Below are 57,671 nucleotides of genomic sequence, written 5' to 3'. Positions count from 1 at the left end.
TGGTGGTTAGAGAGACGTTCGTATAAAAATGGCGGGACATATCTGATGGTTGACCATTTTATGAAGATCGTTTGTGTACTGATATAACGTAAAGTTCCTGATTTCTATTTTATTAGTGCAAAGCTTATTTTTTTCAGGCGTTGTTTTAAGTCTCGATGGATGGATTTTTGGCTATATTTTGCGTAGTTTTGCGGTATTTAGTTAGATGATTTTCTAGTGAGCAGGTTAAATATTGGAAAGAGGCGCTATTTTGTAGCGGTTGCTAAACCCATGCTTTAATAAAAAACATGATTGCGAATTACTGCATAGTTTTCACATAAAATGCAATATCTCTAATTAGTCATTTATAAACGTTGAAGCATAAAGAATATTTTTGACATGACAAATGGCGTGTGGTGGATAATCATTCACCATTTCTTTAAAACGGAACGTCTTAAGACGTTCCGTTTTGTATTTTTAGCGAAACAGCGGTTTTTGCGCCATCGGAATAAGCAACTGCGATTGTCACTCCGCGAGCGCAAGCCGCGCAAGTTGCCCCAGTGCGGTGAAAAACGGGTGATTTATCTGCCGGGACTGGAACTGCGCAGCAGCGCGGAAACTCTCAAGGTGATAACCGTCGGCATTGCCGGTCGCGCACAGGTACAGGTGCTGCACTGGGAAAGCGGCCTGTACACCGGTTTCGCCAATAATCAGATTCGTTACAGTTACGACAACCTCACCGGCAGCAGCAGTCTGGAAATAGACAGCAGTGGCGAGCTAATCAGTCAGGAAGAGTATTACCCGTTCGGCGGTACTGCGTTATTCGCCGCGCGCAGCCAGCTGGAGGTGGATTACAAAACGATTCGTTATTCCGGCAAGGAGCAGGACGAAACCGGGCTTTATTACTATGGATACCGCTATTACCTGCCGTGGACGGGTAGATGGCTTTCCGCAGATCCGACAGGCACGGTGGACGTGCTGAATCTGTTCAGGATTGTACAGAATAACCCAGTGACAATGCACGATCCCGACGGAATGGCACCAGCAAATGCCTGAGCGTTGGATACAGCAACGCGTCTTCATGAAGAGCTCGGGCACTACGAAGCTGCACGGTTATTCCTGATTACGACTGGATCATATTCGGGGTCAGGGTCATATAAAACATTACTAACATCGCGGTGTATTAATCAATGGGGAGCAGGTCACCCGTATTATCCGGTAGCGGATCCACAATCACCGGGTTTGGCAGCACTGGCTGCATCTGATTACCGGTGTTCGGCGGCGTATTTACCCCCGAATTATCCGCTGTCCAGATGATGGTGATGTGGGCTTCGTGCAGTAACAAACATGCAGAGAGAAGGGGAGAATGATGAAAGAACGAGCGGAATCTGTTTCCGCTCACCTGTTACTGAACGCATGAGGACAAGTTATGAAAGATGTGCGCTTATATCCTCTTACGACGCTTTGCGGAGTACATCACCTCGTCGCTCTCTTTAAGCATCTCCCCCAGCGACTGGTAACGACGCGCGTCACTATGCAACATTCCAAAGGAATAATTAATGTTGTACGGCTTACCCGATTTTTTGTTGTACTCATCCACACTCTTGCGGAGATTGTTCAAGAAAGCATCAGCATGAGCCTGCTGCGTAACGAGAACGGCGAATTCATCCCCACCAAGACGTCCTACGATATCTCCGGCACCAAGATGTTGGTGCAACAGCGCTGAGAATACTTTTAATACTTCATCACCTTCAGCGTGCCCCCATAGATCGTTGATAGGTTTGAATCTATCCAGATCAAAAAAGATAAGGCTAAATGCCGCATTATCTTTAGCAAGGCTGCGGAATCGTTTTTCCCCCGTCCTGTAAAAGCCACGACGATTAGCGATACCTGTCAGGCTATCTGTCATGGCCATTCCAATCACCCTGAATTCATCTTCCAGAATAAAGGCTAAATCCTTGAGTGAGGCAATATCATCGTCGTTAAAGCCACGGGGGGTGGTATTGATCAGACAAAGCGTACCTGCTACCTGTCCATCAGGCAGATGTACCGGGTAGCCTGCATAGAATCTGATGTAAGGCTCACCCGTCACCAGAGGGTTATCATGGAAGCGTTCATCATTAGCTGCGTCGTTAACAATAAAGGGGCCTTCCTGCAAAATGGCATGACCACAAAAAGAGATGTTACGGGGCGTTTCCTTAATACCCAGCCCCTCACATGCAAGCAACCATTGGCGCTCGCGATCAAGCAGGCTTATTAGTACGACAGGCACCTGGAAGACCTTTTTTGCAAGGCGAGTTAAACGATCAAAACGTTCATCGGCACCTGTATCAAGCAGGTCTGCCAGATGGAGAGACTTTAATCGTTCTTCTTCATTTTCGGGGATTCCTGGAAATTTCATACGGCCTCGCAGAGATATACTTGCTTTATGCCAGCTACGTTGACTGCATCCAGACTGGCTGAGCCTTCCACGTCATTAGAACAATATAGTTCAAACGATAATTGACCGCCTGCTTGCTACGCGGCGCACGACATGTGATCACGCCTGCTTTTCTCCTGTCGCAGCCTTTCAGCTCACAACCCCCTCTTTTAGTAGAAAGTTAAACATCACTGAATCGCTGACAAAACGTCGGGTTGGTGGGGGTGGGGTGCCAGCATAACCCGTAGCGATTCAATGAGCGGTTGTCAGGGCATTTTGACTGTTGACCCTGACCCCGAATATGATCCAGTCGTAATCAGGAATAACCGGCTTCATGTTGGCTGCATATTCTGGCAACCGGCAGACTTCTCAGCGAATTCGGACGGGGTCATCCAGCCCAGTGCAGAATGGGGACGCCTCTGATTATAGTGTATGCGCCAGGCCTCGATTTTGCACCGCGCATCCTCCAGGGACATGAACTAGTTCGCGTTCAGACATTCCTGTCGCAGCAAGCCATTGAACGGCTCCACCGTGGCATTGTCCGTCGGTGTTCCCGGTCGGGAGAAATCGATACGGATCCCTCGTTCATACACCCATTTACCTAGCATTTTCCCTGCAAATTCAGAGCCGTTATCGGTTTTCAGCAACTGTGGTAAGGGACGTCTGAGCGCAGTGGTGTTCAGCATTTCCGCAACCTCCGTTGCGCGCAGATTCTGGCTAACGCAGATCCCCAGACATTCGCGTGTGAACAAATCGATAACCGTCAGCAGACGCAGCCGGCGGCGCTGCGCCGACTTATTACGATGGGGACGTTTGAGACGCAGGGACAGGCCCTGCTCGCTGTAGAGTCGGTAAATGCGTTTATGATTCTCCCCCCAGCCCTCCCGCCTGAGCATGACGTGAACCCTGCGGTAACCATAGTGAACCCGGGTTTCGGTTATCTCGCGGATACGCAGGCGCAGGGCGCTGTCATCGGCCGCCACAGAGCGGTAGCGGAAAGAGCTGCGGCTGATCCGTAGCGCAAAACAGACCTGCCTCTCACTGGCACTGTAGTGTGCCTGCGGGCCCCGGACCCATTCGCGCAGACGCGCCAGCGTCAGCTCTTTTTTGCCAGCACATCCTGCAGCATGGTCTTGTCGAGGCTCAGATCGGCCACCCGTTTCGTCAGCCGCAGGTTTTCCTCTTCCAACTGACGCATGTGCTTCAGTTCTGAGGGCGAAATCCCGCCATATTTCTTGCGCCACGTATAGAACGTGGCATCGGAAATACCCAGCTTACGGCAGACCTCCGGCACGGACGCCCCCAGTTCCGCTTGCTTCAGGGCAAAACAATCTGCTCTTCGGTGAATCGTGATTTTTTCATCGGCCCCACTTCCGTATAGGGAGTGTAGATCATGCCGGCATTCTGTTTCTGAATGGCGCAGGATTTCGGGTCAGGGTCAAGGGAATTTCCACGCCGTCTACCAACGGCTAAAAAGATGGGGCTGAAATATGGTGAGCAGGCTGCAGTGGAATTATATACTACTAAGAGTTACGCTCTTATTAATCAGCGCCTTAGAACAGGTGATTTAAGTCAGAAATAGCATAAAGTTTTAAAGCGGGAATTTATAAATTGGGATTTATTAAAAACAAATTTCTTTTCTGGGGGGCTTTTAATAAAAGCATGACATTGTTCGAAAATTCCTTAAAGTCTGATTTGGCGAAACATCCAACAAACGAAAAAATATGGCCGACTCCTTTTTCGTGGTATTGGCTTTGATTATCCAGAAGGTGCTAAGGATGAAGCGCTGTATTCAACGGTTGGTAATGAAATTGAACAGGAAAATTACGCCAGCGCATCAATTGGGTTGCCTTTTTTAAACACGCATCTTCTTATCCTGGATGCTCCAGCAGCTGCCAGGGGGCATTGGATTGCACCATCATCAGCATTACCGCATGAGGGTGAGGTTTTATTCCCGTCGGGAATAAAATTTCGCATAGCAGACGTTGTAAAATCGAATGGGTTCAAGCGTGCCCATTTCATGGGCTCTTTCTTGATAGATATCATCCCCCTCCATTTCTGGAGAAGAAACCAGAATTTATCGCGGCTGAAGCGAACTATAAATATATTAAAAAATATATTTATACCGCAGTGATTCCTGCTGCGTAATTCTACTGATAGTTGGTTATCTTGTTGGGGTGATTAGCTATATTTAGTGGTGTTGTTAATATAAAATGACGCGGGAAATATGAGTCGTGATATTTAATTAATGTTGATCGACAGCTGCTTTTGTATAGGACTCACCCCTGGTGAGCCAGATAATACATATAAATCAAATCCGACAAACTTTGCAGAGGCCGTCAACTATACTTTCGGTGACCATTTTGGTTGCCTAACATCTAACGGAGTATTCCATGAGTCTTTCCCTTTACAGTAAAACCCCGTCGGTCACGGTGCTGGATAACCGTGGCCTGGCGGTGCGTGACATCGTTTATCACCGCCATCCGGAAACGCCGGACACCACCGATGAGCGTATCATCCGCCATCAGTTTGACGCGCGCGGTTTACCGTCACAAAGTGCTGACCCGCGTCTGTATGCCGCCGGGCGGGCGAATTTCAGTTATCTCCCCGACCTGAACGGCGCGCCGCTGCGTACGCAGAGTGCCGATGCCGGAACCACGGTTGCCCTGAATGACGCCTCCGGGCGGGCGTTTTTGCAGGTCAGCAATATTGGTCCAGAGAATGACCGCAGCGCCGCCGTTACCCGCACTTTTCAGTATGAAGCAGCAGACCTGCCGGGGCGGTTGCTCAGCATTACCGGGCAGGGAAAAGTCACTGAACGATTTATCTGGAGTGGGAATTCAGTGGATGAACAGAGCCACAATCTTGCCGGCCAGCCTGTCAGCCACTATGACCCGGCAGGTTTGCTTTCTACAACCAGTATTTCCCTGAGCGGCGTACCGCTTGCCGTCACCCGCCAGCTGTTGCCGGACGATACCGACGCAGACTGGCAGGGTGCGGATGCTTCCGCGTGGAACGACCTGCTGGCGGGCGAAACCCACACCACAACCAGCACGGTGGACGCGGCCGGGAATGTCCTCACCACCACCGATGCCAGAGGTAATATGCAGCGCGTGGCCTATGACGTGGCGGGGCTGCTGAAAGGCAGCTGGCTGACAGTCAGTGGCGGTTCCGAGCAGGTAATTGTGAAATCCCTGACCTGGTCCGCTGCCGGGCAGAAGCTGCGCGAGGAGCACGGCAACGGCGTGGTGACCACATATTCGTATGAAGCGGAAACGCAGCGCCTTGTTGGCATTAAAACGGAACGTATGACACCGGCAAAAGTGCTGCAGGACCTGCGCTACGAGTACGACCCGGTGGGCAATGTGCTGGTGATTACTAATGATGCTGAGGAGACGCGTTTCTGGCGAAATCAGAAAGTGGTTCCCGAAAATCACTACGCCTACGACAGCCTGTACCAGCTGGTCAGCGCCAGCGGACGCGAAATGGCAAATGTGGTACAGCAGAACAGTAACCTGCCTGATGTCACCTCCTTCGATAACGCCACGTACACGAACTACTCCCGCACTTACAACTACGATAACGCCGGTAATCTGACGAAAATTCAGCACAGCGCGCCCGCATCCGGCAACAACTACACCACCAGCATCACCGTATCCGACCGCAGCAACCGGGCGGTGCTCAGCACGTTTACGGAAAACCCGGCGGATGTGGAGGCGCTGTTCACTGCCGGTGGCCAGCAGCAACAGCTTTTACCGGGGCAGAGCCTGCTGTGGACGGCGCGTCAGGAACTTCAGCAGGTCACGCCCGTCACCCGCAGTGGTGCCGCGGACGACAGCGAACGTTACCGTTACGACGCCAGCAGCCAGCGCATCGTGAAAATCACCTCGCAGCTGACCGGCAACAGCACGCAGACCAGACGGGTGGTTTATCTGCCGGGTCTGGAACTGCGCAGCAGCGCCACAGAGGCGTTACAGGTGATAACCGTCGGCGTGGCCGGACGCGCCCAGGTACGAGTGCTGCACTGGGAGAGCGGGCAGCCTGAAGGCATCAGCAATGACCAGACTCGCTACAGCTACGACAACCTCACCGGCAGCAGCAGCCTCGAAGTGGACGCCAGCGGCGAGCTTATCAGCCAGGAGGAGTATTACCCGTTTGGCGGTACGGCGCTGTTTGCCGCGCGCAGCCAGCTGGAGGCGGATTACAAGACCATCCGCTATTCAGGTAAAGAGCAGGACGCCACCGGGCTGTATTACTACGGCTACCGCTATTATCAGCCGTGGGCGGGACGGTGGCTGAGCGCGGATCCTGCGGGGACGGTGGACGGGCTGAATCTGTTCAGAATGGTTCATAATAATCCGGGCAGTTATATAGACAATGGTGGTAATGCTAGTTCCAGTGTCAATTTAATTTATGGTACAGAATCCTCAAGAGAAGAATACCTTAAGATAAGAGGGGAAAGTGGGCATTTAAGAATAGATTCGCTTAATGTCGCATTTAATATTGACTTTAAAAATTTACATGAAACTGCCCCCAAAATTAAAAAAGGGCTTCCAGTAGGTTCCGCGAATATAAAAAGCCTACAGAAAGAAAATCCTGCATTATCGGACGATTATGCTAAGCAATTATTAAGTAGTTGGTCTGCGTTTTTAAAGAAAAATTATAAATATTTTTCTTTATCAGAGTATATGAAAGCGAAGAGTAAAAAAAATACGTTGCTGCAATCGTTAGCGAAAAACTACAGGGACGACCAGGGAAACTTATTTACTCGAATAGGCGTCGTACAAGTGCCGTTTAAAGAAGCAATGGAGGATTTTGCGAAAGAGTTTAAAAAAAGCGATAAAGCCGGCTATAAGAAAATGGAGAGAATCGATAACATGCAAGGCGCTAAGTTTAATCTGGAAATGGTTTCTTATGCTCTAAAAAATGTTTTTTTCAGAAAGCTTTCTAAATTAGGGCTGGACTGGGTATATAGCGGTAGTTCGCCGATTAAAGAGGTGGATTTTATGATGTTCTTTGATGGCAGTCGTGTTGAATCTGAGGATTATAACAAAAGACCATGGGCCAATCTTGAAAAAAGAAGGAAAAACGAAGCTTTTGATCCTATAACCTTTTCTGAAATAAGGCATGTGGTGAGAAAAAAATATCCTGTTAATAAAATTTATAGTGCCGATTAAATTTTGCACTGCCATGATAGCCTCCCGGAGTTAATCAATGATTCAGGGAGGCATACTTGTTTTTACGTTTCAGGCATTAGACACGAAACAGGCACTCTGTGGAAAATACACAGCAGCCTGGCTTTTACTGTTAGTACCCGATGTACAGGATCTTTTCTGCTTTTAGATTTTCCTCAGCGCATCTGAAATAGATGCGTTAGCGAAACAGCGTTTTTTGCGCCACCGGAATAAGCAACTGCTCTTGCCACTGCGCCAGCGTTAATTGCGCCAGTTGCCCGAGTGCCATGAAAAAAGGGTGCTGCGCGTTATCACAGAACTCGGCAAGAAACCGCCCGCTCCACGGCAGCAGATGCCAGGCCAGTAATTGATCGCAGGTGTTGTTTTTGCCTTGTTCCACCAGCCACGCCGCCATCAGCAGCAAGGTGCCGAAGTGATCTTCCGGCTCGTTTTGCCCGCTATTGAACGCAATATTGTTGTCGCGCATCCACTGGCGCAGCGCCAGCGTCGAGTCGCCAAATAACACGCTCTCTTTATCCAGCCAGACCGAACCCCACGGCGGCGCGGGTAGCGCCCACGGGCCGATCAACAATCGTTGCCAGGCCTCATTTAGCGGCTCGTCACATGGTTGCGCAAACGCCTCTGCCAGCGGAATAAGCGCCTCTTGTGGTAAAGGCCACTGTTCCAGCCACTCGCGACTGCGTAGCGCGGCGACGAGCGGCGCGGAGGGTTCGCTCTCCGGCGGATAGTAAAAAAGGGCGCCCAGCACGCGGGCGGTAAAAATAAAAGACTCGCGGGTTGCGTCCGTCATGCTTTCTCCTGAAAAGCGCGGGTTTCCCCGCGCATTGTGATTAACCCGCGACGGCAACGCCAACGGTCATATGCAGGCCGTAAAACAGACCACGGCCAATGATTTCACCGGCTACCACCAGCACAACGCCGACCAGCAAGCTGCTGGCTTTCGGCTGTCTGCGCATTACAAGCGGACAGATCCAGCAACCGAGACCGAGGGCGACCAGCAGTAAACGCACCACCTGCAACAGGGCGTAATCCGGCACCAGCGCGACCGCTTGCTGCACTGAGCTGTGGGTTTCGCCAAGCTGCATGCTCTGCAACATTACCACGGCAACGCTTGCGATAAGTGCCGCAACGCTGATGGCGGCAAAACGCGGGGCCGGAAAACGCATACCCGCCAGCCGCAGCAGCAACGCCGCCAGCAGCGGCCCGCCCGTCAACATAGTGAGGAAAAATGCGGCGGTGGTGTAGCCGTTATGCCAGGTCGGCACGGTATCAATCTGGTAAACCTGCGTCATCGCCCAGACAAACAGTCCCCCCAGCACCATGCTGATAATCAGCCAGCCGCGCCCCAGTGCGGCTGGCAGTTTGCCAAGCCAGGCCAGCAGCCACCAGAAACCGCCGACGGCGAAAAACAGCGATCCGGCGGCAATTTCATTACTCAGTGACGAGGCGCCAATGCGGTTTAGCGAGTTAAACGCGCGCAGCGGTGAACCGAGGTGCATCATTGAGGCGATAAAACCGATGCCCATCAACACCCAGAGCAAAAACTGGCTGCGGACAATCCGCACCTGGCCGCTATTGTCATCTCTGGCGTTCATCCAGACGAAGCCAGTCACAATCAATCCGCCCACCACGCACTGACCGAGCACCGTAAACAGAACCAGCGGCCATTCATGCCATCCGTTTCCCATCTCACACCTCCTGCGGGTTTGCCAGATAGCCGGTGGTATCCCCCGTCGGGCGGCTGTTGGCGTTTGGTTTGATGACAATATTGGGCTTCGTGAAGTGCGATGCCGGAAGCGGGGCGATAGCGGCCAGTTCGCCATGTTGCTTACGCAATTCGTCAATCGGGCCGAAATCGAGCGCGCGCAGCGGGCAGGATTCCACGCAGATGGGCTTTTTCCCTTCTGCAACGCGGTCATAACAGCCGTCGCATTTGGTCATATGACCTTTTGACGCATTGTATTGCGGCGCGCCGTACGGGCAGGCCATATGGCAGTAGCGACAACCGATGCAGACATCTTCGTCCACCACCACAAACCCGTCTTCCCGCTTATGCATTGCACCGCTCGGGCAGACTTTGGTGCACGCCGGATCTTCACAATGGTTGCAGGAAATCGACAGATAATACGCAAAGACGTTTTGCTGCCAGACGCCGTTATCTTCCTGCCAGTTACCGCCCGCGTATTCATACACGCGGCGGAAACTGACATCCGGGGTTAAGTCTTTGTAATCTTTACAGGCCAGTTCGCAGGTTTTACAACCGGTGCACCGGGCAGAATCGATAAAAAATCCATACTGGGTTGTCATCGGCTACTCCTTAAACCTTTTGAATATCGACCAGATTGGTGTGCTGCGGGTTGCCTTTCGCCAGCGGCGAAGGCCGGTGCGTGGTCAGCGTGTTCACGCAGCCGCCGTGGTCAATGCGATCGCCGTCCATACTGGCCTGATGCCAGGCCCCCTGGCCCATGGCGCTGACGCCCGGCATGATGCGCGGCGTCACTTTCGCGGCGATACGGACTTCCCCGCGGTCGTTAAAGACGCGCACCATGTCGCCCTGTTTGATCCCGCGCCGTTCGGCGTCGATCGGGTTGATCCACACCTCCTGGCGACACGCTTCCTGCAACACATCGATGTTGCCGTAGCTGGAGTGGGTGCGTGCTTTGTAGTGAAAACCGAATAATTGCAGCGGGAATTTTTCGCGCGCCGGATCGTCCCAGCCTTCAAAGGTTGAGGCGTAAACCGGCAGCGGACTAATCACTTCGTCTTTATCCAGTTCCCAACTGTTGGCAATTTCCGCCAGCTTGCTGGAGTAAATTTCAATTTTGCCGGAGGGGGTTTTCAGCGGGTTGGCGATCGGGTCGTCGCGGAATTTTTTATAGGCAACAAAGTGGCCGTTCGGATCTTTGCGCTTATAAATACCCATCGCTTTCAGGTCTTCATAAGCGGGCAGCTGTGGATCTTTGGCGACCATTTTGGCGTACAGGTATTTCAGCCACTCTTCCTGCGTACGGCCTTCGGTAAATTTCTGGTAAATATCCGGTCCCAGGCGGCGAGCGATTTCGCTGGTTATCCAGTAAATCGGTTTACGTTCGAACTTCGGCGCGGTGACGGGCTGGAGGATAATCAGGTAGCCCATGTTCCCGGCATAATCATTGGGGATAATGTCTTCCTGTTCGACGGTCATCAAATCTGGCAGCAGAATGTCGGCATACATCGCCGATGAGGTCATAAAGTTCTCAATGACCACGATCATTTCGCACTTGCTGTCGTCCTGCAGAATGTCGTGAGTGCGGTTGATATCGCCGTGCTGGTTGGTAATGGTGTTTCCGGCATAGTTCCAGATAAATTTAATCGGCACATCAAGCTTATCTTTGCCGCGCACACCGTCGCGTTTGGCGGTCATCTCCGGGCCGCGCGCAATGGCATCGGTCCAGGTAAAGCACGAAATCGAGGTTTTCACCGGGTTTTCCGGCATCGGCATACGTTCAATGGTGATGGTGTAGGTGGATTCACGCGCGCCGCTGTTGCCGCCGTTGATGCCGACGTTACCCGTGAGGATCGGCAACATGGCAATGGCGCGTGAGGTCAGTTCGCCATTGGCCTGGCGCTGCGGCCCCCAGCCCTGGCAGATATAAGCCGGTTTGGCGCTGCCAATTTCCCGCGCCAGTTTGATGATTTTATCGGCGGGAATACCGGTGATACGCGATGCCCACTGCGGTGTTTTAGCGATGCGGTCTTCGCCCTGGCCGAGAATATAGGCTTTGTAATGGCTGTTGGCGGGCGCATCGGCAGGCAGCGTTTTTTCGTCGTAGCCGACGCAATATTTATCCAGAAACGCCTGGTCGACGAGGTTTTCGTTAATCAGCACCCACGCCATACCGGCAACCAGCGCGGCATCGGTACCTGGACGAATGGGCACCCACTCATCTTCGCGTCCGGCGGCCGTGTCGGTATAACGCGGATCGATAACGATCATCCGCGCATTTGAGCGTTCACGCGCCTGCTCGAGGAAATAGGTAATGCCGCCGCCGCTCATGCGGGTTTCCGCCGGGTTGTTACCGAACATCACCACCAGTTTGGTGTTTTCGATATCCGAGGTGCTGTTACCGTCGTTGGAACCGTAGGTGTAAGGCATCGCACAGGAGATTTGCGCGGTGCTGTAAGTGCCGTACTGGTTGAGAAAACCGCCATACATCGCCATCAGGCGGGCAATAATCGACGCCGAAGGGGAAGAGCGGGTAATGTTGCCGCCGACAATGCCGGAGGAGTAATTAATGTAGACCGCTTCGTTGCCGTATTTTTGCACCACGTCTTTCAAACTGTTGGCGATAGTATCCAGTGCTTCGTCCCAGCTGATACGTTCAAACTTGCCTTCTCCACGTTTACCGACGCGTTTCATGGGGTAGTTCAGGCGATCCGGGTGGTTAATGCGGCGGCGAATAGAACGGCCGCGCAGGCAGGCGCGTACCTGATGATTGCCGTAGATATCCTCGCCGGTATTATCGGTTTCGACCCAGTAAACTTCATTGTCACGGACGTGCAAACGCAGCGCGCAGCGGCTACCGCAGTTGACCGAACAGGCTCCCCACACCACTTTGTCTGGCGCGGGTTGCATCGCCTGTTGCACGGCAGCGGCGGCAGAACGCAGGCCAAAGGGCAGGGAAAAACTCCCGGCGGCCAGCGCAAGCGATCCTAAAGCGGTGGATTTCACCAACGTTCGTCGGCTGATCCCTCCCTGGTATTCACTATCGGACATAGCTCACTCCATTATTTTTTATAATAAAAAGAAATTGCCTGGTGTATTAAAAGCAGGCTAATGAAGTGATCATGTTAATCATTAGGGAGTAGAAGAATCTTAAGCGTGATCAAGTTGAGGGAAATCCCCCTGAAATGAAGGGGGATTTTATTTACTGCGCGCCGGCGCTTTCTTCGCTCTGCTGAGCGGCGCCGCTGTTGCGGGTGTAGAGAATTTTGTAGGTGTCATTGGCGCAATGACCGACGACCTGCGAACCTGCCTGGTCAGCCTGATCATTAGGCACGATGGTTAGCGTAAATCCCGTTTCCGGCACGCCATTATTGATAATACGTTGCTGAATATCGGTTTTAACCCGTTCGCATGAGTCCGGCGCGGCGAACGCCGGCACAGCACCCACCAGCAGTAATGCGCAAAGCCAACGTGAATAATGCATCCTCGTCTCCTTCTGTTTTACCCGCACTAAGCTTAGCACCTGCGATGGCTGCAAAAGGTAAATATCTGAATCATCTGAATAAGCCGCTATCGCTGTTTTAATAGCTCCACCTCCGGCGGGAAATCGACCGGGACGGCGGTGAGCAGGAATTCGCCCAGACGGTCAATATTCTTTTTGCGCGGCGAATCTTTGGGCCACACCAGCCAGTAACTGTCGCCAGTGCTTATTGCTTGCGGGAAGGGCAGCGTTAGCTGATTTTGCGCCAGGGCGGGCAGGCTGAGCAGCAGATCGCCGACCGCCACGCCATGACCACCGATCGCCGCCTGGTAGGCTTGTTCCAGCGTGTCAAAAACCGCGCCGCCGCCAGGGACGAGCGTGGGAAATAAACCGCTCCCGGCTTGCCAGCGCCGCCAGTCGCGGCGATCGCGCGACGGATGGATCAAGGCGCAACTGCTCAGCTCGCGTTGCGCCAGCGCTTTAAGCGCCGGGGCGCAGAGCGGGATCAACCACTCATCAAATAAGCGCAGGCTTTGCGTGTACTCACCAAAATGGCCGTTACCCAGCAGAATGGCGCAATCGAAGGGTTCGGTGCGGAAATCGACGGTATCGATATCCATCCAGACACTACTGATCTCAATCTGCGGTGTGCTGTGCTGCTGGCGAAAGGCATTTAATACATCTAATAACCAGCGCATTGTCAGCGTCGATGGGGCTTTGAGCCGCAGCTGATGCTGGTGGCTGCGCAGTGTCTGGCAGGCATTTTCCAGTTGCAAAAAACCGTCCTGTAAACGAACAGCCAGCTGGCTTCCTGCGTCGGTCAGGGTAATTTTCGGGCCATGGCGCAGAAACAAACGACACCCAAACCACTCTTCAAGGGTACGAATATGACGGCTTACCGCACCGGGGGTGACATTGAGAAAAAGGGCTGCCTGGCTAAATGATGCCATTTGCGCGGCAACGGTAAACGCCCGTAGTGCATAGAGTGGCGGCAGGTTTTGGTTCATTTGTTCGTTATCCATTATGAGTTTTTTGCATAGCGAACGGCAGTTTAACTCGTTTTTCAGACCCGCGCTTTCCGGTGATACTTCGTCAATAAATAAAAGGAGGGAGAGGATGGGATCACTGAATGTGGTGTTGCTGGGAACATACATCGGTGTGGTAGTGACGTTGCTGGCAACGCCCGGGCCGGTGGTGGCGCTGGTGTGCGCGGCGGCAGCGCGAGGCAATCACGCGCGCGCGTTTTTAACGCTGGCAGGCACTAATCTGGCCTCGCTGGTATTAATCGCACTGGCGGGGTTAACGTTGGCGGGCGTTGTCACGCTCTCGGGCTGGCTACTAAATCTGGTAGCAATGGCGGGTTCGCTCTTTATTGCGATTAGCGCTGTGCAGGCATTGCGCGCCTTGCGGCGTGAAAAAGGCACGGGGATGACCCACAATAGCGGGCAGGGCGGGTTTGTTGCGGGATTTATGACGGCCATCGCTAACCCAAAGGATATTCTGTTTTTTATCGCTTTTTTCCCGCAGTTTACCGGCATTACCGGTGATTTCGCCGCCAGCATCACGTTGCTTACCGCCATCTGGGTAGTGCTGGATTTTAGTGTCTTAACGCTCTATATCCTGGCCGTTAAACGCTGGTTACCCGCGAGGCAAAGTGGGCGTTTTGCTACCTTCTCATCGTTGATTTTATTGCTAACAGGTGTGGGCGGCGCAGGCTATTCGCTGTTGTTACTCGCCAGCCACCAGGCATAGCCACAAAGAAGTCATTGCCCTAAGTTATAAAGCTTTTGCTAATATAAGCGCATTACAAAAGAAGAATGTGGTGAACCCATTGAAAAAACAGCTGTTACTTATCTCTCTGGCGGTGGCGCTTGCCGGATGCGATAAGCCGAAGGGACCCGTTTCATTCACGCCGGAAATGGCGAGCTTCTCGAATGAATTCGATTTTGATCCGTTGCGTGGCCCGGTTAAAGATTTCAGCCAGACGTTGCTTAACGATAAAGGTGAAGTCACGAAACGCGTTACCGGAACGATGTCGAAAGAGGGATGTTTCGATACGCTTGAACTGCACGATCTGGAAAATAACAGCGGCGTGTCGCTGGTGCTGGATGCCAACTACTATCTCGAGGCGGAATCGAAGGAAAAACGACTGCGTTTGCAGGGCAAGTGCCAACTGGCGGAGTTCCCGGCAGCGGGCGTGACCTGGGATACCGACGATAACGGATTTGTGGTTCGCGCAACGGGCAAGGAGATAGAGGTTAAATACCGCTATGACGATGAAGGGTATCCGCTGGGAAAAACCACGACATCGAAAGACGCGACGTTGTCTGTTGTGTCTACGCCTTCGAAAGATAAGCGCAAAAAGCTGGATTACACCTCTGTCAGCACGCTGAACGATAAGCCGCTGGGCAATGTGAAACAGGCCTGTGAATACGACAGCCATGATAACCCGGTGAGTTGCAGCCTGGAGATTGTGGACGAAAGTGTTACACCACAGGTGTCGCACAAATACAGCATCAAAAACACCATCGAGTATTATTGATGCCGCTGACCACCGCGCTTTACTGCGCGGTGGGTTTCAGTAGCGTCGGGCCGCTTGTTTTGTGGTTTTCAAGATACTGCTGCTGGAAAATACACATGCGAATGGTGTTGCGGTACTCACCGTTAATAAAGAACTCATGGATTAATTCACCTTCGACCATAAACCCCAGCTTGCGGTAAATGTGAATCGCTTTTTCGTTCTCTTTATCCACAATCAGATAGAGCTTATACAGGTTCAGTACCGTAAAACCGTAATCCATCGCCAGCTTCGCGGCTTTTGATGCCAGCCCTTTGCCCTGATATTCCGGGGAGATGATTATCTGAAACTCCGCACGGCGGTGAACGTGGTTAATTTCAACCAGCTCCACTAATCCGGCTTTTTCGCCATTGCACTCGACCACAAAACGGCGTTCGCTTTGATCGTGAATGTGCTTGTCATACAGGTCAGAAAGTTCAACGAAGGCTTCGTAGGGTTCTTCAAACCAGTAACGCATGACGCTGGCGTTGTTATCCAGTTGATGAACGAAGCGCAAATCCTCGCGCTCGAGCGGGCGCAGGCGGACGGTGTAAGCGTCACTCATGAAAAGTCCTTTTACGTAAGCGGAAATCGGGCGCGCGAGCGCCCGGGGCGGTTAACGAATTTGCTGTCCGGTGCGGCGATCCAGACAACGCAGGGTATTGGGTTCCCAGTAGGCGTTGAGGTTGCTACTTTTCTGGCATTTGTCCTGCGCATCAAACGCGACATCGGTTTTATCCCACTCTTTTTCCACGCGCTTGTTCACTTTGTTGCGCAGGCTGCGGGTGTCATTCCATTGCTCTTTTTCCATCGCTGCGGATTGGCGGCTTTGCGCGTTATCGCCGGATTCAATCACCAGACGATTGGTTTCGGCCAGTGCGGAGGTGGTGTACACGATGGCACCCAGCGTCAGCATTGCGGTGAGGCACAGGCGTTTGCTAAGTGTTTTAGTCATTGCGATTTCCTTAATTTGAGGGAGAAACAAGATGCCCATATCACTCTATTCTATGCGATCTCAGCCACACGGGATAGCCAGCCGGGACTCACTCTCAGAGCATTATCAGGTATGATAGTTCAACCAAGTTTGAATCAACGTGCCTCTGATGCTGAAAACTACACTCCTGTTCTTTGCCACCGCGCTGTGTGAAATTGTCGGTTGTTTTTTGCCCTGGTTATGGCTAAAACGCGGCGCTACGCCACTGTTACTCATTCCCGCGGCATTCGCGCTGGCCATGTTCGTGTGGTTGTTAACGCTGCATCCGGCGGCCAGTGGGCGCGTTTACGCGGCTTACGGCGGCGTGTATGTATGCACCGCGTTGATTTGGCTACGTGTGGTCGACGGCGTCAAACTCAGTGTTCACGACTGGCTTGGGGCGCTCATCGCCATGTGTGGGATGTTGATCATCGTGGCTGGCTGGGGACGCGCATAATGTACGCCGTTTTTGATACTCAGCGTGACAGCACCGTTGTTCGCATGCGGTCTTTTTTTCTCTCCTGATTTCATTCTGTTAGCACGGTTTAAATAACAGCTAAGGCAATATCCGGCGCGTGAAATCGCGACAGGCGCGTAGAACTTCTGAAGAAAATGGGGCACGGCGACAGCATTTGACCTGGCAGGAATGTCTTCAACATGCCCGGTTCAGTAAGGCTGTTTAAGATGATATCCGTCACCTGCAAAGGGATTCATTTACTCTTCGAACGCTTCAGATATTGTTCGCGGGCGCGGCTATTTTTAAAACGCTTTTTGCCGTAATGCCGTAATGCCGTAATGCCGTAATGCCGTAATGCCGTAATGCCGTAATGCCGTAATGCCGTAATGCCGTAACGTCTGCGCTATCGCGTAATTTCATCTCCTCAACGCATCGCCTGAATCACAAAGGTAAATGTATCACGTTTTGACACATTTGGTTACCATTCTAGTTGGTGTAGTCCGCAAATCCTGTCGCAAATCATAGTCTGGTTTACCGCAGTCCGTAATCTATTGAACCACTGTTTCACTTAATAAGATGAGTCTCACCATGGAAAACAGGCTATTAACGGCGAAAGCCACGCTACCCACTTATGACCGTAACAAACTGGTTGCGCGCATTGTGCATCTCGGCTTTGGTGCGTTTCACCGCGCGCATCAGTCAGTTTATGCCGATATTCTTGCTGCAGAGCATGGCAGTGACTGGGGCTATTGCGAGGTCAATTTGATTGGCGGTGAGCAGCAAATTGCCGATCTCAAGCAGCAGGATAACCTCTATACCGTGGCGGAAATGTCTGCCGACGCGTGGACTGCGCGTGTGGTTGGCGTAGCAAAACGCGCGCTGCATGCTCAGGTGGATGGCCTGGAAACCGTGCTCGCCGCTATGTGCGAACCGCAGGTTGCCATTGTTTCGCTGACCATCACCGAGAAAGGCTATTGCCACTCTCCGGCGACCGGCAAATTGATGCTCGATCACCCGTTAATTGTCGGCGATCTGCAAAATCCGCAGCAGCCAAAATCGGCCGCGGGCGTGATAGTGGAAGCTCTGGCGCGCCGTAAAGCCGCCGGTTTACCGGCGTTCAGCGTGATGTCCTGCGACAACATGCCGGAAAACGGCCATGTCACCCGCAATGTGGTCTGCGCTTATGCACATGCGGTGAACGCAGAATTGGGCGACTGGATTGAAGCCAATGTGACCTTCCCGTCAACCATGGTAGACAGAATTGTTCCGGCGGTGACTGCCGAAACGCTGGATAAAATCGAGCAACTGACCGGTGTGCGCGACCCCGCGGGTGTAGCTTGTGAGCCGTTCCGCCAGTGGGTGATTGAAGACAATTTCGTGGCGGGTCGTCCGGCGTGGGAAAAAGCAGGTGCCGAGCTGGTGGCAGATGTTGTGCCGTTTGAAGAGATGAAACTGCGCATGCTGAACGGCAGCCACTCCTTCCTGGCGTATCTGGGCTATCTGGCGGGTTATCAACATATTAATGAGTGCATGGAAGACGAGAATTACCGTCGCGCCGCGCACGCGTTGATGTTGAAAGAGCAGGCGCCAACGCTGAAAGTGCAGGGCGTGGATCTGGCGCATTACGCCGATCTGCTGATCGCCCGTTACAGCAATACCGCGCTGCGTCACCGTACCTGGCAGATCGCCATGGACGGTAGCCAGAAACTGCCGCAGCGTATGCTGGATTCTGTGCGCTGGCATTTAGTGCATCAGCGAGATTTCTCCCTGCTGGCGCTGGGGATTGCCGGCTGGATGCGCTATGTCGGCGGCGTCGACGAGCAGGGGCAAGCGATTGAAGTGTGTGATCCGTTGCTGACAGTGATCCAGAGCGCGGTTAACAGCAGCGCGCAAGGTGAAGCCCGCGTGCAGGCGTTGCTTGGCATTGAGGCGATTTTTGGCAATGAATTGCCGAAAGACGCGACCTTTGTGGCGCAGGTGAAAAAAGCCTATCTGACACTGCTGGAGAAAGGCGCGAAAGCTACGGTGGCGCAGTACGTCCAACAATAAAAAGCAGCAACAATATTAAGCCGTTCAGATCAAAGGAATGAAGCAGGAGGCTCACGGAAGAGCCGGGCGGAGCGGGAATTATCGACCAGATAATGTGAAGGGGGCGCAAGCGGTACTGGTGAAAAAAAGTAAAATTTACGCGAGCGAAACTTAACGTTTATATGTGCTAATTGCCGCAACAGAAATTTATTTTTGAACAATATCTTATACCTAACATGAACTGGATTATTCCTCGTTCTGTCATCCCAACCGTGAAACCATTTTATAAACTACTTTTATAGGGAGCAGCTTTTAATTGCGTATAGCACGATGAGGCGAAAATGAGCCGATCTACCTTCAGCAAGACTCCTTCAGTCAAAATATATGATAACCGTAGCCGAATGATTCGCGATGTTTCATATTATCGGCATCCCGACACCACTGATATTACCGACGAGTATATTACTCATCATCAATATGACTCTCGAGGATTTCTTACCCAGAGTTCCGATCCACGGTTGTCCGACAAAAACCTTGTAAATATTGATTATATCAATGACCTTGCAGGTAATGTTTTGCGGATGCAGGGCGCTGATAATGGCTCATCAGTCACGCTAAACGATTCTGCTACAAGACCGTTTCTGAAGGTTAACGCTGAAGGCATCACCACAAAATATCAGTATGAAGCACATGATTTGCCTGGTCGGTTGAAATACATAGCGGAAACAGGGACGGAAAATATTACGCGCATTACGGCGCGTTTTATCTATGCGGGAAACACGCCTGCGGAGCAGGAACTAAACCTGGCCGGGCACTGCATTTGCCAATATGACACCAGCGGTATGACCCAACTAGAGAGCATTTCTCTCACTGGTGTGTCGCTATCAATTACCCGGTATTTGCTGAAAAACCTTGATAATCCAGATAACGTCGTAAACTGGCAAAGTGAAGATACCTTAACCCTGAACGAGCAGTTAGGCTCTGAGCGTTGGACATCATTAATGACTGCAGATGCGACGGGCGCATTACTGACTACACGCGATGCGGCAGGCAATACGCAACGTATGGCCTTTGATATTGCGAGTCTGCTGAAGGCCAGTTGGCTAACGATAACCAATGGCCCCGAGCAATCTATTATAAAATCAATAGTATATTCAGCTGCTGGTCGGAAGCTACGAGAAGAACATGGCAACGGCATCGTCATCTCATACACCTATGAGTCTGAAACCCAACGTCTGATGGGTATTAAGACAGAGCGCCCTCAAGGGCACGTTGCTGGCGCTAAGGTATTGCAACATTTACGTTATAGTTACGATCCCGTTGGCAATATGCTCAGTGTTTATAACGTGGCGGAAGAAACGCGATTCTGGAAGAACCAAAAAGTCGTGCCCGAGAATACGTATGTTTATGACAGCCTGTATCAACTGATCAAAACTTCAGGGCGTGAAATGGCCTATATTGCTCAACAGAGCAGTAATCTTCCCTCCGCCTCATTATTCGACGCTGTTACCTACACTAATTATACCCGCACTTACGCTTACGATAATGCCGGAAATCTTACGCAGATACGCCACAGTTCCCCGGCGTCGAGTAACACTTACACGACGGCGATTACGCTCTCTGACAAAAGCAACCGCGGGGTCATAAGTTCGCAGACTGAAAACCCTACTGAAGTAGACGCTTTTTTTACTCCCGGAGGGCTCCAGCGAGTGCTACAACCAGGGCAGGCATTATTATGGTCGCCCCGCGAAGAATTGCAGAAAGTGATCCTCGTACAACGAGACGATGCTGAAGATGACAGTGAAAGTTATCGTTACGACATAAACGGACAACGGGTATTTAAGGCGACGGTACGGCAGACAGACAGTGCTGTTCAGCTATCCCGGTCAATCTATTTGCAGGGGCTTGAGCTAAAAACGGTAACAGCAAACAGTCTGGAAACGGAACGCCTATATATCATTAAGACAACTGATGCAGGCCAGGCGCAGGTGCGATGCTTACACTGGGAAAACGGAAAACCAGAGGGCTTAAAGAATGATATGTTGCGCTACAGCTACGGTAATTTGACCGAAAGTAGCGTCCTGGAAATTGACGGTGATGGCAATCTCATTAGTCAGGAAGAGTATTATCCTTTTGGTGGTACGGCAGTCTTGACAACGCGCAATTACGTTGAGGTAGATTACAAAACGATAAGGTATTCGGGAAAAGAGCGAGATACCACGGGACTATACTGGTACGGATATCGGTATTATCAACCCTGGATTGGTAGATGGCTTAGCGCTGACCCAGCTGGCGTCATTGACGGGTTGAATTTATATAAAATGGTGGGAAATAATCCACTAGTGAACATCGACGAGTCAGGTTTATTTACGCTTAATATCACATCGATTTTGAAGAGCCTGATAACGAAATGGAGAGTAAATAGAAGTTATCAGGCAATGGCGAAAGGGAGTTTATGGGACGGGAAAATAAAGAATGAGGGAGCAATGCTAAACGAAGGTAGGGCTAATTTAACGTTGCTCAGGCAACAAAATTATCCTTTAACAAAAGAAGCCTATGAATTTGCTGAGAGATTTAAAAAATTAGATTTCAATCTTGTTCATTATACAAGTTCAGATATTCAGGCCTCCTCTGGCGTTATTTACTCGAAAAAAGAACTTTATAAAAGAGGAATTAAATTTAGCGAGCGCAACACAACTACGACTGATATACAAAAACTCGGTACTGACGATTTTGTCTTTTTCTCTCTGGGGGTCGGCGATGCTTCCGGGAAAGAGCGAAGCAGATTTGGCGCCAATAAGTACCAGATCCCATTAGCAAAAGCCGTACAGCAAAAGTATGTTAAACATGGTCATTTAACAATCAATGACACATTAAAATACAACGAAAGACAAACCAGCGAAAGCCGTTTAACCGGCATCTTTAAAATGCGGGATGTCAATGAACTAAAAAGTGAAGTTATCGCATCAAAAGCCGTTGAGACGGTATTTGACTACAATAATTTTAATGAAGGTTTAGCCTTGAGAATCATCGCTTCGACAAGCAATCTTTCAGTTAGCGGACAGAGGTTTGTTTATGGAAGCCGTACAGATGCAGACTTTGATCAGATTATTTCGCTTTTTTACCGGCCACAGTTTTTAGTGCCAAAAAAATTCAATGCCAGAAACATGGTGAAGCAATAAAATGTTATAAAAAGAATGCCAGCAGGGTGCTGAGGTTTTTTTGCAAACTCAGCGCACCGGCGGCATTCTTTTTTCACCACGCTTTTTTCAACCGCTTAGTGCAAACCAAGACGAATCAGTTCAACCGGTTCGAATTTGCCTTCACAGCCTTCCACTTCCACCGTTTTGCTACGGCGCACCTGCGCGGGGTTTAACCCCTCGGCGTGAATCGCGACGATTTTGCCGGTGCGGCCAGTGCCATTAATCATCACGCGCGTGCCGGTGGTGATAGCGTTACGGTTACGATCATACGTCATCATGGTGGTTTCTCCTTATTGAAATCCGCAAAACGAAACGGGGCAGAAGATGTCCCCGAAATGGACGCCTTATAAATACGCCCCTGAGCCAGTGAGTTTTTGTTTTTGATCAAAGTCACACTTTTTTGCCGGAAAAAAATGTGACCTGGCGGAGATAAGAAGGGGGAAGGATTACTCTTCGCTGAACCAGTCGCGGTTTTCCTGGCGAATGGTTTTTACTGACTCGCTGATTTCCTGCAAATGCAGCGTCATGGCGCGATCAACGGCGTCAGCATCGCGCTTTTCCAGCGCGGAGAAAATATCCATATGCTGGCGCAACAGCATCTCCGGCGGCGAAACATGATCAAGGCTCATATAGCGCACGCGGTCGATGGTCGCTTTAATATTTTCGATAGTGTCCCACGCTAACTGGCAGTCGGCGATGAGCGCCAGCTTCTGGTGGAAATTATCATCCAGCTCGAAAAAGTCATTCAGTTGTTTACGCTCAATCGCAGTGCGCTGCTGATTAAGGTTTTGCTCCAGCTGATAACAGGCGCTGTCATCAATCATCGTTGCGGCGCGGCGGGCGACGGCGCATTCAATGGCCTGGCGAACGAAGCAGCCGTTACGCACCTGCGTCATGGAGATCTTATTGACGTAGCTACCGCGTTGCGGGCGGATTTGGATCAGGCCGTTTTCAGCAAGCTTAATAAAAGCTTCGCGTACTGGCTGGCGTGACACGTCAAAGCGCACCGACACCTCTTTTTCAGACAGCGGCGTGCCCGGTGGGATCAGACAATGGACGATGTCCCGCCGTAAGATGCGGTAAATCTGTTGATTGACGGGCTGTGTAGGGTTGAGTTGCGTTTCAGCGGCCATTCGCTCTTACTTTTTAAGGGGTTAACCTGTCTACCATACCATTAATTTACCGTACATCCCATACCCGGCCCGCAGGCCGGGCGCGGAAATTACCCTTCGCGGTGGACGCTAAGACCAGCATATGTCTGGCTGACTGGCATCATTTCAAGGGTATTAATATTGACATGCTTCGGCAACGTGGCGACCCACCACACCGCTTCGGTAACGTCTTCCGGCGTCAGCGCTGTGGTGTTCTCGTAAGTTTTTCCGGCTTTCGCATCATCGCCTTTAAAGCGCACATTCGAAAACTCGGTGCCGCCCACCAGGCCCGGTTCGATATTGGTCACACGCACGGCGGTGCCGCTAAGATCGGTACGTAAGTTCAGGCTGAATTGCCGCACAAAGGCTTTGCTCGCGCCATAGACGTTACCGCCTGCATAGGGCCAGCTACCGGCGGTGGAACCGATATTGATGATGTGGCCGCGATTACGCTCAACCATGCCCGGCAGCACTGCGCGTGTCATATACACCAGACCTTTATTATTGGTGTCGATCATGGTTTCCCAGTCGTCGACATTCGCTTTATGTGCCGGTTCCAGACCCAACGCCAGGCCTGCGTTGTTAACCAGTACATCAATATCGCGCCACGCGGCAGGCAGAGCAGAAATAAACTCTTCAATCGCCGCGCGGTTACGCACGTCCAGTTGTGCGGTATAGAGGTTATCGCCCAGTTCGTCCTTCAGTTCCTGCAAACGTTCCTGACGACGACCTGTGGCAATCACTTTATGGCCGTTCTGAATAAAACGGCGTGTAATACCTTCGCCAAAACCCGCGGTTGCCCCGGTAACCAGAATAATCATCTCACTGTTCCTCAACGCATTTTGTGGTGTAGTGACATAGCATGCACCGCTTTATAGCGGTAACACAACTTATCCTGCATACAGTGTGGCAAAAAACGCTGGCTCATGTGCGAAAGAAGAGAAATGATTGCGATGCGCGCGGCGGATGCCTACTCTGAGAAGAATCACCGCATTCAGGAGCGAAATATGTCGGTCACTAATCCTTTCTTTTCTGCCAGCACACTGCCTTACCAGGCGCCGCCTTTTGACGTTATTAATCAGGAGCATTATCGCCCGGCGTTTGATGAAGGAGTCCGGCAAAAACGCGCTGAAATCGCCACTATCACGCAAAATCCAGCGCCAGCGGATTTCGACAACACCCTGCTGGCGCTGGAGCGCAGCGGTGCGCTGCTCACCTATGTCACCAGCGTCTTTTTTGCCATGACATCGGCCCATACCAATGATTTTTTACAACAGCTCGATGAGGCGTTTTCTACCGAGCTTGCTGAACTGGCGAACGATATTTACCTCGACGACGCTCTGTTTGCCCGCGTGGAAGCGGTATGGAAGCAGCGCGACGCGCTCTCTCTGGACGCCGAATCTTTACGTCTGGTGGAAACCATCTATCAGCGCTTTATGCTGGCGGGCGCAACACTGAGTGCGCAGGACAAAGCGACGCTGAAAGCGCTGAACACCGAATCAGCCACCCTGACGAGCCAGTTTAACCAGCGGCTGCTGGCGGCGGATAAAGCCGGTGGGCTGGTGGTGGATTATGCTCATCAGCTTGATGGCCTGAGTGCAGAAGAGATTGCCATCGCTGCCGAGGCAGCAAAAGCCAAAGGGCTGGAAAATCGCTGGTTGTTGTCGTTGTTGAATACCACGCAGCAACCGGCGCTGGCGGCGTTGCGCGATCGCCAGACGCGTGAAAATCTGTTTAACGCGAGCTGGTTGCGTACGCAAAAAGGGGATGCCAACGACACCCGCGCTATTGTATTGCGCCTTGTGCAGTTACGCGCGCAGCAGGCGAAACTCCTCGGATTTGCCGATTTTGCCAGCTGGAAGATTGCCGATCAGATGGCGGCAACGCCGCAGGCGGCGCTGGAGTTCATGCGAAATATCGCGCCCGCCGCGCGTGCCCGTGCTGAACGTGAGCTGGCTGATATCCAGCAGGTTATCGATACGCAACAGGGCGGTTTTACCGCGCAAGCCTGGGACTGGGCGTTTTATGCCGAGCAGGTGCGTCTGGCGAAATATTCACTGGATGAATCACAAATCAAACCGTACTTTGCGCTCAATACCGTACTCACCGAAGGCGTTTTTTGGGCCGCGAGCCAGCTGTTTGGTCTTCGCTTTACTGAACGTTTTGATATTCCTGTCTATCATCCGGATGTTCGCGTATGGGAAATTTTTGATGCGGATGGTGCCGGATTAGCGCTGTTCTACGGTGATTATTTCGCCCGCGACTCAAAAAGTGGTGGCGCATGGATGGGCAATTTTGTCGAGCAGTCAACGCTCAACGGCACGCGACCGGTGATTTACAACGTCTGTAATTACCAGAAACCCGCAGCCGGGCAGACGGCATTGCTTTCGTGGGATGACGTTATCACGCTGTTCCATGAATTTGGCCACACCCTGCACGGGCTGTTCGCCAGCCAGCGCTACGCCAGCCTCTCCGGCACCAATACGCCGCGTGATTTTGTCGAGTTCCCGTCGCAAATCAATGAGCACTGGGCCAGCCAGCCGCAGGTGTTTACCCGCTATGCCCGCCACTACCAAAGCGGCGAGCCGATGCCGGAGCTACTTCGCGAGACGATGTTACGCGCCACGCAGTTTAATAAAGGTTACGACATGACCGAACTGTTGAGCGCAGCGCTGCTGGATATGAACTGGCATGCGCTGGCAGATGGTGAGAACGTAAACGATGTGGAGAGTTTTGAGGCACAAGCGCTGCGCAAAGAGCATCTCGATGTGGCAGCGGTTCCGCCGCGGTATCGCAGCAGTTATTTTGCCCATATTTTCGGCGGCGGTTATGCGGCGGGTTATTACGCTTATCTGTGGACACAAATGCTGGCAGACGATGGTTACCAGTGGTTTGTGGAGCAGGGCGGGTTAACGCGTGAAAACGGGCAGAAGTTCCGTGAAGCGATTTTATCCCGTGGTAACAGCGAAGATCTTGCCGCACTTTACCGCCAGTGGCGCGGTCACGATCCTGAGATCGAACCGATGCTGAAAAACCGGGGATTGAGTGAATAGCGCAAGAAAATTGCTTTAAAAACTTACATAACCCGCCAGAGCATTGACCTGAATTTGCCCGGCAAATAACGTGAACGTGGTGATGAATCCCCCTGCGCGGAGGGGCTACCAGTCATACCTTTTTGGGGTGAAAGCGAGTTCTGCGGGCTGGAGCAGACTCACCGGGAGGCACCCGGCATCACCGAAATCTGTATCGCCAGAGGCTTTTTTTCTTAAAGGCCTCTGGCGTTTTTCTTAAATCACCACGGTTCAAATCCCTGTTTTTACCCACTTCATTTATTAAATTGCGGGCTGGTTCACACTTCCTGGCATAGCGTTATCCCTCTCATTAAGCCAAATTAAAGAACCTGATTTTACGGCTTAACATTCTGTGGCATTACGCAGGCATTGAGAAAGTGGCTGTGCTAATGTCGAGTGCTATTTAAGCAACTGAGGTAACCGACATGACCAAAAATGTAGTGGTAATACGCGCCGGTGGTAAGGTTGAAAACGTGACCGTGGAAGATAATGCAAAATCGGTCACGTTTAAAAATGAGCAAAGCTCTTTTCTTGAAATCCCAATTGAACCCTGGGAGCTTGACGGAGAAACCTTCCTCGTTGCCCGATTTTCTGACCTGGTCAGCCAGCAGGAAACTGAACAAGCCATCCGGAAATTCTATTGATCAACAACCGCCCGCGGGCGGTTTTTTCATGCGGTACGCGGAGGTGTAAATGGCAAATGAACGTGAAGTTTCAGAAACTGCTGCTCCCACAGTGAGCACTCAGGATAGCGCCTTATCCCATCTGGTTTCCTGTGCCAATCTCGGCGCGGGTATGGTGGTGACGCTGGTTGTTGGCGGCCAGGTGGTGGCGGGTGAGCTCGTATCCGGCCAGGAATATGCGTTATATACCGCGAAATCGATTCGATCTATTCAGGGGGATGACGCGTCGCTGAAAAATTCCATCGCGCTTTTCTTTGATGATCTGGCTAATGATTATCGCGTTGAAGAGGGACACGATATTCCGCTTAACTATTTACATATTAAAGATCCGTCGTGGATGACGGGAAATGGCGGTTGGACGAGCGTAAAAGGAACAATATTGCGCGTACATATTGCGAAAGTGAGCGGCTTTTCTTTAGGGAAAGCGAAAAACGCCTGAATAAAGGAAATTAAAAGGGCCTCAAATGAGGCCCTTCCTATAACACTTGTTTTGGCCACCGCCTTCTTCGTAGAACAGGTATACAGGATCTGGCTGTAAGTCTTGCGCCACAAACCGAGCAAATGGCCCCATGAGGCAAACGTTGACCCGGGCAGAATGTGGTAAATAAAAACTTCTGGCTGCTGCAAACCGGGCATTTAAATTTGATATTGGGGATAACCCCTCCGGTCTGTGAAATGGTGATCCGACGTTATCACAAACTTTATACGCCGGAAGATATATCTTCTGTAATTTCAATAGCAAAAGAGCACTCCCCGCAGAAAAACGTTTCGATGAAACCCGTTTCAGCCATGACGCGAGCGCCGCGCGTTCAGCACTTGTTTAGGTTTTATTGAGGAAGGCAATGCTAGATTGGTTGGCAGTCCGCTAACCCGTCGTTTAAGTTAGCGCGTAGAAAAACAGCAATCTATCCATGCAAGCATTGGCCGCCTTATAAGGGCGGTTTTTTTTGTCTGTTTGCGCAAAGCGTACAAAAAGAAATGGCCCCTTACGTGTTTTCGCAAGGGGCCATATCGGCGGGGGATTATCAGCGATCATTAGTCATCCCATTTGTGGCTGAAATAAGCAGCAAGGAACCCGGAAAAAACAATAATGCCCAGTACTGCGATAAAAACATGCATATTTGCCATGGTGTCAACTCTCCATTTAATTAACCAACTTGCCTCTCTTACCTTAATTGGTGGCCGCGATGGAGAAAGAATAGCCTGCTTAACCTCAATAAAAGATGAATAGCGTGAATTATTTCGCCGCGGCGCTAAATTTTTTGCGGTATGCCGCCGGGGATATTCCACGCTGCTGCTGAAAATGGTGGCGCAGTGATGCCGCAGTCGCGAATCCGCTGTGCCCGGCAATCAGCTCAATACTCATCCGTGAGTGAATGAGTAAATCTTCAGCCCGGCGTAATCGCTCCTGCAAAATCCAGCGGGCGGGGGTGGTTCCTGTTGATTCTTCGAAACGGCGTAAAAACGTACGCGGGCTCATGCCCGTTTGTTTCGCCAGTGACGCTACCGTGTGGCTGCCTGCCAGATGTTGATGAAGGAAATCGAACAGCTGTCCTAACTGGCGGCTCTCGCGCGTGCGGGCGACCGGGCGTTGAAGCTGCTGGGTTTGCGAGCCATCCCGGTGCGGCTGCACCACCAGCCGCCGGGCGACATTATTCGCGACCTCAATACCAAAGTCCTCGCGCACGACGTGCAGGCATAAATCGATCCCCGCCGCGCTGCCCGCCGAAGTCATCACATTTCCTTCATCGTAATAGAGAGCGTCATCCAGCACGATAATCGCCGGGTAGGCTTCCCGCAGCATGTCGGTATAGCGCCAGTGGGTGGTGGCCTTGCGACCATTAAGCAACCCGGCCGCCGCCAGCACAAACACCCCGGAACAGATAGAGATCACCCGGCAGCCGCGCTGCCAGGCTTGATACAGCGCGCTGCATAATGCAGGCGGAACAGGCACCTGGGCACCGCGCCAGCCCGGAACCACAATGGTGTCCGCTTGCGCAAGCAGTTCCAGCCCGCCTGCCGCCATCACGCGGATACCGCCTGTGGCGCGCAGTTCGCCCTCATCCACGGCGGCAACGGTAAACGTATACCAGTTATCGCCAAGCTCCGGGCGCGGCAGACCGAAAATCTCCACTGCGACGCCAAATTCAAAGGTGCAAAGCCCATCATAGGCCAGCGCGACTACGCGGTGGCGGGCAGGGGTGTGTCGTGAAGTTGTCATTATCCTGGTGTTATCTGGCATAGAAGGGGGCAGTGAGTTAGTCCTGTGTTGGTTAAATTAGTGTTAACACAAACAAGGAGAAAAAACGATGAGCTACGTAACTGAAGTTCCCGCAGCATCACCGGAAGAAACCGCCCTCCATTTTCTGCGCCGTTTGAGCGTGGAAACGGATTGCGCCGATGTCCACCATGCGATTACCCACGGCGAGCAGGATTTTGTGTTACTGCATGTAGTGGGCAACCCGCAGACTTTTGCCCGTCGCCACCTGCCGGGGGCATTGCATTTGACACATAGCGAGATGACGGCGGAGCGCATGGCGCAATGGCCCGCCGATACGCTGTTCGTGGTCTATTGCGCCGGACCGCACTGCAATGGTGCCGATCGCGCGGCGCTGAAACTGGCGCGCATGGGGCTGGCGGTGAAAATCATGATTGGTGGTATCACCGGCTGGGAAGATGAAGGCTATACCTTTGCCAGCGGTACGGGCGCGTTGTAAGCCATCTCTTCACCTTTCACGGCACTAAGTTGAAATTTTTTCATGTGCCGTGAAATTTTCTCGGTTGCTGCTTTTCCTGCGCTATGACATTTTCTTTGGACATTTAGACATCCAGAAGTCTAAATATTCAAATAGTGAATTATCACGCCGGTCAATCATTCCGGCGCAGAGGAGAGCAATATGCAGCGACATCAGGCCCCATTCCGTGCAGACGTAGTCGGCAGTTTCTTGCGCCCGGACGAGATCAAGCAGGCACGCCAGCAGTTTGCGCAGGGTGAAATCAGCGCTCAGCAGTTGCGCCGTGTTGAAGATGATGCGATTCGTCAGGTGGTTGAGCAGCAATGTGCCTGCGGTCTGCATGTCGTCACCGATGGCGAGTTTCGCCGTGCCTGGTGGCATTTTGACTTCTTCGATGGCCTCGAAGGTGTGGAACGTTACGACGCCGATAAAGGCATTCAGTTTAATGGTGTGCAAACCAAAGCCCACGGCGTGCGCGTCACCGGTAAATTAGGCTTTGGCAATCACCCGATGCTGGAAGATTTTCGCTTCCTGAAAAGCATCAGCGGCACCGCGCAACCGAAGATGACCATTCCCAGCCCAAGCGTGCTGCACTTTCGCGGCGGGCGTAAAGATATCGACGCCACGGTTTATCCGCAGCTTGACGCTTACTTTGACGATCTGGCGACCACCTGGCGCGATGCGATCCAGGCGTTCTATGCCGCAGGCTGCCGCTATCTGCAACTGGATGATACGGTTTGGGCATATCTCTGCTCTGATGACCAGCGTCGCCAGATCCGCGAACGTGGCGACGATCCCGATGAACTGGCGCGCATTTATGCCCGCGTGATTAATAAAGCGCTGGAAGGTAAACCGGACGATTTAACCATTGGTCTGCATGTGTGCCGCGGTAATTTCCGCTCCACCTGGATCTCCGAAGGCGGTTACGAGCCGGTGGCAGAAGTGCTGTTCGGCAGCGTGAATGTTGATGCGTTCTTCCTCGAATATGACAACGATCGTTCCGGCGACTTCGCGCCGCTGCGTTTTGTCCGTCCGGGCAAACAGCAGGTGGTGCTGGGGCTTATCACCACCAAAAATGGTGAGCTGGAAAACCCGGAAGGGGTAAAAGCGCGAATTCATGAAGCAGCGAAGTTTGTCGATATCAACCAGATTTGCCTCAGCCCGCAGTGCGGTTTTGCCTCCACCGAAGAGGGCAACACGCTCACGCCTGCCCAGCAGTGGGACAAAGTACGGCTGGTAACGAAAATCGCCGAACAGGTATGGTAAATAAAAAACGGCGCACTGTGCGCCGCTTTTATTATTGCGCCTGCAATCCGCAGAGCGGCCGTGCCTGCATGCCTTTGAGCATCATCAGCCAGGCCACAATGATGGTCACCATCAGAGTGACAAACAGTGAGGCCGCAGGCAGCGTGGTCAGGATAACCCCGGTAAGTAATGGGTTCATTGCCGCGCCGAGCCAGCCCAGCGCCTGCGCCGAGAAGTAGGTCGCTTTCATTCCCGGCGGCGCGATGTTATCGATCAACATATATTCACCGGGGGCGTAGATCACTTCTCCCAGCGTAAACACCGCGGCGGAAAGCCCCCAGAGCCACAGGTTATCGCCGGATAACATAAAACCGATAAGGCCGATAACAAAACTGAAAGTGCCAATGGCCATCGCCGGACGCAGGTTGGAGGCGGTGAGTTTACGGCCAACCGCATACTGCAAGGTGACCACAATCGCGGCGTTGACCGGCAGCACTACGGCCACCACGCGCTCGGCGAACTCGCTGCTGGCGACCGTCATCACATATTGTGACAGGCAGGAAGCAAAAGAACCGGCGACAAACGAGGCGAGAAAGTTTGATAAGGTAAACCAGCCGAGCGCTTTATCTTTCAGCAACACGGAAGGATCCCACGCCACAGAGTTATCGGGGCTTTCGCCAACCGCGACGCGGCGTACAAACAGCTGAATAAACACCAGCGGAAAGGCCGCACAGATAGCCGCCAGCCAGAAGGGCAAATTAATGCTCTGCATGACCAGCAACGTGCCAAGCGGCGGGCCAACGGTCCAGCCGACATTCAGCACCGTGTAGTTGAGCGAGAAAATTTTCGCTTTCGCCGCAGGTGCGAGTGTGTCGGCGAAATAGGCCTTCAACACGGTGGAAAACACCGAGTAAGCGCAGTTAATCAGGGCAAAAAACAGCACCACTAACCCGGCATGGTGTGACAGCGGGATCGCCGCAAAACCGGCTATAAAGGCGATAATCGCCAGCAGCATATAACGCTTTTTATCGAACTTGTCTGCCAGCATGCCGAAGCCGAGGCTGAACACCACGCCGATCGTCAGCGCAATAGACATCGCGTAACCGACCTGATCGACCGCCATGCCGTACTGGCGATTCAGGTAGATGGTCATAAACGGCAGCGTGGCGCCGCGTCCGATGGTTAATAAAAGTGAAGATGCCAGTAACGCGGCGGTGGAGCGTGTTTGCTTGATGGTCATGTTCCTGCCCGACATGGTGTTGTTATATTTTTTTGTGATGGGTACAGCTTTAACATGCATAAAGTGTGATGTACAACCGCAGTTTTGTCGGGAAATGCCCAAACTGCCCTACCTGAATTAATGATCTGTCGCTGTACAACTTTTTGCGTTAACGTAAATTTTTTACAAAAGTTTAAAAAACACAAGGGCGAAGAATGACGCGTAAAGATGTCCTGCTGGCGATGCTGGTAGTTGTAGCGTGGGGGCTGAATTTTGTGGTGATCAAAGTTGGCCTGCACAATATGCCGCCGTTGATGCTGGCCGGGTTACGCTTTGTGCTGGTGGCCTTTCCGGCCATTCTGTTCGTCGCGCGGCCAAAGGTGCCGCTGCGGTTGTTGCTCGGCTACGGCCTGACAATCAGCTTCGGGCAGTTCGCATTTCTGTTTTGCGCCATCAAGTTTGGCATGCCCGCAGGGCTGGCGTCGCTGGTGTTACAGGCGCAGGCGTTTTTCACTATTATTCTCGGCGCCGGCGTGTTTGGCGAACGTTTACAGATAAAACAACTGGTTGGCATCACGCTTGCGGTACTGGGCGTGCTGGTGCTGATCGAGTCCAGCCTGAACGGTCAGCATGTTCCGCTGCTGGGGTTCCTGTTGACGCTGGCGGGGGCGTTTTGCTGGGCCTGCGGCAATATCTTCAACAAAAAAATCATGCAGCACAGCTCGCGCCCGGCGATCATGTCGCTGGTGGTCTGGAGCGCGCTGATCCCCATCGTGCCGTTTATGGTCGCTTCGCTGATTTTCGACGGTCCGGCGCTGATGCTGCAAAGCGTGGTCAGCATTGATTTCACCACGCTGTTGTCGCTGGTCTATCTGGCGTTTGTCGCCACGATCCTCGGGTATGGCATCTGGGGTACGCTGCTGGGGCGCTACGAAACCTGGCGTGTGGCGCCGCTGTCGCTGCTGGTGCCGGTGGTCGGTATGGCGAGTGCCGCGTTATTGCTGGGCGAGACGCTATCTGCGTTACAACTGGTAGGGGCCGTGCTGGTGATGGCGGGGCTGTATATCAATGTGTTTGGTTTTCGTCTGCGCAGTCTGGTGCGGGCGTAAGCATAAAAAAAGCCCCGCGTGATGCGGGGCAAGACGTTTAGCTGCGCTGATGGTAATACGGCACACCTAATGCGTCGGATTTGTCGCTACCCACGCCCATATGGTTAAAATCAAAAGGCGATGTTTGCTGGGCGGTGGGTAAAATCATCGCGTCACGGTTGTTCTGCTGTGCGGGATGATTAACTTGCTCCGCATAACTCTGGCCGGATAACAGCACCATCAGGGTGACAGCGGCACAGGCGATACGTTTCATACTTTCCTCGATACGTCTTTTTACTGCAGGCGATTAAATTAACAAGCGTGATTCAGCGGGAATAGATACCGGGACTCTGCCGGGATATCCGTCACGCGGAATTTATGCGGCGGCACGTCGAAATAGTTCTTAAACGTGCGCGTTAAGGTTTGTTGCGATTCAAACCCGTAACGCTCTGCCAGATACAGGATCGGCTCATTACTTCCCTTGAGCTTTTGCGCAATTTCCGTCAGCTTGCGGCTGCGAATGTACTGGCCCAGCGAATGACCAGTCTCTTTTTTAAACATCCGTTGCAGGTGCCACTTGGAGTAACCTGAACGCTCTGACACTTTTTCCAGCGACAGCGGCGATTCCAGGTTGTCCTCGATCCAGTCCAAAATGCTATGAATAGTGATAGCGTCAGTATTGCGTCTGGACATCGTCATACCTCTTTGTTTTTTTACGGCAAAATTTTCTTGAGCAAATACTCAAGGGTTGCCACTTCTTCTGTCGTTAAGTTTTTAGTTAATTCCTGGTGCAGGTTATGCCCTACTAATTGATGACATTGCTCACACAGCGCCGCGCCTTCGGCGGTTAACCGCACCAGCACGCCGCGCTTGTCATTCGGATTCGGGTTACGTTCGATCCAGCCTTTGCACACCAGTCTGTCCAGCATGCGGGTCAGGGCACCGAGATCGACGGAAAGCACCTTTTTCAGTTCTACCGGGGTGATACACACTTCGCAGCGGATAGAGCAGAGCACCTTAAACTGGGTGGCGGTGATATCCAGCGGCGACAGGTAGTCGTTGAGTAAACGATCTTTTTTCTGGTTAACCATGTGGATCAAGCGGCCAAGAGGAATGATGTCGTTAAATAGATCATTCGTGCTTTTCACAATGGTTGCCCCGGCAAGTAGATTAGTCACGGCAGATATTATTGCTCAGGCAAATATAAGTCAACCGAATGAATCCACGATGCCACTATTTGCTAAAACGTTTCATGTCTGGAAAAAAATCCATTCGTAACGCACTGAAAGTAATCATTTAATCAAGACGCGAGCCGCGCGCGGGCATGCCATTGCCGCCGCGTTATGGCTATACTGGCGGGGTCTTGACCTTGCAAGGAGTGACCGTCAGATGCTGGAACTTTTTAAAGCCATTGGCCTTGGGCTGGTGGTATTGCTACCGCTGGCAAACCCGTTGACCACCGTGGCGCTGTTTTTAGGGCTGGCGGGCAATATGAACAGCGCGCAGCGCAACTATCAGGCGCGGATGGCCTCGGTTTATGTCTTCATTATTATGATGGTGGCGTACTACGCCGGTCAGGTGGTGATGAACACCTTCGGTATCTCCATTCCGGGGTTGCGCATCGCCGGGGGATTGATCGTGGCGTTTATCGGTTTTCGCATGCTGTTTCCGGCGCAAAAGCCGCATCAGGCGCCAGAAGTGAAAACCAAGTCAGAAGAGCTGGAAGAGGAGCCCGGCGCCAATATCGCCTTTGTGCCGCTGGCCATGCCGAGCACCGCCGGGCCAGGCACCATCGCTATGATCATCAGTTCCGCCTCGACCATTCGCCACGGCGCTGAGTTTCCCGAATGGGTCATCACCGTTGCGCCAACGCTGATTTTTGCCATTGTGGCGCTGATATTATGGGTAAGCCTGCGCAGTTCCGGGGCGATCATGCGGCTGGTGGGCAAGGGCGGTATAGAAGCTATTTCACGGCTGATGGGCTTTCTGCTGGTCTGTATGGGCGTGCAATTTATCATTAATGGCGTGCTGGAAATCATCACCACTTTTCATGCCGGAGCCTGATGCGCACATTTCTCTCCTGGCTGGTTGTGGCGCTGGTTGCGCTAACCGGCTGTCAGCAGCGTCCCGGCGTGCAACCGCCGCTGGCGCAAAAAAGTTTCACTGAGTATCAACAGCAAACGCGCGATTTTGTTGCCGCGCACCGGGCGTTTCAGACGCTGGATAAAGCGAGCGAACTGCGGCTCAACACACCACAGGAGTGGCGTCCGGCGAAGCCTGCGCATAAAGGCATTTTGCTGATCCACGGCCTGGGTGACGGGCCAGGATCGTTTGTAGATATTGCCCCCGAACTGGCAAAACAGGGCTTTCTGGTGCGCACCGTGCTGTTGCCAGGCCACGGTACGCGACCTGCTGATCTGCTGGATGTCGATGTTGCTCAATGGCGGCAAGTGGTGCGCGAGCAGGCCGATATTCTGGGCAAAGAGGTCGATGCCCTCTGGCTCGGCGGTTTTTCCACTGGCGGGAATCTGGCACTGGAATATGCGATGGCGCATGACAACGTGCAGGGGCTGCTGCTGTTTTCCCCGGCGTTCAAATCCAGCACTGGTTACGATTTTCTCGCTCCGACAGTAGCGTTGTTTCGCGACTGGTTGCGTCCGCCGAGCGCTATTTTCCCGCAGCAAATCGCCACCCGCTACTTACGTGTGCCGACCAACGGTTTCGCCCAGTTCTGGCGCACCAGCGCCAGCGCGCAGCGGCTGCTTGCGCGTAAGCCATGGACAAAACCGGCGCTGCTGGTGTTAACCGGGCATGATTCGGTGCTCAACACCCGCTGGATCCTCGATCAGTTCGATCGCCGCTTTACCCATCCGGCCAGCCGTGTGATTTGGTACGGTACACCCCCGGCGGAAGCGGCAAAAATGTCTCGCTTACGGGTAAAAACGGATTATTTGCCGCAGGATCGCATCAGCCAGTTTTCCCATATGTCGGTGCTCTTTTCGCCCCGTAATCCGCTGTACGGACGCAAAGGCAGCGTGCTGCTCTGTGCGAATGGCCAGTCAGAAGAGGCGGCAAAGCGCTGTCTGGCGGGTGAAACGGTGTGGTATTCAGACTGGGGGCTGGTCGAGGCGAACAAAATTCATGCCCGCCTGACCTGGAATCCGTGGTTTGACTGGCAAACCACGGTGATGGATGAGGTTGTCGCTGCCGCGCAGTAACCGGCGCGGTTTACACGTGGCTGGCGTGGATTTGCTCTTCCAGCTTCACCGGCCAGCGGCGGAAAATCACTACCGCCCACACCAGCGCGGCAATCGCTGGGATCGCCCCGGCGTAACCGATCACGTTCATCGACCAGTGCAGGCTTATCTGGTTGCCGACCAGCGCACCCGCGCCGATACCAATGTTAAAAATGCCGGAAAACAGTGACATCGCCACATCGGTTGCATCCGGGGCCAGCGCCAGCACTTTGACCTGCATACCCAGGCCGATAATCATAATCGCGATGCCCCAGACCACGCTCAGCACCGCCAGATGCATTTCGCTACCGGAAGCGGGCAGCATCATCACCAGCGATATTACCAGCAGACCAATCGCGCTGCAGACCAGGCCAGAGGCGTGCTGATTCCCCAGCTTGCCGAACAGTACGCTACCGATAATTCCGGCACCACCAAGCACTAACAGTAGCAGGGTGGCGAAATTGGCGCTGAAGCCCGCCACATTTTGCACGAACGGCTCAATGTAGCTGTAAGCCGTGTAATGCGCGGTAACCACCACGGCGGTGAGCAAATAGATGCACATCAGCGCCGGGCGACGGAACAGCACCGGCAGGCTTTTCAGCGAACCCGAATGTTCGCTCGGCAGCGCGGGCAGCAGTTTCACCAGGCACACCAGCGTGACCAGTGCGCCCATACCGATAGCAAAAAAGGTGGTACGCCAGCCGAAATACTGCCCGACGATACGGCCAATCGGCAGCCCGAGCACCATCGCCAGTGCGGTGCCGGTGGCGATCAAACTCAACGCCTGCGCACGTTTCCCGGCAGGCGCCAGGCGAATGGCCAGCGAGGCAGTGATCGACCAGAAAATGGCGTGGGCGAAAGCAATGCCGATGCGGCTGATGACCAGCACCTCAAAACTCCAGGCGAGGAACGACAACACATGGCTGACGATAAACAGCACAAAGAGCGCAATCAACAGTTTACGGCGCTCAATCTGGCTGGTGAGCAGCATAAAGGGCAGCGACATTAACGCCACAACCCAGGCATAGATGGTTAACATGATCCCCACCTGCGCGGTTTCCATGTCGAAGCTCTGCGCGATATCCGACAGCAAACCCACAGGCACGAATTCGGTGGTGTTAAAAATAAATGCGGCGACAGCAAGCGTCACTACCCGCAGCCACGCGACTTTTCGTGAAACGGTATTCGTAGTCATAAGGGTATTGGGGGGTTGGTTGGCGAAAAGAAGAGGTCACGATCTTACTGCCTTTGCTGGCGAAAATACAAACATTTTGTGATGTAGATCTCACTTTTTATTCATGGGGAAAATACCAGTTGCAACGTTTCTGAATAGCGCTCAAAAACAGAAGACGAAAAAGAGGAAATGCTATGCAAACCATCGATTTTTATATGGTCGACGCCTTTAGCGACCGCACTTTTGGCGGTAATGCCGCCGCCGTCTGTCCCCTGACCGAATGGTTAGCCGATGATGTGCTGCTGCGCATGGCGCAACAGCATAATCAGTCTGAAACCGCCTTCTTCGTGCGTAACGACAGCGGTTTTGAGCTGCGCTGGTTTACCACGCAGGATGAGATCAATCTTTGCGGCCACGCGACCCTCGCCGCCGCGCACGTGATCTTTGAATATCTCGATTACCCGGATACCGAAATCCTCTTCACCACCCGCTTTGTGGGGGAACTTAAAGTGAGCCGTAACGGCGACTGGCTGACGCTGGATTTCCCGGCCTGGTCGACGGAAACGGTAAGCCAGCCACCGGCGCTGCTGCTGACAACGCTGGGTATTGAACGCGCGAAAGAAGTGCGCGTGGCGCGGGATTATCTGGTGGTGCTGGAAAACCAGGCGCAGGTAGAAGCCTTAACGCCGGATATCGCGGCAATGAAACCGCTTGGCAAGATGGTCTGCGTGACCGCGCCCGGTGAGAACGTCGATTTTGTCAGCCGCTTTTTCTGCCCGGGTGAATCGGTGGCAGAAGATCCGGTGACCGGTTCGGCGCACAGCATGTTGATCCCGTACTGGGGCGAAAAACTGGGTAAAAACAGCCTGCAGGCGCGGCAGGTCTCCGCGCGCGGCGGCGATTTGCGCTGTGAATGGCGCGGCGATCGCGTCCTGATTGGCGGCCAGGCAACGCTCTATCTGTTGGGCAAAGTGTTCTTACGCTAAAAACCGTCCGGCAGTAACGCCGGGCGAGTTTCTTTCGGCTCATTGCGCTGTTTCTGTCGGAATTCAAACGGACAGAAGTGACGATCATCGGCGGGCGCAGCCAGTCCTGCATTGGCGAGCACCGGCGTAAACTGCCGCAAAATATCTGGCCGGATCTGGCGCTTTTCAGCCGTAACGGCTGGGATTTGCCGCGCGGTATCTCCGCGCCGACGGAGGAGAAAGCGGCGCTGAAAAACGATTTGATTGTTAACGCCAAACGCCGGGGGGCGCTGGCGGACAGCAGTAAAGATGGTGCGAGGTCGCGGTTTAACGTGGCGAATCCCGATTCGCTGACCGATATCGTTACCGATACGCAGCGTAGCCCCGGGATCCGCCAGCAGCTTACAACGTTACCTGGCCGGTTAACGGCGCCAGTCAGGGCAAGCGGGCAATATTCGCTTTGATAACTTCGGCGGAGTGGTTGAATTTCGCCACTTCGTCACCTTCCAGTTGCAGTTCAATAATCTGCTGAACGCCGTTTTGCGCCAGCACGGCCGGTACGCCAATCGCCACGTCGCTGACGCCATATTCCCCGTCAAGAATGCAGGAGATTGCCAGCGCGCGGTGGCTGCCGGTGAAGATATTGCGGCAGATCTCGGCGATGGTGCCGGCGATGCCGTACTCCGTACAGCCTTTACGGGAGTAAATCTCAAAGCCGTGGCGGCGTACTTTGTCGGCCAGCGCGTCAACATCCAGCCGCTGGCCGGTTTTGCGCCGGTAAACATCGGCAATCGGCGAACCGTATACCGACGAGTGCGACCACACCGGAAACTGCGTGTCGCCATGCTCGCCGAGGATAAACGCATCGATACTTTGCGCGCCAATATCCAGCGCCTGGGCCAGCGCGCGGCGTAGGCGGGTGGTATCCAGCCAGACGCCGGTGCCAATCACCTGGTTGCGCGGAAGCCCGGAAAGTTTCCACACCTGCCAGGTAATGATGTCGCACGGGTTGGTCGCCACCAGAAAAATGCCGTTAAAACCGTTTGCCATCATGGATGGCACAATATTTTTAACGATCCGCGCGGTGTTGGCCAGCTCATCAAGGCGGGTTTGCCCTGGCTTTAACGCGCCGCCGGAAACGGTGATCACCGCAATATCCACATCCGCGCAATCTTCAACCGGGCGGGTGGAAATGGTCATCATTCCGGGCATATATGCGGCGGCATCCGCCAGATCCTGGGCGTGGCCTTCCACCCGTTGCTGGTCTAAATCCACCAGAATTAACTCTTCACAAATGTTCTGGTTCAGCAGGGCATAAGCAGCAGATGCGCCGACATTGCCTGTGCCAATAATCATCACTTTCCGGGCTTTGGTGTTCATGAGTATTCCATTTTCTGCATCGTATGTTGCGTAAGGTACAACCTATATTCTCAGGAGCGCAATCTCAGGAGGCGTAGCTATAGGTTATTCATATGACGGCGGTAGCAAATTCTTGTTTATTTTTAACAGGCTAATAACAAGGAGCCTGCTATGTACCGCATTGTTGATGCCGCGGCCACGCAACCGGATCTGATTGCGCTGATCGCTGCTCTGGACGCCTACCAGAGCGCACTTTACCCGGCAGAGAGTAACCATCTGCTTGATCTCGCGGCATTACCTGCCGGAACGCTGATTTTGCGCAAAATTGTGCATCACGACGAGGCCGTCGGCTGCGGCGCAGTGGTGCTCAACCACGACGGCAGCGGCGAGATGAAACGGGTGTTTATCGATCCCCGCCATCGCGGCCAGCGGTTGGGGGAAAAATTGCTCGCGGCGCTGGAGCAGGCAGCCGCCGGGAAATCGTGTCATACCTTGCGGCTGGAAACCGGCATTGAACAGCACGCGGCAGTGAAACTGTATCAGCGCTGCGGTTACCAAATATGTGAGCCTTTCGCGCCGTACAGCGCCGATCCGCTGAGTATTTTTATGCAGAAGTCGCTGGTTGCGGAGCCGCATTCAGCAGGGCAATAAACGCCTCCAGATGGCGGGTTTTCGCGCCGCGCCGCCACACCAGCCAGGTGGTGAGCCAGCGCCAGTTCTCCGCCAGCGGCCAGGCTTCCACCTGGTGATGACCGGGCATGCTTTCCAGCATACTGCGCGGGATCAGCGCCAGGCCCGCTCCGGCAATCACGCATGCCAGCATGCCGTGGTAAGACTCCATCTCGTGAATTTTACCGGGTGTGGCGCGATCGGCGTGAAACCAGCTTTCAAAATGGCGGCGGTAGGAGCAGTTGGCGCGAAACGCGTAAATGCTGGCGCCGTTTACCTGAGCCGCATGGGTAATCACCTCATGGCCGACAGGCGCGACGATCATCATCTCTTCGCGGTAAACCGGAATGCCTTCCAGGCCGGGATGCATAATCGGGCCGTCAACAAACGCCGCGCTTAGCCGCCCCTCCAGCACACCATCGATCATGGTGCCGGAAGGGCCGGTGGCGAGGTCGAACTGAATGCGCGGATAGCGCTGGTTGTACTGCGCCAGCGTCGCCGGAATGCGCACCGCAGCGGTGCTTTCCAGCGCGCCGAGCGAGAACAGCCCTTGCGGTTCATCACCGGCGACCACCATCCGCGCTTCATCGACCAGCGCGAGGATCTGCTGGCTGTAGCGCAAAAAACTGTGCCCGGCGGGAGAAAGGCGCAGGCGCTGGTTTTCGCGGATAAACAGATCCACGCCGAGATCGGACTCCAGCTGGCGAATGCGCGTCGTCAGGTTCGACGGCACGCGGTGCACCTTCTGCGCCGCCTGGGTAATGCTGCCGGTCTGCGCCACGGCGTTAAACATCTCAAGCTGGGTTAAGTCCATGCCATTCTCTCTTTGTGAACAGAGTGGTTAATATTATTCAGTTTTCAGAAATAACAAATTGCGTCATCCTTGCGCAAGTCCTGAACACATTTAGCGGAGTATTTATGCCTGTTTCCTCAATCACGCACGCGCTTTCCATCAACCCGGCCACCGGTGAAACCCTGCGCGCAACCCCCTGGGCCAGCCGTGAAGAGGTCGATACGGCAATTGAACTGGCTACCAGCGGTTATCGCCAGTGGCGGCTGTTGCCGCTCAGCGAACGTGCGCAAACCTTACGTCGCCTCGGCGATGCGCTGCGCAAACGCGGGGAAGAGATGGCGCAGATGATCCGCCAGGAGATGGGCAAACCGATTTTGCAGGCGCGCGCGGAAGTGAATAAATCAGCCGCGCTGTGTGACTGGTACGCGGATCATGGTCCGGCGATGCTTGGCAGTGAGCCGACGCAGGTCGAACAGCAGCGGGCAACCATTGAGTACCGCCCGCTGGGACCGATTCTGGCGGTGATGCCATGGAACTTCCCACTGTGGCAGGTGCTGCGCGGTGCGGTACCGATCCTGTTGGCGGGCAACAGCTACCTGCTTAAACATGCGCCAAACGTGCTGGGTTGCGCGGCGTTAATAGGTGAGATCTTCGCTGAGGCCGGCGTTCCGCAGGGTGTTTTTGGCTGGGTGAATGCCACCAATGACGGTGTGAGCCAGGCGATTAACGATCCGCGCATCGCCGCCATTACCGTGACCGGCAGCGTGCGTGCGGGAGCGGCTATTGGTGCGCAGGCCGGGGCGGCGCTGAAAAAATGCGTCCTTGAACTCGGTGGTTCTGATCCCTTTATTGTGCTCAACGATGCGGATCTTGAACTGGCGGTGAAGGCCGCGGTAGCAGGGCGTTACCAGAACACCGGACAGGTCTGCGCCGCCGCCAAACGTTTTATCGTCGAAGAGGGCATTGCGCAGGCCTTTACGGAGAAATTTGTTGCCGCCGCCGCCGCGTTAAAGCAGGGCGCACCGGACGAAGAAGAGCATTATCTCGGGCCGATGGCGCGCTTTGATCTGCGTGACGAGCTGCATGCGCAGGTCGAAGCCAGTATCAACGAGGGCGCAACGTTGCTGCTGGGCGGTGAGAAACTGGCGGGTGAGGGGAATTACTACCCGGCCACCGTACTGAGCGGTGTGACACCAGAGATGACCGCGTTTCGCCAGGAGCTGTTTGGCCCGGTCGCCGCTATCTCGACCGCACGTGATGCACAGCATGCGCTGGCGTTGGCAAACAACAGTGATTTCGGCTTGTCGGCTACCGTCTTTACCGCCGATCCTGCGCAGGCGCAACGTTTTGCCGAACAGCTTGAGTGCGGCGGTGTGTTTATCAACGGCTACAGCGCCAGCGATGCCCGCGTGGCCTTTGGCGGCGTGAAAAAAAGTGGTTTTGGCCGCGAGCTTTCCCACTTCGGTCTGCATGAGTTTTGCAATATCCAGACGGTGTGGAAAGATCGTCTGTAAGCTAAACGCGCCCCGGCGGGGCGCGTCATTGCTGGCTGTCATGGACCTGTCATGATCCTTTTGTAGACTCACGGCAACTTTGTGGTTATAGAAGAATATCATGAACTTAAAGCAAATTTTCCGCCGTATTTTGCGGCGTGTTTCTCCACGACAGTTTGGTTTGCTCGCCGGGATTTTCTGCATTATTGGCTTGTTTTCGGCCCTGCAAATCGCCTCCTCGTTTGTCCTTTCCGCGTCACTCCATAACGCCCAGCATAATGAGCAACTCAACCAGCAAGCGCACCTGCAACAGGTTCGGGTCGATGAAGCGCGCATTGCGCTCCTGACGGCAAGCGATCTGCTCAACCGGGCGGGCGTCTATTTTATGCAGGATAAAGAAACCGGCTCGGAAGGGAGCTGGCACAGCCTGATGGATGAAACCCATAAGGCCCTGGAGACCTCGCAAAAGGCCTGGCAAGCGTGGCTGGCGCTCAACCCGCCTAGAGATGAGGCGCTGATTAACAGCTATCAGCTTTTCTACGGCGCGTTAAAAGAGCAGGCCGACGGGCTGGTGAAAACCCAGTCGATTGACGCCTTCTTCGCCGTGCCGGCGCAGGCGTTCCAGGCTGATTTCAATGACAACTATGCCCGTTTCCAGCAGGCCAGCGAAGCGCGCGCCGAGCAGGGACGCCAGGCGCTGATGGCGAACCTTGCGCAATTACAGCATGTGTTTGTGCTGGTGCCAGCGCTGCTGGTGGTGATTGCGGTGCTGGTCTGGTTTGCCATGTCGCGCTGGGTAATTACCCCGCTGCGCAGCCTGATAGCACATATCAATATCCTGGCGGCAGGCGATCTGGGTACACCGCTTCCGCCGGTGAAACGCTTTAACCGAGAAGTTGACCAGCTCGGCCTCAGCATCGGCACCATGCAGCAAGGGTTGCAGCAACTGGTGATGCAAGTCAGCGACGCCACCTCGTCGATGGTCGATACCATTCGCCGCCTCGCTGAGGACAACCAGTCGCTGTATCAGCAGTCGGCGAAACAGGCGCAGGAATTGGCGGATGTGACCGAGCATATCGCCACGCTGGAATCCCATGTGGAAGGTAATACCGGTTTTGCTGAGCAGGCGCGCAAACAAGCCGATGAGGCGCGGGAAGTGGCCGCTGGTGGCGATCGAATGATGGATACGGTGAATCAATCAATGCGCGAGATTGTCGAGCGTTCGGCGGAGATGCGCAACATTGTAGCGATGATTGATGGTGTCGCTTTCCAGACCAATATTCTGGCGCTGAACGCGGCGATTGAAGCGGCGCATGCCGGCAACCACGGTCGCGGCTTCGCGGTGGTGGCGAAAGAAGTGGGGCTGCTGGCGCGCAAGAGCAGCCACTCCACGCAAACCATTCAGCAATTGATCAATCACTCCTTACAGGGCATCAACGACGGCACCCAGGCGGTGAGCCGCCTTGAGGATAACCTGCAGCAGGTCACCGGGCTGGTCGGGCATTTAAGCGGCGTACTGAGCGAAATTTCTGCCGCCACCCTCAGCCAGGGCGACAGCATTCACAAAATGACGCGCCGCCTGCACTCGCTTAACAACGTTGCCCGCCGCACCGGGGAACTGGTCTCGACGGCCACCGAAGCGTCGGAAAAATTGCACAACGATTCTCATCAGTTGATGCAAGCGGTTGCGCGTTTTCGACTTCCTGCCTGACGCAACGTATTCGCCTCTGTTATACTCGCAGGCCATTTTTGGCCTGTGGGTAGCAAGGAGTCAGAGTGGCAACGGTGATGGATAACGGCGTACTGGAGGCGGTGCTTGCTGAGGTACGCCCGCTGTTGGGGCGCGGCAAGGTTGCGGATTATATTCCGGCGCTGGCGTCGGTGAGCGGCAACAAATTGGGCATTGCCATCAGCACCGTGCAGGGCGAACACTTCCAGGCGGGCGATGCCGACGAGCGTTTCTCAATTCAATCAATTTCCAAAGTGCTGAGTCTGGTGGTGGCGATGAACCACTACGCGGAAGAGGAGATCTGGCAGCGGGTGGGCAAAGATCCCTCCGGTCAACCGTTTAACTCCTTGTTACAGCTTGAAATCGAGCAGGGCAAGCCGCGTAATCCCTTTATCAATGCCGGGGCGCTGGTGGTGTGCGATATGCTGCAAAGCCGCCTTAGCGCGCCGCGCCAGCGCATGCTGGAAATTGTGCGCAAACTCTGCGCCGCGCCGGATATTGCCTACGACAGCATGGTCGCGCGATCTGAATTCGAGCACTCCGCCCGCAATATGGCCATTGCCTGGCTGATGAAGTCCTTCGGTAATTTTCATAACGATGTCGCCACCGTGTTACAGAACTACTTCCACTATTGCGCGCTCAAAATGAGCTGTGCCGAATTGTCGCGCACTTTTTTATTCCTCGCCGATGGCGGACACAGCGCCCAGCAGGTGGCGCCGGTGGTGACGCCGATGCAGGCGCGGCAGATTAATGCCCTGATGGCGACCAGCGGCATGTACCAGAACGCCGGGGAGTTTGCCTGGCGCGTCGGCTTACCGGCGAAATCCGGCGTCGGCGGCGGGATCGTCGCCATTGTGCCGCATGAGATGGCAATTGCGGTCTGGAGCCCGGAGCTGGATGAAGCGGGCAACTCACTGGCTGGTGTTGCGGTGCTGGAAGCGTTAACGCGAAAACTGGGGAGATCGGTCTATTGATGAATGATTTCGCGCCGTTGTTTGCCCGGCTGGGACGGTCAACATTCCGTTCGCGTTTTCGCCTCGGGGTGAAAGAGCGCCAGTACTGTCTGGATAAAGGTGCGGAAGTGATTGCTTCCCACGCGGCGGATTTCGTTGCTAAACGCCTTGCGCCAGCGTACCCACAAAATGATGGCAAACAGACGCCGATGCGCGGCCACCCGGTATTTATCGCTCAGCATGCCACGGCTACCTGCTGTCGGGGATGTCTGGAAAAGTGGCACAACATCCCGCATGGTCAGGCGCTAACTGAATCGCAACAACACTACATTGTTGCGGTGATTTACCAGTGGCTGGTAATGCAGATGAATGCGCCGCGCTGATAAGCGCCGTGTAAGCCAGCGCCGCGTGTTGCGGGCCGATAGCCAACGTTAGTGATATGGATTGAGATTTGATGCGTGCACTTTTTTCATCCCCTTTCCGTCCTTTTCGGAAAGAGACGCCGTACACCAATGCGGTCATGGTGTTTATCCTGACAACGCTGTTTTATTTGCTGGGCGCGATGATGCGCCTGGTCGAAGAGCTTTCCCTCTTCTGGCCGCTTAATGCGGTGATGGCCGGTGTTTTCGCGCGTTATGCCTGGTTGCAGCGCTGGCATTACTACCTGATTAGCTATGTTGCCATGCTGGTGTATGACGCCATCACCACGTCCTGGGGTATGGCGTCGCTGATTATCAACTTCTCCAATATGGTGTTTATTATCACCATGGCGCAGCTTATCGGGCTTGAACGTAACCAGATGACCAAAGCGCCGGAGCCGGTTAACGCGCTGAAACTCTTTGGCTACTGTCTGCTTGCCGCGCTGCTGTGTGCGTTTTTTGGCGCGCTGGGCTCCGTGGGGATCAATGGTCAGGGGTTTGGCCTGCTGCTGGCCGACTGGTTTGGCGAGCAGTTCTCAACAGGCGTGCTGATCCTGCCCTGTATGCTGACCATGAGCTGGCCGCGTAAACCGCTGAACATCGAGATGCGCAATGTAATGCCGGTGCTTGCCGTTGGCGTATCGATTGTCGCCTCGGTCGCGATTGGCGGCGCAGGCAGCCTGGCGTTTCCGCTCCCGGCGCTGATCTGGTGTGCGGTGCGTTACTCGCTGCCGCTGACATGTCTGGTGACGCTGCTGACCGGCGGGCTGGAGATAATCCTTGTCGCCAGCGGCCATATCAATATTTTCGTCAGTTCACCGCTGCAGATCCCGCATATGTTTTCCGCGCGCCTGGGGATTGCCACCATGGCCATTTGCCCGGTGATTGTCTCGGTCAGTGTTGAGGCGATAAACCGCCTGATGCGCCAGGTTTCCCTGCGCGCCGATTTCGATTTCCTGACCCGCGTTTACTCGCGCTCGGGTTTGTATGAGGTGTTAAACCGCGACGCAAAACGCTTTGCCGACAAACACATCACCGTGATGTTGCTGGATATTGATTACTTCAAAAGTGTCAATGACAGCTACGGCCACGAATGTGGCGACCGGGTGCTGACCTCCTTTGCGCGAAAAGTACAGCAGGCGCTGGGCACGCGCGGTGTGCTCGCCCGCATGGGCGGGGAGGAGTTCGCTGTCGTGGCGACAACGCAGGACGCCAGTGAAGGTAAACACCTGGCGGAAACGCTGCGCGAAAAAGTGGCGCAGTATCCGTTTAACTGGCAGCAACAGACGCTGCATTTAACCGTCAGTATTGGTATCAGCCATGGTAAAGCCGATGCCGGGCAATTAACGGCAACGTTCAATGCGCTCCTGGCGGTGGCGGATGAAAATCTCTACCGCTCGAAAAAACGCGGGCGTAACTGCACGACAGATGCTCAACATAACGCGCCGGAAATGGCGGGAAGCGCTATTGGCGGATAATTTCCCGCCCGTGTCGCAGCGGGTGATGACGATAGCGGCAATTAATATCGATAACTTATTAAATTGCTTGCTACTAATTTTTATCGTCAATACTATTATTGCGTATACGTAGCGGAATCATCGCGTTATGAGCGGATCGGATAATTTGAATAAACACGAGCGGATCCCAGGCAGGCGTTTTGCCAGGCGGATGTACCTGATGCGTATGCTGGGAACGCTACTCTGCTTTTTCCCCATTCTTTCCGTCCTTCTTGAACTGCAGCGCCCCTTATGGAGCGTGGCGTTGCTGTGCGCCAATGCCTTTTTATGGCCTACCGTCGCGTTTTTGCGCGCACGCAACGCGCAGATGCCGCTGCGAATTGAACATCAACACCTGGTCTTTGACGCTGGCGCAGGCGGGTTCTGGATTGCGCTAATGGCGGTCAACCCGCTGCCTTCGGTGGTGATTGCCACCATTTTGCTCTCTGACCGCTTATCGGCGGGCGGGTTTGTGCTGATGCGTAAAGCAGCACTGGCCATGCTTGCGGCGTTCTTACTTACCTGGCTGGCGCTCGGTTTACCGCTGGAGTTGCAGGTGACACAGCGGACGATGTTCGCTACGTTGCCGCTCATCGGCATCTATATCCTGGCGCTTAGCGCACTTACCGACAGCATTGCCGTCAGACTGCGGATAAAAAGCCGCGAGCTTGAGCGTATTGCGATGATGGATCCTTTGCTTGATATCGCCAATCGCCGCCTGCTGGAAAAACGGATCCAGTACGAGCTGGAAAAACTGCACGTGACGCCGCGCCACTCCTCGTTGATGTTTATCGATATTGATAATTTTAAAGAGGTGAATGACCGCTTTGGTCATAAAATTGGCGATGCATTACTGGTCACCGTGTCGAAAATTTTGCATATTGCCACCCGCACAACGGACACGCCCGCGCGCCTCGGTGGCGATGAATTTGTGATTTTATTGCCCGATACGCCAGCCGAAGAGGCGTATGCGGTGGCAACCCGGATCATGGATGCGGCTGCGGTAATGACAGTGATGCAGGAGCATGCGTTCAAATGTACGTTGAGCATCGGTATCGCCAGCGCGCTACCGGAAATGCACAGTGTTACCGACTGGTTAAAAGCCGCAGACGACGCGCTTTACCAGGCTAAACGGCTGGGAAAAAACCAGATCTACTCGCACTGACAAACGTAGCGAATAAGCTACGCTTTATGCTGTATGCCGTGAAATTAACGACACTTTTTATAGTGTTGCGCATTAACAGCCTGAGAATGGAAACGGCCCTTTATGAAAATACCTGCTATTCCTGCAGATGAGGAACAACGGCTGGCGTCGCTGCGCGACTCCGGGCTTCTGGAAACCGGCGTAACCGAGCGTCTTGACCGGCTTACCCGGCTGGCTAAGCGCATGTTCGATGTCCGCGCGGCGCTGATCACGCTGGTTGATGAAGAGATGCTTTTCTTCAAATCCACCTCAGGTACTGTGCGCGAACCGCTTCCGCGTAAGATCACCTTTTGTGGTCACACCATTTTGCATACCGAACCGTTGATTATTCCGGATACCCACGGAGATGATCGTTTTGCCGATAATCCGCTGGTCACCGGGGAGATGAACATCCGTTTCTATGCCGGGTATCCATTACGTTTGCCGGACGGTGCGGTGGTTGGCGCATTCTGCCTGGTAGATAGCACCGCACGGCAGTTCACGGACGCTGAGCGGGACTACCTGAAAGATTTCGCCATGATCGTTGAAGACGAGTTTGCGGTGATGAGCGCGGCGACCACCGACGAGCTGACCGGTTTATTTAACCGCCGTGGTTTTGAAAACCTGGCGAAGTTCGCCATTGTGGGCGCGCGTCGTCGCGCGGAACCGTTAACGCTGGCGTGGATCGATCTCGACAATTTCAAAACGATTAACGACACCTGGGGTCATGCTGAGGGTGATGAAGCGCTGAAAGCGATGGCATCGGTAATGAGCGCCAGCCTTCGTGAAGCGGATCTGCGGGTGCGCTACGGCGGCGATGAATTCGCGATCCTCTTTTCCGATACCGATGAGCAGGGCGCATGGATTGCGATGCAGCATCTGGTAGAACAGGTTGAGGCGTGGAATCAGACCTCTGGTAAACCGTGGCAACTGGCGTTTTCCTGGGGGATCAGCGAGTTTGATCACAATGGCTGCGGCGAGCTGAAGCCGTGGATGAAGGCGGCAGATCAACAGATGTATGCCATGAAAGAGCGCAACCAACGCGGCCGCTGAAGCATCACAAAAACCTATGTTTGCCGGGCTTGTGTTAATAAGTTGTAAAGCTGATAGTGGTTGTTTTTAAGGAATAAAAATGACCACTTATCATATCCATTCGCTGGCGGGCGAAGCGCTCGCATCACATCTTCCTTCCCTTTGTGACGTGCTGGAAAACTGCGTTTCCGGCGGGGCTTCCGTCAGTTTTATGCATCCGCTTTCGCGTGAGAAATCCCTGCAATTCTGGTCCGGCGTCGCCGCAAGTGCCGCGCGCGGGGAACGCATTGTGCTGGTGGCGCAAGACGATACAGGGGAAATTGTTGGCACCGTGCAGGTGGTGCTGGAACAACCTGAAAACCAGTCGCATCGCGCCGATGTGTCAAAGTTACTGGTGCATGAAAAAGCCCGCCGTCAGGGGCTGGCGCGTCGTCTGATGGATGCGCTGGAACGTGAGGCGCTGGCGCACGGCAAAACCGTGCTGGTGCTGGATACTTCCACCGGCAGCGGGGCGGAACATTTTTACCTGCAATGCGGCTGGCAGCGGGTGGGTGAAATTCCGCGCTTTGCGCTGATGCCGGACGGAAATGTGACGGCGACGACAATTTTTTACAAGTTCTTATAATCCGCGCCAATAAGACATCCCATTTTGATCAAAACAGGGTTTCATGGTCTAAAAGTCTGGTAAGTTATTACACCAATCTTCCCAGGTTGTATGACTAATCAAAAAAGGAACCCACTGTGAACACATTAAACCGTCGCAACTTTCCCGGCGCTGAATACCCTGAACGTATTATTCAGTTCGGCGAAGGGAATTTTTTGCGCGCTTTTGTCGACTGGCAAATCGATCTGCTGAACGAGCACACCGACCTGAACGCCGGTGTGGTGGTTGTTCGCCCGATCCAAAGTGATTTCCCGCCGTCCCTGAGCACTCAGGATGGTCTGTATACCACCATTATTCGCGGTCTGAACGAGCAGGGCGAAGCGGTGAGCGATGCGCGTCTGATCCGTTCTGTGAACCGTGAAATCAGCGTCTATTCCCAGTACGACGATTTCCTGAAACTCGCCCATAACCCGGATATCCGCTTTGTTTTTTCAAACACCACGGAAGCGGGCATCAGCTACCACGCGGGCGATAAATTTGCAGATGCCCCGGCCGTTAGCTACCCGGCGAAACTGACGCGCCTGCTGTTCGAACGTTTCACCCACTTCTCTGGCGCGGCGGATAAAGGCTGGGTGATCATTCCTTGTGAATTGATTGATTACAACGGTGACGCGCTGCGCGAGCTGGTGCTGCGTTATGCGCAGGAGTGGGCGCTGGGTGCGGAGTTTACCCGGTGGCTGGATAACGCCAACACCTTCTGTTCCACGCTGGTTGACCGGATCGTTACCGGTTACCCGCGTGATGAAGTGGCGAAACTGGAAGCGGAGCTGGGCTACCAGGATTCGTTCCTTGATACCGCTGAGCACTTCTATCTGTTTGTGATTCAGGGGCCGAAATCGCTGGCGTCTGAACTGCGTCTCGATAAATTCCCGCTCAACGTGCTGATTGTTGACGATATTAAACCGTATAAAGAGCGTAAAGTGGCGATCCTCAACGGTGCGCACACGGCCCTGGTGCCGGTGGCGTATCAGGCGGGGCTGGACACCGTGGGCGAGGCGATGAACGACAGCGAAATCTGTGCGTTCGTGGAAAAAGCGATTTACGAAGAGATTATTCCGGTGCTGGATCTGCCGCGCGATGAGCTGGAATCTTTCGCCAGTGCGGTGACCGGGCGTTTCCGTAACCCGTACATCAAACACCAGTTGCTGTCGATTGCCCTGAACGGCATGACCAAATTCCGCACCCGTATTCTGCCGCAATTGCTGGCAGGGCAAAAAGCCCATGGCAAACTGCCAGCGCGCCTGACTTTTGCGCTGGCAGCGTTGATTGCGTTCTATCGCGGTGAGCGTAACGGGCAGGCGTATCCGGTGCAGGACGACGCGCACTGGATCGAGCGCTACCAGCAGTTGTGGAGCCAGCATGGCGATCGCCAGATCAGCACCAGCGAACTGGTAAAAGCGGTGCTGTCCGTAAGCGATCACTGGGAACAGGATCTGAGTAAAGTTACGGGGCTGGTGGAGCAGGTTTCGCTGGATCTGGATGCTATCCTGCTGCGCGGCATGCGCGATGCGGTTAAACCGCTGTGCTAATTGCACTTAATTAAATCAATGTCCAACCCGGCTCCGGCCGGGTTTTTCTTTTTTTAATAACGGCTAACGGTGCAACCGCGAGCGGCAAGAGAAGTAACGGCGTCGGAATAGTGTGCTTGTCATTAATTAGTTACAACATACTATTAAATAGTTGTATAACAGGTTTCAGCAACTTCTGCGCCAGCCATCGTCGGAAAGGACAACTTTTCGTCACAATTTATTATCAAACTTGCAACTGTGATTGCGATCACGTTTAATAGTGCCGCTCTCCCTTATGCACACAATTCAAGATGATCGTTCGACCTCAACAACACTGGCTTCCCCGTCTTTTCGTCTGGCACGGTTCCGTACTGCCAAAAATCACGTCGCGTTTGCTGATGAATTTCCTGCTCTCCATTGCGGTGATCTGGATGCTGCCGTGGTACACCTCGCTGGGTATCAAGCTGACCGTCGCGCCGTTCAGCATTCTCGGTGTCGCTATCGCTATCTTTTTAGGTTTTCGTAACAACGCCTGTTTTGCCCGCTACAGCGAAGCAAGGATGTTGTGGGGACAGTTGATGATCGCCTCGCGTTCGCTGCTGCGTGAAGTGAAAACCACACTGCCAGACGATGAGGGATTACGGCACTTTATTCAGTTGCAAATCGCCTTCGCGCACTCTCTGCGCATGACGTTGCGCCGCAAGCCACAAGGCGACGTGCTGGCGAAATACCTGAGTCCAAACGATCTGCATAACGTGCTGAACGCGCACTCACCGGCCAACCGTATTCTGCTGTTAATGGGCGAATGGTTAGGCGAACGCCGGGCGCAGGGCGCACTTTCGGATGTTTTATTCAGCAGCATCAATCAGCGGCTGCATGATATGTCCGCCGTGCTTTCTGGCTGCGAGCGCATTTTCACCACGCCGTTGCCGTTTGCCTATTCGTTGATCCTGCATCGCACCGTGTACCTGTTCTGCATCATGCTGCCGTTCGCGCTGGTGGTGGATTTGCACTTTATGACCCCGTTTATTTCGGTGCTGATTTCCTACACCTTTATTTCGCTGGACACGCTGGCAGAAGAGCTGGAAGACCCGTTTGGCGAAGAGGATAACGACCTGCCGCTGGACGCTATCAGCAACGCCATCGAGATTGATTTACTGCAAATGGTGGATGCCGATGTACTTCCGCACAAAATGACACCAGGCAAAAATTATCAATTAACCTAAACTTTGCTGTGGAGAGTCATCGATCTTTACGATTTTTTCAGTCTGATAGCGAAACCCACAACAGAGAGGGACGTGCGATGGAAAAGTCCGACAGAACTATCTCATTAGCGTTGACCCTGCTGGTCAGCTTCTCACTTCTCGCCACGGCGTGGGATCTCTCCTTCGTCAGTAACTTGCCTTAACATCATTTGCCGCCAGCAGCGCCCGTGTCTCCTCAGCCGGGCGCTGCAATAGCGCCAGCGCTTCCTCCGCTGAACGTACATTGGTATAACCGATAATCACGCCGTAGCGTTTGGCGGAGGTGTTATACCAGCGCGAGAGCGGACTAACCTGCAACTGGTGCCGCTGCCAGATGTCCGCCAGCGCGATATCCTGCGTGCTGGTGCGTAAAAACGCGATGACATGCATCCCGCCATCGCTCACTTCCACGGTAAAAAGCCCTGGATAAACCTGCTCCAGAGCGTCCAGCACATATTTTCTGCGTTGCGAATAGAGCGTGCGCATCTTTTTTAAATGCTTATAAAAGTGACCTTCGCCGAGAAACGCCGCGAGGATTTTCTGCGTCAGCACCGGCTGGCCGCTTTCGGTGAGTTCCGCCGTTTCACGAAACGCGGCAAGCGTCGCGCGTGGCATCACAATGTAGCTGATGCGCAGCGCAGGCATCACCGTCTTACTGAAAGTGCCCATATAGATAACCCGATCATCGATATCGAGACTTTTTAATGCCGGAAGCACTTTGCGGGTGTAGTGAAACTCACCGTCGTAATCATCTTCGATAATCCAGCGATTATGCTGGCTGGCCCAGGCCAGTAATTGCTGCTTGCGCGGTAGCGAAAGGGTTACCGCCAGTGGGCTATGATGTGACGGTGTCACAAAAACCAGCTGCGCATCGCGGTGGTATTGCTGCAAATAGTCGACATTCAGGCCCTGGCTGTCCACCGGGACAAAGTGCAGATTATTGGCGGCGCGTTTCAGCGCCTGGGTACCAAAATAGTAACCGGGATCTTCAAACAGCACTTTATCGCGTGTCGTGGTAAGCGCATTGAGGATCAGCCGCAGGTTGTTGCTGTACCCGCTGGTGATGAAAATCTGATCGGCCGTGCAGGATAAACCGCGCGACACATTCACATAATGCGCAATCGCTTCGCGCAGCGGCGTATAACCCAGCAGCGGCGGGTTGGTCATCTCCATTGGCGACATCGATCGCACCGCTTTGCCGCACAACAGTAGCCATTTTTTGTAGGGAAAGGCATCCAGAGACGGAATACCGGGGCGCAAAAAACCGGGGCGATCGCGCAGTACATCCGCAATGCCTGGTGGCGCGTCTGCTGCCTGAGGCGTAATGTCCGGGGTGGGCGGTTCGCTCAGTACCAAATCCGGATTGACCCGCGTGCCGCGCGCGCCCTGGCTTACCAGATAGCCTTCACCGATCAGAATCGCCCAGGCCGTTTCCACCGTTTTGCGCGCCACGCCTAATTCACTGGCCAGCACACGTACCGAAGGCACTTTATCACCCGGTTTCAACAACCCGCTGGCAATGCTGCGCCGATACTGCTCGTAAATGGCTTTATAACCCGGCTTCATGTCCTACCTCTATTTGCGGTTTTTGCATCTTTTTACTATGGCATAAACGCGTACTATAACGGCTGTTGAATCCATAAACGAGGCTAAAGACGATGAGCAATCGCGTAAATCTGTTCCAGACTGTTCCGGCATTAATTAAAACCCTCGGCGATGCAAGCCAGGCGTCGCACGCCAGCAGCCTGGATATTGGTATTAAAAATCTGGTCGATATCCGCGCCTCGCAGCTCAACAGCTGCGCATTCTGCCTGGATATGCATGTAAAACAGGCGAAACTGCACGGTGAGCGCGAACTGCGCATTTACCACGTGGCTATCTGGCGTGAATCGCCGCTGTTTACCGCCAAAGAGAAAGCCGCGCTGGCGCTGTGTGAAGCGCTGACCAAACTTGATGCGCATGGCGTGCCTGATGAGCTGTACCGCGAGGCGCGGGAGCATTTCAGCGAAGTGGAACTTTCCGAGCTGGCGTTTTCCATTGCCATTATCAACAGCTGGAACCGTCTGATGGTGCTGTCGCAAACCTTACCGGGCGCGCTGGATAAAGCCTACGGGCTTGATCGCGCGCACCTCGAGTAGTTAACGCTCCGCCCGGATAAAGGCAATAAACGCCTGCAACCCCACAGGGATGTGGCGGTGTCCGGGATAGTACAAACACAGCCCTTTAAAGGGCTGTGTCCACTCATCCAGCACGCTGACCAGCGTCCCGTTACGCAAATCCTCTTCAATGTAAAACCCCGGCAGAAAGCCCACGCCCAGCCCCGCGCGCACGGCGGCAATCGAGGTAAACAGATCGGTGGTCGACAGCCGTGGCGGAACGGCAACCGCTATGCGCTCGCCGTGGTGCGCCAGCTCCCAGCGGTAATTTCCGCCGCTGGACATGCGCATGCAAATCCCCTGGTGCTGGCGTAAATCATCCGGCGTTTGCGGCGTACCGTGCGCGGCAAACCACGCTGGTGTTGCCACCACGCGCATGCGGATATCCGGCGTGAGCGGCACGGCAATCATATCCTGTGGGATGGACTCCGCCAGGCGGATCCCGGCATCGTAACCGTCGGCCACAATGTCGATCATCTTCGCTTCAGTGGCGACCTCCATGCGCATCTGCGGGTAGCGCGCCAGAAAACGCACCAGCAGATCATCCAGGAACAGTTGCCCGACGGCTAGCGGGACATTCAGGCGCAACGTGCCGGAAGGCTCATCCGCCACGCTGTGGATCTCCTCGTGCGCGTGCTGGATTTCACGCAGCGCGGGGCCAATACGCGCAACAAACCGCTGCCCGGCTTCGGTCAGCGCCACGCTGCGGGTGGTGCGGTGAAACAGCCGAATCGCCAGGCGACTCTCCAGCCCGGCAATGGCGTTACTCACCGCCGTTGGTGACATTCCCAGCTCCTGCGCGGCGGCGCGAAAACTGCCCCGACGCATCACCGCCATCACCACTTCCAGCTCAATCAAACCTGAACGATGCATAGATTATCCCGAATTTCGCAACAACCCTTGCAGCATAGCGTGGATTATCAGCGCGATAAAGGCGTGTCACACTGGCTTCATTGTGAACAGGAGGTGGTTATGCATGCGATTGAACAGATCTCAATTAATGGCGAATGGGTCACGCCACAAGGTACAGAACGTTTCGACCTGTTTAACCCGGCAACCGGCGAAGTCACCGGCCAGGTGCGGCTTGGAAATGAGGCCGACGCGCTGAACGCTATTGCGGCGGCAAAAGCGGCGTTTCCTGGCTGGTCGCAAACCAGCCGCGATGAGCGAATCGCCGCCCTGATGCGTATGCGCGATGCGATGGAGGCCTGCCAGCCCGCGTTGTTGCAGGCAATTGTCGAGGAGTATGGCGCGCCGGCGTCGCGCGCCAGCTGGATGGCGCATTATCCGGTCTCGGTGATCGAGGCGGCGATCGACGCGCTGAAAGCGTTTGAGTTCGAATCCGTAGTGGGCCAGGCGCGTGTAGTGATGACCCCGCTCGGCGTCGCCGGGTTAATTACGCCGTGGAACAGCGATGCCGGATTTATCTGCGGCAAGCTGGCGGCAGCGCTCGCTGCTGGCTGCACGGCGGTTATCAAGCCGAGTGAGATGAGCGCGCTGCAAACCCACATCGTCACCCAGGCGTTACATGAGGCGCAACTGCCACCGGGCGTGTTCAATATTGTTACCGGGCGTGGCGAGGTGGTGGGCGAGGTGTTCAGCCGTCATCCGGACGTGGCGAAAATCTCTTTTACCGGCTCGACAGCGACGGGCAAAGCCATTTTACGTAACGCGGCAGAGACGTTTAAACGTGTCACGCTGGAACTGGGCGGCAAGTCCCCGACCATTATTCTGGAGGATGCCGATTTAGCCGACGCCGTGCCGCTGGCGATCCAGGCCGGATTTATGAATAGCGGTCAGGCGTGTGTCGCGGGAACACGCATTCTGGTGCCCGCATCGCGCAAAGCCGAGTGTGAAGCAGCGCTGGCGCAGGCGGTCGCGGCGGTTAAATCGGGCGATCCGCGCGATCCCGCCACGGAAGTTGGCCCGATGGTCAGCGAAAAACAGTGGCAACGCGTGCAGTCCTATATCCGCCTTGGCCAGCAGGAAGGCGCGCGCCTGTTAGTGGGTGGAGAAGGGCGCGCAGCCGGGTGTGAGCGCGGCTGGTCGGTGCGGCCAACGCTGTTTAGCGAGGTCAAAAACAGCATGCGTATTGCGCGCGAAGAGATATTTGGCCCGGTGTTATCGGTGATCGCCTATCGGGATGACGCCGAAGCGATCGCTATCGCCAACGACACCGATTATGGCCTGAGCGCGCTGGTGCTGGGTCGCGATCCCGAACGCGCACGCCGTGTTGCCGGGCAAATCGCCGCCGGGCGCGTGTTGGTCAATACCCTGGCGCACGAGGCTGCCGCGCCATTTGGCGGGTTTAAACACTCGGGGATCGGACGTGAAATGGGGCGCTGGGGACTGGCGGCCTTTATGGAGCCGAAAAGTATTGTTATGTAGCAAGTAAACGCCGTGCCACCC

53 protein-coding genes and 3 pseudogenes are annotated in these 57,671 nt (G+C 54.0%); 30 read left to right on the top strand and 26 right to left on the bottom strand.

The annotated features are described in order from the left end of the window. Positions 1-549 precede the first annotated feature (549 nt). Positions 550-1,023 (top strand): annotated as a pseudogene (locus H650_RS02880) (RHS repeat-associated core domain-containing protein); the annotation flags it as partial. 139 nt (positions 1,024-1,162) lie between these two features. Here H650_RS02880 and H650_RS25640 read toward each other — a convergent pair. The 3 genes and pseudogenes from H650_RS25640 to H650_RS25115 all read right to left on the bottom strand — a co-directional run bounded on the left by H650_RS25640 (position 1,163) and on the right by H650_RS25115 (position 3,760). Further along, positions 1,163-1,381, bottom strand: a complete 219-nt coding sequence (locus H650_RS25640; RefSeq protein WP_189660092.1) for a hypothetical protein — start codon at positions 1,379-1,381, stop codon at positions 1,163-1,165. Between the two features lie 42 nt (positions 1,382-1,423). Next, the gene (locus H650_RS02875) at positions 1,424-2,380 is read right to left on the bottom strand and encodes a sensor domain-containing diguanylate cyclase (protein WP_016496206.1); all 957 of its coding nucleotides are present in this window, start codon (positions 2,378-2,380) and stop codon (positions 1,424-1,426) included. A 350-nt stretch (positions 2,381-2,730) separates the two neighbouring features. Next, positions 2,731-3,760: pseudogene (locus H650_RS25115) on the bottom strand (IS3 family transposase). A 1,031-nt stretch (positions 3,761-4,791) separates the two neighbouring features. Between H650_RS25115 and H650_RS02860 the strand changes: the two are divergent. Continuing rightward, positions 4,792-7,575 (top strand): RHS repeat domain-containing protein, encoded by a 2,784-nt coding sequence (locus tag H650_RS02860; protein ID WP_016496202.1) that lies wholly within the window; start codon positions 4,792-4,794, stop codon positions 7,573-7,575. Positions 7,576-7,771: 196 nt separating this feature from the next. Here H650_RS02860 and dmsD read toward each other — a convergent pair whose 3' ends face one another. From dmsD to H650_RS02830, 6 genes are all read right to left on the bottom strand, one after another. Then, positions 7,772-8,383, bottom strand: a complete 612-nt coding sequence (dmsD, locus tag H650_RS02855; protein WP_016496200.1) for a Tat proofreading chaperone DmsD — start codon at positions 8,381-8,383, stop codon at positions 7,772-7,774. A gap of 40 nt (positions 8,384-8,423) precedes the next feature. Beyond that, complete coding sequence (locus tag H650_RS02850) at positions 8,424-9,281, bottom strand: DmsC/YnfH family molybdoenzyme membrane anchor subunit (protein WP_016496199.1); 858 nt, start codon at positions 9,279-9,281, stop codon at positions 8,424-8,426. A 1-nt stretch (position 9,282) separates the two neighbouring features. Then, positions 9,283-9,900 carry a DMSO/selenate family reductase complex B subunit gene (locus H650_RS02845; protein ID WP_016496198.1) on the bottom strand — a complete coding sequence of 206 codons (618 nt, stop codon included), beginning with the start codon at positions 9,898-9,900 and terminating at the stop codon, positions 9,283-9,285. A gap of 10 nt (positions 9,901-9,910) precedes the next feature. Then, positions 9,911-12,349: a selenate/tellurate reductase subunit YnfE gene (gene ynfE, locus H650_RS02840; RefSeq protein ID WP_016496197.1), complete on the bottom strand. Its 2,439-nt coding sequence runs from the start codon at positions 12,347-12,349 to the stop codon at positions 9,911-9,913. Between the two features lie 151 nt (positions 12,350-12,500). Beyond that, positions 12,501-12,782, bottom strand: a complete 282-nt coding sequence (locus tag H650_RS02835) for a DUF1161 domain-containing protein (RefSeq protein ID WP_016496196.1) — start codon at positions 12,780-12,782, stop codon at positions 12,501-12,503. An 86-nt stretch (positions 12,783-12,868) separates the two neighbouring features. Continuing rightward, complete coding sequence (locus H650_RS02830) at positions 12,869-13,786, bottom strand: LysR substrate-binding domain-containing protein (protein WP_044489366.1); 918 nt, start codon at positions 13,784-13,786, stop codon at positions 12,869-12,871. Between the two features lie 109 nt (positions 13,787-13,895). Between H650_RS02830 and H650_RS02825 the strand changes: the two genes are divergently transcribed. Continuing rightward, positions 13,896-14,531: a LysE family translocator gene (locus H650_RS02825; protein ID WP_016496194.1), complete on the top strand. Its 636-nt coding sequence runs from the start codon at positions 13,896-13,898 to the stop codon at positions 14,529-14,531. A 79-nt stretch (positions 14,532-14,610) separates the two neighbouring features. After that, positions 14,611-15,321, top strand: coding sequence for a YnfC family lipoprotein (locus tag H650_RS02820; RefSeq protein ID WP_170956352.1), 711 nt, complete (start codon positions 14,611-14,613; stop codon positions 15,319-15,321). Between the two features lie 19 nt (positions 15,322-15,340). Here H650_RS02820 and speG read toward each other — a convergent pair whose 3' ends face one another. Together speG and H650_RS02810 are read right to left on the bottom strand one after the other, a co-directional pair. Continuing rightward, positions 15,341-15,901 carry a spermidine N1-acetyltransferase gene (gene speG / locus H650_RS02815; RefSeq protein ID WP_016496192.1) on the bottom strand — a complete coding sequence of 187 codons (561 nt, stop codon included), beginning with the start codon at positions 15,899-15,901 and terminating at the stop codon, positions 15,341-15,343. A 51-nt stretch (positions 15,902-15,952) separates the two neighbouring features. Then, positions 15,953-16,291: a DUF1283 family protein gene (locus H650_RS02810; RefSeq protein WP_016496191.1), complete on the bottom strand. Its 339-nt coding sequence runs from the start codon at positions 16,289-16,291 to the stop codon at positions 15,953-15,955. A 148-nt stretch (positions 16,292-16,439) separates the two neighbouring features. Between H650_RS02810 and H650_RS02805 the strand changes: the two genes are divergently transcribed. Continuing rightward, positions 16,440-16,766 carry a YnfA family protein gene (locus H650_RS02805; protein ID WP_016496190.1) on the top strand — a complete coding sequence of 109 codons (327 nt, stop codon included), beginning with the start codon at positions 16,440-16,442 and terminating at the stop codon, positions 16,764-16,766. A 273-nt stretch (positions 16,767-17,039) separates the two neighbouring features. Here H650_RS02805 and H650_RS25635 read toward each other — a convergent pair whose 3' ends face one another. Further along, positions 17,040-17,186: a hypothetical protein gene (locus tag H650_RS25635; protein ID WP_016496189.1), complete on the bottom strand. Its 147-nt coding sequence runs from the start codon at positions 17,184-17,186 to the stop codon at positions 17,040-17,042. 168 nt (positions 17,187-17,354) lie between these two features. Between H650_RS25635 and H650_RS02800 the strand changes: the two genes are divergently transcribed. Together H650_RS02800 and H650_RS02795 are read left to right on the top strand one after the other, a co-directional pair. Next, positions 17,355-18,815 carry a mannitol dehydrogenase family protein gene (locus H650_RS02800; protein WP_016496188.1) on the top strand — a complete coding sequence of 487 codons (1,461 nt, stop codon included), beginning with the start codon at positions 17,355-17,357 and terminating at the stop codon, positions 18,813-18,815. A 320-nt stretch (positions 18,816-19,135) separates the two neighbouring features. Then, positions 19,136-21,976, top strand: coding sequence for an RHS repeat-associated core domain-containing protein (locus tag H650_RS02795; protein ID WP_016496187.1), 2,841 nt, complete (start codon positions 19,136-19,138; stop codon positions 21,974-21,976). A 95-nt stretch (positions 21,977-22,071) separates the two neighbouring features. On the opposite strand, the gene ydfZ is transcribed toward H650_RS02795, so the two are convergent. The 3 genes from ydfZ to ydfG form a co-directional block, all read right to left on the bottom strand. After that, positions 22,072-22,275, bottom strand: coding sequence for a putative selenium delivery protein YdfZ (ydfZ, locus tag H650_RS02790; RefSeq protein ID WP_016496186.1), 204 nt, complete (start codon positions 22,273-22,275; stop codon positions 22,072-22,074). 168 nt (positions 22,276-22,443) lie between these two features. Continuing rightward, positions 22,444-23,130 carry a GntR family transcriptional regulator gene (locus H650_RS02785; protein WP_016496185.1) on the bottom strand — a complete coding sequence of 229 codons (687 nt, stop codon included), beginning with the start codon at positions 23,128-23,130 and terminating at the stop codon, positions 22,444-22,446. 89 nt (positions 23,131-23,219) lie between these two features. Then, positions 23,220-23,969 (bottom strand): bifunctional NADP-dependent 3-hydroxy acid dehydrogenase/3-hydroxypropionate dehydrogenase YdfG, encoded by a 750-nt coding sequence (ydfG, locus tag H650_RS02780; RefSeq protein ID WP_016496184.1) that lies wholly within the window; start codon positions 23,967-23,969, stop codon positions 23,220-23,222. Positions 23,970-24,155: 186 nt separating this feature from the next. On the opposite strand from ydfG, the gene dcp reads away from it, so the two are divergent. The 3 genes from dcp (at position 24,156) to H650_RS02765 (ending at position 27,341) form a co-directional block, all read left to right on the top strand. Beyond that, positions 24,156-26,201, top strand: a complete 2,046-nt coding sequence (dcp, locus tag H650_RS02775) for a peptidyl-dipeptidase Dcp (protein ID WP_044489656.1) — start codon at positions 24,156-24,158, stop codon at positions 26,199-26,201. A 443-nt stretch (positions 26,202-26,644) separates the two neighbouring features. Further along, entirely contained in the window at positions 26,645-26,863 is a 219-nt protein-coding gene (locus H650_RS02770; protein WP_007374905.1) for a hypothetical protein, read from the top strand. A 49-nt stretch (positions 26,864-26,912) separates the two neighbouring features. Continuing rightward, positions 26,913-27,341: a GvpU-like protein gene (locus tag H650_RS02765; RefSeq protein ID WP_016496182.1), complete on the top strand. Its 429-nt coding sequence runs from the start codon at positions 26,913-26,915 to the stop codon at positions 27,339-27,341. A 596-nt stretch (positions 27,342-27,937) separates the two neighbouring features. Here the strand turns inward: H650_RS02765 and mgtS are convergent. Further along, positions 27,938-28,030 carry a protein MgtS gene (gene mgtS / locus H650_RS25110; RefSeq protein WP_016496180.1) on the bottom strand — a complete coding sequence of 31 codons (93 nt, stop codon included), beginning with the start codon at positions 28,028-28,030 and terminating at the stop codon, positions 27,938-27,940. Between the two features lie 109 nt (positions 28,031-28,139). Beyond that, entirely contained in the window at positions 28,140-29,144 is a 1,005-nt protein-coding gene (gene ftrA, locus H650_RS02755) for a transcriptional regulator FtrA (RefSeq protein WP_044489365.1), read from the bottom strand. Positions 29,145-29,211: 67 nt separating this feature from the next. Here ftrA and H650_RS02750 point away from each other — a divergent pair, with 67 nt between their 5' ends. Both H650_RS02750 and H650_RS02745 read left to right on the top strand, forming a co-directional pair. After that, complete coding sequence (locus H650_RS02750) at positions 29,212-29,619, top strand: rhodanese-like domain-containing protein (RefSeq protein ID WP_016496178.1); 408 nt, start codon at positions 29,212-29,214, stop codon at positions 29,617-29,619. Positions 29,620-29,799: 180 nt separating this feature from the next. Beyond that, on the top strand, positions 29,800-30,903 hold the full coding sequence (locus tag H650_RS02745) for a cobalamin-independent methionine synthase II family protein (protein ID WP_016496177.1): 1,104 nt from the start codon (positions 29,800-29,802) through the stop codon (positions 30,901-30,903). Between the two features lie 31 nt (positions 30,904-30,934). Here the strand turns inward: H650_RS02745 and ydeE are convergent, their stop codons facing one another. After that, the gene (ydeE, locus tag H650_RS02740; protein WP_016496176.1) at positions 30,935-32,122 is read right to left on the bottom strand and encodes an efflux MFS transporter YdeE; all 1,188 of its coding nucleotides are present in this window, start codon (positions 32,120-32,122) and stop codon (positions 30,935-30,937) included. A 194-nt stretch (positions 32,123-32,316) separates the two neighbouring features. On the opposite strand from ydeE, the gene eamA reads away from it, so the two are divergent. Beyond that, complete coding sequence (gene eamA, locus H650_RS02735) at positions 32,317-33,210, top strand: O-acetylserine/cysteine exporter (RefSeq protein ID WP_016496175.1); 894 nt, start codon at positions 32,317-32,319, stop codon at positions 33,208-33,210. Positions 33,211-33,247: 37 nt separating this feature from the next. On the opposite strand, the gene marB is transcribed toward eamA, so the two are convergent. From marB to marR, 3 genes are read right to left on the bottom strand one after another with little or no spacing between them, the layout of a single operon-like run. Beyond that, positions 33,248-33,463: a multiple antibiotic resistance protein MarB gene (marB, locus tag H650_RS02730; RefSeq protein WP_016496174.1), complete on the bottom strand. Its 216-nt coding sequence runs from the start codon at positions 33,461-33,463 to the stop codon at positions 33,248-33,250. A 38-nt stretch (positions 33,464-33,501) separates the two neighbouring features. Continuing rightward, on the bottom strand, positions 33,502-33,882 hold the full coding sequence (gene marA, locus H650_RS02725) for an MDR efflux pump AcrAB transcriptional activator MarA (RefSeq protein WP_016496173.1): 381 nt from the start codon (positions 33,880-33,882) through the stop codon (positions 33,502-33,504). A 20-nt stretch (positions 33,883-33,902) separates the two neighbouring features. Further along, a complete protein-coding gene (gene marR / locus H650_RS02720; RefSeq protein WP_016496172.1) occupies positions 33,903-34,337 on the bottom strand; it encodes a multiple antibiotic resistance transcriptional regulator MarR in 435 nt (144 codons plus the stop codon). 241 nt (positions 34,338-34,578) lie between these two features. On the opposite strand from marR, the gene H650_RS02715 reads away from it, so the two are divergent. Both H650_RS02715 and H650_RS02710 read left to right on the top strand, forming a co-directional pair. Continuing rightward, the gene (locus H650_RS02715) at positions 34,579-35,253 is read left to right on the top strand and encodes a MarC family NAAT transporter (RefSeq protein WP_016496171.1); all 675 of its coding nucleotides are present in this window, start codon (positions 34,579-34,581) and stop codon (positions 35,251-35,253) included. After that, the gene (locus H650_RS02710; protein ID WP_016496170.1) at positions 35,253-36,407 is read left to right on the top strand and encodes an alpha/beta hydrolase; all 1,155 of its coding nucleotides are present in this window, start codon (positions 35,253-35,255) and stop codon (positions 36,405-36,407) included. The genes H650_RS02715 and H650_RS02710 overlap by 1 nt, the downstream gene beginning before the upstream one ends. Positions 36,408-36,417: 10 nt before the next feature. Here H650_RS02710 and H650_RS02705 read toward each other — a convergent pair whose 3' ends face one another. Beyond that, complete coding sequence (locus tag H650_RS02705) at positions 36,418-37,620, bottom strand: sugar transporter (protein ID WP_044489364.1); 1,203 nt, start codon at positions 37,618-37,620, stop codon at positions 36,418-36,420. Positions 37,621-37,793: 173 nt separating this feature from the next. On the opposite strand from H650_RS02705, the gene H650_RS02700 reads away from it, so the two are divergent. Further along, complete coding sequence (locus H650_RS02700) at positions 37,794-38,585, top strand: PhzF family phenazine biosynthesis protein (RefSeq protein ID WP_016496168.1); 792 nt, start codon at positions 37,794-37,796, stop codon at positions 38,583-38,585. A gap of 41 nt (positions 38,586-38,626) precedes the next feature. Beyond that, positions 38,627-39,028: pseudogene (locus H650_RS02695) on the top strand (DeoR/GlpR family DNA-binding transcription regulator); the annotation flags it as partial. Here H650_RS02695 and H650_RS02690 read toward each other — a convergent pair. After that, a complete protein-coding gene (locus tag H650_RS02690) occupies positions 39,000-39,944 on the bottom strand; it encodes an L-lactate dehydrogenase (protein ID WP_016496166.1) in 945 nt (314 codons plus the stop codon). The pseudogene H650_RS02695 and the gene H650_RS02690 sit on opposite strands and share 29 nt — an antisense overlap. Positions 39,945-40,094: 150 nt before the next feature. On the opposite strand from H650_RS02690, the gene H650_RS02685 reads away from it, so the two are divergent. After that, complete coding sequence (locus H650_RS02685) at positions 40,095-40,574, top strand: GNAT family N-acetyltransferase (RefSeq protein ID WP_016496165.1); 480 nt, start codon at positions 40,095-40,097, stop codon at positions 40,572-40,574. Here H650_RS02685 and ptrR read toward each other — a convergent pair. Next, positions 40,528-41,406, bottom strand: coding sequence for a putrescine utilization regulator PtrR (ptrR, locus tag H650_RS02680; protein WP_016496164.1), 879 nt, complete (start codon positions 41,404-41,406; stop codon positions 40,528-40,530). The two genes, H650_RS02685 and ptrR, sit on opposite strands and share 47 nt — an antisense overlap. Before the next feature lie 104 nt (positions 41,407-41,510). Here ptrR and sad point away from each other — a divergent pair, with 104 nt between their 5' ends. The 10 genes from sad to H650_RS02630 all read left to right on the top strand — a co-directional run bounded on the left by sad (position 41,511) and on the right by H650_RS02630 (position 53,088). Beyond that, the gene (gene sad / locus H650_RS02675; protein WP_016496163.1) at positions 41,511-42,899 is read left to right on the top strand and encodes a succinate-semialdehyde dehydrogenase; all 1,389 of its coding nucleotides are present in this window, start codon (positions 41,511-41,513) and stop codon (positions 42,897-42,899) included. A gap of 100 nt (positions 42,900-42,999) precedes the next feature. Next, complete coding sequence (locus H650_RS02670) at positions 43,000-44,589, top strand: methyl-accepting chemotaxis protein (protein ID WP_016496162.1); 1,590 nt, start codon at positions 43,000-43,002, stop codon at positions 44,587-44,589. Between the two features lie 65 nt (positions 44,590-44,654). Further along, positions 44,655-45,581 (top strand): glutaminase B, encoded by a 927-nt coding sequence (gene glsB, locus H650_RS02665; RefSeq protein WP_016496161.1) that lies wholly within the window; start codon positions 44,655-44,657, stop codon positions 45,579-45,581. After that, complete coding sequence (locus H650_RS02660; RefSeq protein ID WP_016496160.1) at positions 45,581-45,943, top strand: DUF4186 domain-containing protein; 363 nt, start codon at positions 45,581-45,583, stop codon at positions 45,941-45,943. The genes glsB and H650_RS02660 overlap by 1 nt, the downstream gene beginning before the upstream one ends. 71 nt (positions 45,944-46,014) lie before the next feature. Continuing rightward, positions 46,015-47,457, top strand: coding sequence for a GGDEF domain-containing protein (locus H650_RS02655; RefSeq protein WP_016496159.1), 1,443 nt, complete (start codon positions 46,015-46,017; stop codon positions 47,455-47,457). A 190-nt stretch (positions 47,458-47,647) separates the two neighbouring features. After that, the gene (locus tag H650_RS02650; protein WP_016496158.1) at positions 47,648-48,640 is read left to right on the top strand and encodes a sensor domain-containing diguanylate cyclase; all 993 of its coding nucleotides are present in this window, start codon (positions 47,648-47,650) and stop codon (positions 48,638-48,640) included. A 102-nt stretch (positions 48,641-48,742) separates the two neighbouring features. Then, the gene (locus H650_RS02645; protein WP_016496157.1) at positions 48,743-49,711 is read left to right on the top strand and encodes a GGDEF domain-containing protein; all 969 of its coding nucleotides are present in this window, start codon (positions 48,743-48,745) and stop codon (positions 49,709-49,711) included. Positions 49,712-49,790: 79 nt separating this feature from the next. After that, complete coding sequence (locus H650_RS02640) at positions 49,791-50,315, top strand: GNAT family N-acetyltransferase (RefSeq protein ID WP_016496156.1); 525 nt, start codon at positions 49,791-49,793, stop codon at positions 50,313-50,315. Between the two features lie 116 nt (positions 50,316-50,431). Next, positions 50,432-51,883, top strand: a complete 1,452-nt coding sequence (locus H650_RS02635) for a tagaturonate reductase (RefSeq protein ID WP_016496155.1) — start codon at positions 50,432-50,434, stop codon at positions 51,881-51,883. A 290-nt stretch (positions 51,884-52,173) separates the two neighbouring features. Beyond that, a complete protein-coding gene (locus H650_RS02630; RefSeq protein WP_044489362.1) occupies positions 52,174-53,088 on the top strand; it encodes a bestrophin family protein in 915 nt (304 codons plus the stop codon). Positions 53,089-53,253: 165 nt separating this feature from the next. Here the strand turns inward: H650_RS02630 and pdxR are convergent, their stop codons facing one another. After that, positions 53,254-54,672: a MocR-like pyridoxine biosynthesis transcription factor PdxR gene (gene pdxR / locus H650_RS02625; RefSeq protein ID WP_016496153.1), complete on the bottom strand. Its 1,419-nt coding sequence runs from the start codon at positions 54,670-54,672 to the stop codon at positions 53,254-53,256. Between the two features lie 92 nt (positions 54,673-54,764). On the opposite strand from pdxR, the gene H650_RS02620 reads away from it, so the two are divergent. Then, positions 54,765-55,244, top strand: coding sequence for a carboxymuconolactone decarboxylase family protein (locus H650_RS02620; RefSeq protein WP_016496152.1), 480 nt, complete (start codon positions 54,765-54,767; stop codon positions 55,242-55,244). Here the strand turns inward: H650_RS02620 and H650_RS02615 are convergent, their stop codons facing one another. Next, complete coding sequence (locus tag H650_RS02615) at positions 55,245-56,135, bottom strand: LysR family transcriptional regulator (RefSeq protein ID WP_016496151.1); 891 nt, start codon at positions 56,133-56,135, stop codon at positions 55,245-55,247. Positions 56,136-56,234: 99 nt separating this feature from the next. Here H650_RS02615 and H650_RS02610 point away from each other — a divergent pair, with 99 nt between their 5' ends. Beyond that, positions 56,235-57,650 (top strand): aldehyde dehydrogenase family protein, encoded by a 1,416-nt coding sequence (locus H650_RS02610; protein ID WP_016496150.1) that lies wholly within the window; start codon positions 56,235-56,237, stop codon positions 57,648-57,650. Positions 57,651-57,671 lie beyond the last annotated feature (21 nt).

The sequence above is a fragment of the Enterobacter sp. R4-368 genome (genome assembly GCF_000410515.1).
Taxonomy (GTDB): Bacteria; Pseudomonadota; Gammaproteobacteria; order Enterobacterales; family Enterobacteriaceae; genus Kosakonia.
Note: the sequence above shows the minus strand (reverse complement) of the source record. Positions and strands in the feature narration are given on the sequence as shown.

Coding starts and splice junctions, on each gene's coding strand:
- H650_RS02685 (WP_016496165.1), top strand. CDS start 40,095: ATGTACCGCATTGTTGATGCCGCGGCCACGCAACCGGATCTGATTGCG.
- H650_RS02710 (WP_016496170.1), top strand. CDS start 35,253: ATGCGCACATTTCTCTCCTGGCTGGTTGTGGCGCTGGTTGCGCTAACC.
- ydfG (WP_016496184.1), bottom strand. CDS start 23,969: ATGATTATTCTGGTTACCGGGGCAACCGCGGGTTTTGGCGAAGGTATT.
- ptrR (WP_016496164.1), bottom strand. CDS start 41,406: ATGGACTTAACCCAGCTTGAGATGTTTAACGCCGTGGCGCAGACCGGC.
- H650_RS02795 (WP_016496187.1), top strand. CDS start 19,136: ATGAGCCGATCTACCTTCAGCAAGACTCCTTCAGTCAAAATATATGAT.
- H650_RS02610 (WP_016496150.1), top strand. CDS start 56,235: ATGCATGCGATTGAACAGATCTCAATTAATGGCGAATGGGTCACGCCA.
- H650_RS02660 (WP_016496160.1), top strand. CDS start 45,581: ATGAATGATTTCGCGCCGTTGTTTGCCCGGCTGGGACGGTCAACATTC.
- H650_RS02630 (WP_044489362.1), top strand. CDS start 52,174: ATGATCGTTCGACCTCAACAACACTGGCTTCCCCGTCTTTTCGTCTGG.
- dmsD (WP_016496200.1), bottom strand. CDS start 8,383: ATGACGGACGCAACCCGCGAGTCTTTTATTTTTACCGCCCGCGTGCTG.
- H650_RS02765 (WP_016496182.1), top strand. CDS start 26,913: ATGGCAAATGAACGTGAAGTTTCAGAAACTGCTGCTCCCACAGTGAGC.
- H650_RS02620 (WP_016496152.1), top strand. CDS start 54,765: ATGAGCAATCGCGTAAATCTGTTCCAGACTGTTCCGGCATTAATTAAA.
- mgtS (WP_016496180.1), bottom strand. CDS start 28,030: ATGGCAAATATGCATGTTTTTATCGCAGTACTGGGCATTATTGTTTTT.
- H650_RS02810 (WP_016496191.1), bottom strand. CDS start 16,291: ATGACTAAAACACTTAGCAAACGCCTGTGCCTCACCGCAATGCTGACG.
- H650_RS02655 (WP_016496159.1), top strand. CDS start 46,015: ATGCGTGCACTTTTTTCATCCCCTTTCCGTCCTTTTCGGAAAGAGACG.
- ydfZ (WP_016496186.1), bottom strand. CDS start 22,275: ATGATGACGTATGATCGTAACCGTAACGCTATCACCACCGGCACGCGC.
- speG (WP_016496192.1), bottom strand. CDS start 15,901: ATGAGTGACGCTTACACCGTCCGCCTGCGCCCGCTCGAGCGCGAGGAT.
- H650_RS02860 (WP_016496202.1), top strand. CDS start 4,792: ATGAGTCTTTCCCTTTACAGTAAAACCCCGTCGGTCACGGTGCTGGAT.
- H650_RS02705 (WP_044489364.1), bottom strand. CDS start 37,620: ATGACTACGAATACCGTTTCACGAAAAGTCGCGTGGCTGCGGGTAGTG.
- H650_RS25635 (WP_016496189.1), bottom strand. CDS start 17,186: ATGAAATTACGCGATAGCGCAGACGTTACGGCATTACGGCATTACGGC.
- H650_RS02800 (WP_016496188.1), top strand. CDS start 17,355: ATGGAAAACAGGCTATTAACGGCGAAAGCCACGCTACCCACTTATGAC.
- H650_RS02805 (WP_016496190.1), top strand. CDS start 16,440: ATGCTGAAAACTACACTCCTGTTCTTTGCCACCGCGCTGTGTGAAATT.
- H650_RS02785 (WP_016496185.1), bottom strand. CDS start 23,130: ATGGCCGCTGAAACGCAACTCAACCCTACACAGCCCGTCAATCAACAG.
- H650_RS02750 (WP_016496178.1), top strand. CDS start 29,212: ATGAGCTACGTAACTGAAGTTCCCGCAGCATCACCGGAAGAAACCGCC.
- H650_RS02650 (WP_016496158.1), top strand. CDS start 47,648: ATGTACCTGATGCGTATGCTGGGAACGCTACTCTGCTTTTTCCCCATT.
- H650_RS02850 (WP_016496199.1), bottom strand. CDS start 9,281: ATGGGAAACGGATGGCATGAATGGCCGCTGGTTCTGTTTACGGTGCTC.
- H650_RS02875 (WP_016496206.1), bottom strand. CDS start 2,380: ATGAAATTTCCAGGAATCCCCGAAAATGAAGAAGAACGATTAAAGTCT.
- ftrA (WP_044489365.1), bottom strand. CDS start 29,144: ATGCCAGATAACACCAGGATAATGACAACTTCACGACACACCCCTGCC.
- H650_RS02825 (WP_016496194.1), top strand. CDS start 13,896: ATGGGATCACTGAATGTGGTGTTGCTGGGAACATACATCGGTGTGGTA.
- H650_RS02670 (WP_016496162.1), top strand. CDS start 43,000: ATGAACTTAAAGCAAATTTTCCGCCGTATTTTGCGGCGTGTTTCTCCA.
- H650_RS02715 (WP_016496171.1), top strand. CDS start 34,579: ATGCTGGAACTTTTTAAAGCCATTGGCCTTGGGCTGGTGGTATTGCTA.
- dcp (WP_044489656.1), top strand. CDS start 24,156: ATGTCGGTCACTAATCCTTTCTTTTCTGCCAGCACACTGCCTTACCAG.
- marB (WP_016496174.1), bottom strand. CDS start 33,463: ATGAAACGTATCGCCTGTGCCGCTGTCACCCTGATGGTGCTGTTATCC.
- eamA (WP_016496175.1), top strand. CDS start 32,317: ATGACGCGTAAAGATGTCCTGCTGGCGATGCTGGTAGTTGTAGCGTGG.
- H650_RS02615 (WP_016496151.1), bottom strand. CDS start 56,135: ATGCATCGTTCAGGTTTGATTGAGCTGGAAGTGGTGATGGCGGTGATG.
- ynfE (WP_016496197.1), bottom strand. CDS start 12,349: ATGTCCGATAGTGAATACCAGGGAGGGATCAGCCGACGAACGTTGGTG.
- H650_RS02845 (WP_016496198.1), bottom strand. CDS start 9,900: ATGACAACCCAGTATGGATTTTTTATCGATTCTGCCCGGTGCACCGGT.
- H650_RS02690 (WP_016496166.1), bottom strand. CDS start 39,944: ATGAACACCAAAGCCCGGAAAGTGATGATTATTGGCACAGGCAATGTC.
- H650_RS02745 (WP_016496177.1), top strand. CDS start 29,800: ATGCAGCGACATCAGGCCCCATTCCGTGCAGACGTAGTCGGCAGTTTC.
- pdxR (WP_016496153.1), bottom strand. CDS start 54,672: ATGAAGCCGGGTTATAAAGCCATTTACGAGCAGTATCGGCGCAGCATT.
- H650_RS02645 (WP_016496157.1), top strand. CDS start 48,743: ATGAAAATACCTGCTATTCCTGCAGATGAGGAACAACGGCTGGCGTCG.
- ydeE (WP_016496176.1), bottom strand. CDS start 32,122: ATGACCATCAAGCAAACACGCTCCACCGCCGCGTTACTGGCATCTTCA.
- H650_RS02700 (WP_016496168.1), top strand. CDS start 37,794: ATGCAAACCATCGATTTTTATATGGTCGACGCCTTTAGCGACCGCACT.
- sad (WP_016496163.1), top strand. CDS start 41,511: ATGCCTGTTTCCTCAATCACGCACGCGCTTTCCATCAACCCGGCCACC.
- H650_RS02830 (WP_044489366.1), bottom strand. CDS start 13,786: ATGAACCAAAACCTGCCGCCACTCTATGCACTACGGGCGTTTACCGTT.
- marA (WP_016496173.1), bottom strand. CDS start 33,882: ATGTCCAGACGCAATACTGACGCTATCACTATTCATAGCATTTTGGAC.
- H650_RS02770 (WP_007374905.1), top strand. CDS start 26,645: ATGACCAAAAATGTAGTGGTAATACGCGCCGGTGGTAAGGTTGAAAAC.
- H650_RS02835 (WP_016496196.1), bottom strand. CDS start 12,782: ATGCATTATTCACGTTGGCTTTGCGCATTACTGCTGGTGGGTGCTGTG.
- H650_RS02640 (WP_016496156.1), top strand. CDS start 49,791: ATGACCACTTATCATATCCATTCGCTGGCGGGCGAAGCGCTCGCATCA.